The organism is Chitinasiproducens palmae (genome assembly GCF_900095735.1).
GTDB lineage: Bacteria > Pseudomonadota > Gammaproteobacteria > Burkholderiales > Burkholderiaceae > Chitinasiproducens > Chitinasiproducens palmae.
This window is the reverse complement of sequence record NZ_FNLO01000012.1, coordinates 62404-120074: the sequence shown is the minus strand read 5'-3', so window position 1 is coordinate 120074 and position 57671 is coordinate 62404. Positions and strand designations below refer to the sequence as shown.

Annotated in this window: 44 protein-coding genes and 1 pseudogene (1 of these 45 running past the window's edge); 12 read left to right on the top strand and 33 right to left on the bottom strand. The window is 67.2% G+C overall.

Annotated elements, in window-relative coordinates; all coding sequences use genetic code 11:
* The 7 genes from BLU54_RS18365 to BLU54_RS18335 form a co-directional block, all read right to left on the bottom strand.
* On the bottom strand, positions 1-299 hold the 5' end (the start) of the coding sequence (locus BLU54_RS18365; protein ID WP_091911656.1) for a branched-chain amino acid ABC transporter permease. Its footprint begins 574 nt before the window's first position; 299 of the gene's 873 nt are visible here — the first part of the coding sequence; the start codon lies at positions 297-299; its stop codon lies beyond the left edge, outside the window.
* 24 nt (positions 300-323) lie between these two features.
* The gene (locus tag BLU54_RS18360) at positions 324-1514 is read right to left on the bottom strand and encodes an ABC transporter substrate-binding protein (protein WP_091911655.1); all 1191 of its coding nucleotides are present in this window, start codon (positions 1512-1514) and stop codon (positions 324-326) included.
* A 124-nt stretch (positions 1515-1638) separates the two neighbouring features.
* Positions 1639-2523 carry an NAD(P)-dependent oxidoreductase gene (locus tag BLU54_RS18355; RefSeq protein WP_211435375.1) on the bottom strand — a complete coding sequence of 295 codons (885 nt, stop codon included), beginning with the start codon at positions 2521-2523 and terminating at the stop codon, positions 1639-1641.
* 19 nt (positions 2524-2542) lie between these two features.
* The gene (locus BLU54_RS18350; protein WP_091911651.1) at positions 2543-2929 is read right to left on the bottom strand and encodes a carboxymuconolactone decarboxylase family protein; all 387 of its coding nucleotides are present in this window, start codon (positions 2927-2929) and stop codon (positions 2543-2545) included.
* A gap of 132 nt (positions 2930-3061) precedes the next feature.
* Complete coding sequence (locus BLU54_RS18345) at positions 3062-3370, bottom strand: EthD family reductase (RefSeq protein WP_091911649.1); 309 nt, start codon at positions 3368-3370, stop codon at positions 3062-3064.
* A 75-nt stretch (positions 3371-3445) separates the two neighbouring features.
* Entirely contained in the window at positions 3446-4249 is an 804-nt protein-coding gene (locus BLU54_RS18340; RefSeq protein WP_091911647.1) for an IclR family transcriptional regulator, read from the bottom strand.
* A gap of 520 nt (positions 4250-4769) precedes the next feature.
* Complete coding sequence (locus BLU54_RS18335; protein ID WP_091911645.1) at positions 4770-5546, bottom strand: helix-turn-helix transcriptional regulator; 777 nt, start codon at positions 5544-5546, stop codon at positions 4770-4772.
* 334 nt (positions 5547-5880) lie between these two features.
* On the opposite strand from BLU54_RS18335, the gene BLU54_RS18330 reads away from it, so the two are divergent.
* The 3 genes from BLU54_RS18330 (at position 5881) to BLU54_RS18320 (ending at position 10716) form a co-directional block, all read left to right on the top strand.
* Positions 5881-7035, top strand: coding sequence for an aromatic ring-hydroxylating dioxygenase subunit alpha (locus BLU54_RS18330; RefSeq protein WP_091911643.1), 1155 nt, complete (start codon positions 5881-5883; stop codon positions 7033-7035).
* A gap of 220 nt (positions 7036-7255) precedes the next feature.
* Positions 7256-8389 carry a porin gene (locus BLU54_RS18325; RefSeq protein WP_091911641.1) on the top strand — a complete coding sequence of 378 codons (1134 nt, stop codon included), beginning with the start codon at positions 7256-7258 and terminating at the stop codon, positions 8387-8389.
* 746 nt (positions 8390-9135) lie between these two features.
* A complete protein-coding gene (locus BLU54_RS18320) occupies positions 9136-10716 on the top strand; it encodes an amino acid adenylation domain-containing protein (RefSeq protein ID WP_091911639.1) in 1581 nt (526 codons plus the stop codon).
* A gap of 437 nt (positions 10717-11153) precedes the next feature.
* Here BLU54_RS18320 and BLU54_RS18315 read toward each other — a convergent pair whose 3' ends face one another.
* Both BLU54_RS18315 and BLU54_RS18310 read right to left on the bottom strand, forming a co-directional pair.
* The gene (locus BLU54_RS18315) at positions 11154-11477 is read right to left on the bottom strand and encodes a hypothetical protein (RefSeq protein WP_091911637.1); all 324 of its coding nucleotides are present in this window, start codon (positions 11475-11477) and stop codon (positions 11154-11156) included.
* Positions 11478-11655: 178 nt separating this feature from the next.
* Positions 11656-12933 carry a glycosyltransferase family 4 protein gene (locus BLU54_RS18310; RefSeq protein WP_091911635.1) on the bottom strand — a complete coding sequence of 426 codons (1278 nt, stop codon included), beginning with the start codon at positions 12931-12933 and terminating at the stop codon, positions 11656-11658.
* A 142-nt stretch (positions 12934-13075) separates the two neighbouring features.
* Here BLU54_RS18310 and BLU54_RS18305 point away from each other — a divergent pair.
* Positions 13076-14245: pseudogene (locus BLU54_RS18305) on the top strand (glycosyltransferase family 4 protein); the annotation flags it as partial.
* Between the two features lie 397 nt (positions 14246-14642).
* On the opposite strand, the gene BLU54_RS18300 reads toward BLU54_RS18305, so the two are convergent.
* From BLU54_RS18300 to BLU54_RS18235, 14 genes are all read right to left on the bottom strand, one after another.
* Positions 14643-15353, bottom strand: coding sequence for a hypothetical protein (locus BLU54_RS18300; protein WP_170845216.1), 711 nt, complete (start codon positions 15351-15353; stop codon positions 14643-14645).
* Positions 15354-15552: 199 nt separating this feature from the next.
* Positions 15553-17001 carry an exopolysaccharide biosynthesis polyprenyl glycosylphosphotransferase gene (locus tag BLU54_RS18295; RefSeq protein WP_091911629.1) on the bottom strand — a complete coding sequence of 483 codons (1449 nt, stop codon included), beginning with the start codon at positions 16999-17001 and terminating at the stop codon, positions 15553-15555.
* Positions 17002-17004: 3 nt separating this feature from the next.
* Positions 17005-18123: a glycosyltransferase family 4 protein gene (locus tag BLU54_RS18290; protein ID WP_091911798.1), complete on the bottom strand. Its 1119-nt coding sequence runs from the start codon at positions 18121-18123 to the stop codon at positions 17005-17007.
* A 336-nt stretch (positions 18124-18459) separates the two neighbouring features.
* On the bottom strand, positions 18460-19923 hold the full coding sequence (locus BLU54_RS18285) for a glucose-6-phosphate isomerase (RefSeq protein WP_139169750.1): 1464 nt from the start codon (positions 19921-19923) through the stop codon (positions 18460-18462).
* 134 nt (positions 19924-20057) lie between these two features.
* Positions 20058-22340: a polysaccharide biosynthesis tyrosine autokinase gene (locus tag BLU54_RS18280; RefSeq protein WP_091911625.1), complete on the bottom strand. Its 2283-nt coding sequence runs from the start codon at positions 22338-22340 to the stop codon at positions 20058-20060.
* An 85-nt stretch (positions 22341-22425) separates the two neighbouring features.
* On the bottom strand, positions 22426-23595 hold the full coding sequence (locus BLU54_RS18275) for a polysaccharide biosynthesis/export family protein (RefSeq protein WP_091911623.1): 1170 nt from the start codon (positions 23593-23595) through the stop codon (positions 22426-22428).
* Positions 23596-23728: 133 nt separating this feature from the next.
* Positions 23729-24670 carry a glycosyltransferase family 2 protein gene (locus BLU54_RS18270; protein ID WP_091911621.1) on the bottom strand — a complete coding sequence of 314 codons (942 nt, stop codon included), beginning with the start codon at positions 24668-24670 and terminating at the stop codon, positions 23729-23731.
* Complete coding sequence (locus BLU54_RS18265; RefSeq protein ID WP_170845214.1) at positions 24667-25518, bottom strand: Crp/Fnr family transcriptional regulator; 852 nt, start codon at positions 25516-25518, stop codon at positions 24667-24669. The genes BLU54_RS18270 and BLU54_RS18265 overlap by 4 nt, the downstream gene beginning before the upstream one ends.
* Before the next feature lie 458 nt (positions 25519-25976).
* Positions 25977-27020, bottom strand: a complete 1044-nt coding sequence (locus tag BLU54_RS18260) for a DUF1839 family protein (RefSeq protein WP_170845213.1) — start codon at positions 27018-27020, stop codon at positions 25977-25979.
* 166 nt (positions 27021-27186) lie between these two features.
* Complete coding sequence (locus tag BLU54_RS18255; protein WP_091911616.1) at positions 27187-28455, bottom strand: acyl-CoA dehydrogenase family protein; 1269 nt, start codon at positions 28453-28455, stop codon at positions 27187-27189.
* Positions 28452-28700, bottom strand: a complete 249-nt coding sequence (locus tag BLU54_RS18250; protein ID WP_091911796.1) for an acyl carrier protein — start codon at positions 28698-28700, stop codon at positions 28452-28454. Before BLU54_RS18250 ends, BLU54_RS18255 begins: the two co-directional genes overlap by 4 nt.
* A gap of 316 nt (positions 28701-29016) precedes the next feature.
* On the bottom strand, positions 29017-30900 hold the full coding sequence (locus BLU54_RS18245) for a serine aminopeptidase domain-containing protein (RefSeq protein ID WP_091911613.1): 1884 nt from the start codon (positions 30898-30900) through the stop codon (positions 29017-29019).
* 171 nt (positions 30901-31071) lie between these two features.
* Entirely contained in the window at positions 31072-31953 is an 882-nt protein-coding gene (locus tag BLU54_RS18240) for a glycosyltransferase family 2 protein (protein WP_091911611.1), read from the bottom strand.
* A 42-nt stretch (positions 31954-31995) separates the two neighbouring features.
* Complete coding sequence (locus BLU54_RS18235; RefSeq protein WP_091911609.1) at positions 31996-33474, bottom strand: oligosaccharide flippase family protein; 1479 nt, start codon at positions 33472-33474, stop codon at positions 31996-31998.
* Between the two features lie 232 nt (positions 33475-33706).
* On the opposite strand from BLU54_RS18235, the gene BLU54_RS18230 reads away from it, so the two are divergent.
* On the top strand, positions 33707-34687 hold the full coding sequence (locus BLU54_RS18230) for a glycosyltransferase family 2 protein (protein ID WP_091911606.1): 981 nt from the start codon (positions 33707-33709) through the stop codon (positions 34685-34687).
* Here the strand turns inward: BLU54_RS18230 and BLU54_RS18225 are convergent.
* Complete coding sequence (locus BLU54_RS18225; protein ID WP_091911604.1) at positions 34618-36003, bottom strand: sigma-54 dependent transcriptional regulator; 1386 nt, start codon at positions 36001-36003, stop codon at positions 34618-34620. The two genes, BLU54_RS18230 and BLU54_RS18225, sit on opposite strands and share 70 nt — an antisense overlap.
* A gap of 671 nt (positions 36004-36674) precedes the next feature.
* Between BLU54_RS18225 and BLU54_RS18220 the strand changes: the two genes are divergently transcribed.
* On the top strand, positions 36675-37841 hold the full coding sequence (locus tag BLU54_RS18220) for a glycosyltransferase (protein WP_091911602.1): 1167 nt from the start codon (positions 36675-36677) through the stop codon (positions 37839-37841).
* Between the two features lie 4 nt (positions 37842-37845).
* Here BLU54_RS18220 and BLU54_RS18215 read toward each other — a convergent pair whose 3' ends face one another.
* Complete coding sequence (locus BLU54_RS18215) at positions 37846-39060, bottom strand: hypothetical protein (RefSeq protein WP_139169749.1); 1215 nt, start codon at positions 39058-39060, stop codon at positions 37846-37848.
* Between the two features lie 238 nt (positions 39061-39298).
* On the opposite strand from BLU54_RS18215, the gene surE reads away from it, so the two are divergent.
* The 3 genes from surE to BLU54_RS18200 all read left to right on the top strand — a co-directional run bounded on the left by surE (position 39299) and on the right by BLU54_RS18200 (position 44578).
* Positions 39299-40102 (top strand): 5'/3'-nucleotidase SurE, encoded by an 804-nt coding sequence (gene surE / locus BLU54_RS18210; RefSeq protein ID WP_235838022.1) that lies wholly within the window; start codon positions 39299-39301, stop codon positions 40100-40102.
* Between the two features lie 292 nt (positions 40103-40394).
* Positions 40395-42947, top strand: a complete 2553-nt coding sequence (gene mprF, locus BLU54_RS18205) for a bifunctional lysylphosphatidylglycerol flippase/synthetase MprF (protein WP_091911594.1) — start codon at positions 40395-40397, stop codon at positions 42945-42947.
* Between the two features lie 11 nt (positions 42948-42958).
* Positions 42959-44578, top strand: a complete 1620-nt coding sequence (locus BLU54_RS18200) for an AcvB/VirJ family lysyl-phosphatidylglycerol hydrolase (RefSeq protein WP_235838021.1) — start codon at positions 42959-42961, stop codon at positions 44576-44578.
* A gap of 79 nt (positions 44579-44657) precedes the next feature.
* On the opposite strand, the gene BLU54_RS18195 is transcribed toward BLU54_RS18200, so the two are convergent.
* Complete coding sequence (locus tag BLU54_RS18195) at positions 44658-46871, bottom strand: hypothetical protein (RefSeq protein WP_091911591.1); 2214 nt, start codon at positions 46869-46871, stop codon at positions 44658-44660.
* A 431-nt stretch (positions 46872-47302) separates the two neighbouring features.
* Here BLU54_RS18195 and BLU54_RS18190 point away from each other — a divergent pair, with 431 nt between their 5' ends.
* Positions 47303-48769, top strand: a complete 1467-nt coding sequence (locus tag BLU54_RS18190) for a catalase (protein WP_091911589.1) — start codon at positions 47303-47305, stop codon at positions 48767-48769.
* A gap of 242 nt (positions 48770-49011) precedes the next feature.
* On the opposite strand, the gene BLU54_RS18185 is transcribed toward BLU54_RS18190, so the two are convergent.
* The 7 genes from BLU54_RS18185 to BLU54_RS18155 form a co-directional block, all read right to left on the bottom strand.
* Entirely contained in the window at positions 49012-49305 is a 294-nt protein-coding gene (locus BLU54_RS18185) for a hypothetical protein (RefSeq protein WP_091911586.1), read from the bottom strand.
* 188 nt (positions 49306-49493) lie between these two features.
* Entirely contained in the window at positions 49494-50318 is an 825-nt protein-coding gene (locus tag BLU54_RS18180; protein WP_091911583.1) for a c-type cytochrome, read from the bottom strand.
* Positions 50315-51937, bottom strand: a complete 1623-nt coding sequence (locus tag BLU54_RS18175) for a b(o/a)3-type cytochrome-c oxidase subunit 1 (protein ID WP_091911580.1) — start codon at positions 51935-51937, stop codon at positions 50315-50317. The genes BLU54_RS18180 and BLU54_RS18175 overlap by 4 nt, the downstream gene beginning before the upstream one ends.
* Positions 51924-52502, bottom strand: a complete 579-nt coding sequence (locus BLU54_RS18170) for a cupredoxin domain-containing protein (protein WP_091911578.1) — start codon at positions 52500-52502, stop codon at positions 51924-51926. The genes BLU54_RS18175 and BLU54_RS18170 overlap by 14 nt, the downstream gene beginning before the upstream one ends.
* 3 nt (positions 52503-52505) lie before the next feature.
* Positions 52506-52691, bottom strand: coding sequence for a hypothetical protein (locus tag BLU54_RS18165; protein WP_091911576.1), 186 nt, complete (start codon positions 52689-52691; stop codon positions 52506-52508).
* 20 nt (positions 52692-52711) lie between these two features.
* A complete protein-coding gene (locus tag BLU54_RS18160) occupies positions 52712-53986 on the bottom strand; it encodes a c-type cytochrome (RefSeq protein WP_235838020.1) in 1275 nt (424 codons plus the stop codon).
* Between the two features lie 13 nt (positions 53987-53999).
* Positions 54000-54668, bottom strand: a complete 669-nt coding sequence (locus tag BLU54_RS18155) for a c-type cytochrome (RefSeq protein WP_235838025.1) — start codon at positions 54666-54668, stop codon at positions 54000-54002.
* 1040 nt (positions 54669-55708) lie between these two features.
* On the opposite strand from BLU54_RS18155, the gene mnmH reads away from it, so the two are divergent.
* Together mnmH and tadA are read left to right on the top strand one after the other, a co-directional pair.
* The gene (mnmH, locus tag BLU54_RS18150; RefSeq protein ID WP_091911787.1) at positions 55709-56761 is read left to right on the top strand and encodes a tRNA 2-selenouridine(34) synthase MnmH; all 1053 of its coding nucleotides are present in this window, start codon (positions 55709-55711) and stop codon (positions 56759-56761) included.
* 179 nt (positions 56762-56940) lie between these two features.
* Positions 56941-57671, top strand: a 731-nt coding sequence (gene tadA, locus BLU54_RS23860; RefSeq protein ID WP_211435374.1) for a tRNA adenosine(34) deaminase TadA, incomplete at its 3' end; no start/stop codon positions are given.

Below are 57671 nucleotides of genomic sequence, written 5' to 3'. Positions count from 1 at the left end.
CCAAGCGTGATGATCACCAGCGATACGTCCGATGCCTGCCGCGCCGGCTCGATGGCCAGCTTCTGCAACAACAGGCCGGCTACGATCGCGACGAGCACGGCCAGCGGCGCGGCCGCCCAGAGCGGCACGCCATGCATCGACAGAAAAACGGTGGTGAGGCCGCCGATCATCACGAATTCGCCCTGCGCGAAGTTGACCACGTCGGAGGCCGCGTAGATCAGCGTGAAGCCGATCGCGACGACCGCATACACCGACCCCACCGTCAGGCCCGAGACCAGCAGCTGGACAAGATCATTCATCGCAAATCTCCGGAACGCACGGCGTCACTGCACGAGTTTCCAGTCGCCGTCGTGGATTTCCAGCAGGCGATAGGCGTCGACCGGCAAACCGAGGTGATCCTTGGGCGACATGTTCACGATACCGGCCGTGCCGATGTAGCCCCGGGTCTTCTCCAGTGCGTCGCGCACCTTGGCGGGATCGGTACCATTGGCGCGCTTGATCGCGTCCACCACCATCATCAGCGCGTCGTAGGCGCCACCGGCAAAGCTCGACACCGGCTGTCCGGTCCCTTGCTCGTAGACCTGCGTGAAATCGAGCACGACGCGTTTCTGCGGATCGCTGTCGGGCAACTGCTTGCCGATCAACAGCGCGGGCGCGGGCAGCCGCACGCCCTCCGCAGCGGCGCCGGCAAGCTGGATGAAGCTCTTCGACGCAACCCCCGGGTTTTGATACAGGGGAATCTTCTGCATGCCGAGCTGGCCATAGTTGCGCGTCAGGATCGCCGCGCCCTGGCCCGATGCGCCCGTGTTGACGATGGCCTGCACGCCCGGCGCGCCCTTCAGCTTGAGCAGTTGCGGCGTCATGTCGGTATCGGTGACGCCGTAGCTCTGTTCGGCGACGATCTTCACCCCGTAGTCGGGCGCCACCTTCACGCACTGCGCGCGCATCGACGTGCCGAAGCCGTCGGTTCCGGCAATCAATGCGATGTTGGTCAGCTTGCGCGCCTTCAGGTCGGCGAAGATCCGCTGGCAGCCCATGCGGTCGGTCTGCGGGCTCTTGAAGACCCATTTCCGCACCGGCTCGACGATGTTCACGCCGCCGGCCACCGACATATAGGGAATCTCCGCGCCTTCGAAGACCGGCACCATGGCCATCGTGGTGCCGGTGGTCGAACCACCGAGCACGATCTGTACGCGGTCGTTCTCGACCAGCCGCGTCGCGAACGTGCGCGCCCGGTTCGCGTCGCCGGCGTCGTCGTAGAAGATGGCCTGGAGCGGTCGGCCGATCACGCCGCCCGCCTTGTTGATGCGATCGATGTACAGTTTCAGCGCTTTTTCGGCCGGATCGCCGAGGTAGGACGCGCCGCCGGTCGTGGACAGCACGATGCCGAGCTTGATCGGTTCGGCGGCGCGGGCCGCGCCGAGGCAGGCGAACGTGGCGAGCGCGACACCGGCTGCGCGGTAGAGCGCGCGCAGCGCGGCAGACGGCGACGCCTGACTGGAAGCGTTGATCATTCGTCTCACTCCAACTTTTATTGTATGGAACGCGCCGGCTTTCCATCCGGCGCGCGGCACGCGCGGCGCATCGGCCACGCGCGGTGCATGCGCCGCGCGTGCGCGCGACCGCGTGGACGGGGCGTCAGGCCGGCGACCAGGCGAGGATGGCGGCGGAGTTGTCGCGCTCCGCGCCCAGCGCGTCGCGGGCCTGCGCCCAACGATCGCAGACGAGGCGGCTGACCGGCGCGTCGACACCCACCGCGCGGCCCAGCTCGGCCGCGATGCGTACGTCCTTGGCAAGCAGGCCGATCGCGAAGCCGGTCGCATACTTCTCGCCGACCACGTGCTCCTTCAGCGTCAGGTCGGTGTGGAAATTCCGTCCGGTGGACACGTTCATGATGTCGACCATGTTGCCGGCGTCGAGTCCGAACCGCTTGCCGATGATCAGTGCCTCGGCGCAGGCGGCGAAGCCGGCCGCGGCCACATAGTTGTTCAACGCTTTCATTGCATGGCCCGAGCCGAGCGGACCGGTCGCGAACAGACGCGTGCCCATCGCCGACAGCACCGGCAACACGCGTTCGATCGCCTGCACGTCGTCGCCGCCGTACATGATGGCCAGTTCGCCGCTCTGCGCCCGCGGCACGCCGCCGGAGACCGGCGCATCGACCAGGTAGACGCCTTCCTTGCGCAGCGCCGCGCCGAGTTCCTGCGTGCCGACCGGTTCCGACGAACTCATGTCGATCACCACCGTGCCGGGACGCAGCGAGGCCAGCAGGCCGGGCTCGCCGGCTTCGGCATCGCCGAGCAGTACACGGGTGACGATCGGACCCGTGGGCAGCATCGTCACGATCACGTCGTTCTCGCCGAGCCGCGCGAGTGTCTCGGCGACGCCGGTGTCATGCTCTTGCCCGAAGCGGGCCGCGCGCGCTGCGTCATTGTCGTAAACGGTGACCGCGAAGCCCTTGCGAGCGAGATTGGCAGCCATTGGGCCGCCCATGTTGCCGATACCAATAAAACCGATGTTCATTTTCCAGATCCTCGTCGACTCAGCCGCGTCCCACTTCCTTGAGCGCTTCGGCGGCATGCATGAAGCTGTCCACCGATGCGGGCACGCCGACGTAGATCATCGCGTGCATCAGAATTTCGCGAATTTCGTCCTCGTGTACGCCGTTGGCGATCGCGCCGCGGATGTGCACGCGCAATTGATTCGGCCGGTTCAGGCCGACCAGCATGGCGATTGTCAGGATGCTGCGCATGCGACGATCGAACGGTGGACGATTCCACGTCTCGCCGAAGCAATAGCGCGTGACCATGTCCTGCATGTCGCGCGTGAAGTCGGTCGCGTTGGCGATCTGATCGTCGGCGCCGGCCGCGCCGAACATCTCGCGCCTGACCTTCATGCCCGCCTCGAAAGTTTCCTTGCTGTCCGGCATCCCGATAGTTCTCCTAATAGACGAGTGTGTGCCAAGCCGCAGAAGATTCGGCGGCTTGTCCGAGGTGAGGTGCGTTGCGTGGTCGCCCCGGCGCGCCCCGGCGTGGGGTCTCGACCTGGGTGTGGCGTCGCGTCAGCCGGCCGATGCGACTTCGTAGTGCATGACGACGGCGCCGCCGCTCGCATAGTTCTGCGCGTCGTTGGCGATCGCCTGACCGATTTCGCTCTGCATGGCTTCGCCCATGCTTGCTTCGCTGTCGAATTCGCCTTCCCAGATTGCGAAGTAGGGCGCGGGCGCACCCGCGCCTTCGACGTTGAGTGAATGTCGGCTGGCGCGCAGGTTGGGCAGCGTTGCCACCAGCGGCAGATGCTTCTCGACGTAGTAGCGCGCGAAATGGGCGCGGTCGGTCGGCGGCGGATACAGGACCACGAGCTTGTGCATCACGACTCCCTAGCTAATTCGTTTTGAGCGAAGTTTTAGCTATTGTATAAGTCGTTAAACAAAGCTGAATCGACGTTAACCCTGACCGGATGGTGACGCGCGTTCGTTGTGACCCAGGCGGGCCGAGATGCGACGCGCGCATTGCTTGAGATCGTGCGCAATCAGACTGTCCCAGCGCGCGTCGAGCGTCCCCGACGGACCGATCGACGTCACCACCAGGATGATCTTGCCGTGGCGGTCGAATACGGGTGCCGCGACCGAGCTGATGCCGCTTACCGGCTCGTCGACCGCGCGCGACATGCCGTGTTCGCGCACTTCCGCGAGCATCTTGTCGATCTCCTTGCGGGTCAACGCCTTGTAGCGTCCGCCGAACTGCGATTCGTGCGGCGGCTCGCTGGCAAGAAGGCGCTCGACTTCGGTCGGCGCAAGGTAGGCCGCGAACGAACGGCCCGTCGAGGTGCGCAGCAGCGGCATGGCCGTGCCAGCGCGGATGTTGACGTGGATCGGCTGGCTCGATTCGTTGATGAAGACGATGGTCGGCCCGTAGGTGCCCAGCGAGGCGATGGCCGCGGTGTGTCCGAGCTGGCCGCCAAGCGTGATCACCTCGGGAATGGCGATGCGGATCGGGTCCAGCATCTGCAGGCTGATCAGGCCCATTTGCAATGCGAAGCTGCCGAGTTCGTATTGTCCGGTGATCGGATCCTGCTGAACGAGGCCGATCTTCCCGTAGCTGACCAGATAAGGGTGGGCCTTTGCGGAGGACATGCCGGCGCGCTTCGCCAACTCGCCCAGCGACAGGGGCGCGCCATTGTCGACCAGCGCGTGCAGCAGCTTGCCGCCGACCTCGATCGAACCAATACCTCTTCTTTCGTCACTCATTGTGCGTGTTTCCGGAGATGGTCTGAACCGCCTTGGCGGTCAGCTCCGACTGTACCCTAAGCCCGGCGCTTGGCAGGCACGGGACGAGCGCGAGCGGCGGTGGCCGGCGCTCCGTGGCCAACGCGAGAAGTGCGCTCACGAGCGCGAGCAGGCGGCGCGAGGCGGCCGCGAAAGGACGGGTCCAGGTGCGGCGGCGCGTCGACGCGCCGGGCCTCGATGGCGCTTTGGAGGTTGAGTGGAGCGCGGAACGGAGCGGAATGGCGCGCGGAACCCAGCGACGGGGGTCAGCAAGGCAGCTTGCCGGCGGCCCGACTGTCGTGCGTTGGCGCGGCGCGGGGCCGGGTGGAAGGAGCGGTCGGAGCCACCTTGGCGATCAGTCGGGCGCGTATCGCCACGCTCGGCACGCGCAGACCGACGCGGCGCCCGGTACCAGGCACGGCGCCGGCTGTTGCCACGCCGGCGCCGTCGCGGTCAGGCCGGTCGACGGCGGTCAACGCCGATCAACGCCGATCAACGCCGATCAACGCCGACACAGGGCAAACAGCTCGCTGCGGAAATGGATGCCGAGCCGGTCGAACGCGCGGTTTCGGTAGGTCTTGACGGTGCTTTCCTTGACGCCCAGGTCGGCCGCGATGCCGGCGTGCGTCATGCCGTCGAGCAGGCGGGCACAGACTTCGACTTCGCGATCGGACAGCGTCGGTTCGATGCCGCGCAGCACGGCGCGGCTGTCGGTCGCCCGTTGCGCTTCCCGCAGGGCGCGGTGGCCGCCGATCAAGCGGACCAGCGCGGGCCCGAGTGCCTCGAAGGAGGCGATCTCGAGATCGCTGAAAGGGCCCTGCTCATGGTGGCGATACAGATTCAGCAGTACCGGCGTGCCATCGGTATCGACGCAATAGCTCGACAGCCGCTCGCTCATGCCGTTCTCGGTGTAGATGGCGCGCCGGTAGGGCAGAAACGCAATGTCGTCGGCGCTCAGGCGGCCAACCGGCTCGCGTCCGCCGGTCTGGTGAAGCCGCCGCATGCGCTCGAACAGCTGGTCGTGCTGGTGGTACTGCGCGGCGTATGCATCCCAGCAGCGATACACCAGGTGGCGATCGCGATGCTGGGTGCCCGCGAACAGCAGCGACGGGCGGCGCGCAGCGACACGGATCACGGAGAAATGCGCGGCGTCGACATTGGCTTGCAGGCAATCGAGGAAGGCGGCGGGAAACGTATCGGTGCCGATGCTGCACGCAAGGCGTCCCAGGCCGCCCGGCTCGCGCGGCGCGGGAAGACCGGCATCCCAGACGTCGATCATGGTGGGTCTCTTTTGAATTAACGTGTGAACTAAATCAGCTTAGACGTTTTGGTGCGCGCGTCACATCGGGGTTATACGGAGGCGCGCGCTCGACCTTCGCGCCGCCATGCCGCCATGCGCGCAGACATGCCTCGCGGCAACCGGCGTTCTGGTTTCCCCGTCGTCTCTTCGGTGGACAGCGCCGCGGCAGTGACGCGATACGGTAGCGGCATCGAGAAATGCGATGTCCGCCGGCCGCGTGGACGCAACGACTGTGCAGGCGCCTTCGCGGGCGCAGGGCCGTCCCGCCCAGCGCCAGGCCGACATCGTCCGATCACAGCACCAGGAGATCCCTATGACACTTCCATCGCAGAAACTGATGGCGGCATCGCGCAAGGCCGCCGCGCGCATGGCCAATCGCGACACGCCCTTCATCTTCGACGAGTGGTATGTCGCTGCATTCAAGGAAGAGGTCGGCCGTGCGCTCACGCCGCGCAAGCTGCTCGGCAAACGCGTCGTCATGTATCGGACCGAGGCTGGCGAGGTCGTCGCCGTCGAGGACCGCTGCCCGCACCGCTCGCTGCCGCTCTCCCTCGGCCGGCTGGACGGTGACGACATCATCTGCGGCTATCACGGCTTCCGTTACGACAGCAACGGCGACCTGATCGAAGTGCCATCGCAGAAGAACTGTCCGCGCGGCATCGGCGTGAAGCGCTACGCGACGGCCGAGCGCGGTCCGCTGATCTGGATCTGGATGGGCGATCCGGCAACCGCGGACCACGCGCGTCTGCCACACCAGGAATGGTTCGAGCGCGACGACTGGCGGTGCACGTCGGGTTATTTTAAGCACCCTGGCAACTACGTCAGCATGCACGAGAACCTGATGGACCTGACCCATCTCAGCTATCTGCATGCCGCCACCATCGGTACGCCGGACTATGCGTACGCCCCGTTCGAGACGCAACTCGAGGAAGGGCATTACACGCTGCTCCGCAAGGTCGTGCCGACCACGCTGTCGCCCGTATGGGGCAAGACGACGGGGTTGGACGGGTGCAACACGGCGGCGCGAATTGTTACGTCCGAGTTCCTGTCGCCCGGGCTGCATCGGGTCAGCGTCACGCTATACGACTCCGCACTGTCCGAGTCGGCGCGCAAGGAATTCAAGATCGCCACCGCACACATCCTGACGCCCGAAGACCATTCGAGCATGCACTACTTCATCGTGCACGGGCGCGACTTTGCGTTGGATGACGAGAAGATCGGCGAATTCATGCACGAAAGCCTGTTCGCCGCGTTCAATGAGGACGTCGACGCGCTCGGCGCGCTCGAGAAAGTGCTCGACGATGTCGACGAAAACCACTACGAGATCTCCGTAACCAGCGATGCGCCCGCCGTCGCGACCAGGACGTATTTGAAGCGGCGTGCGATGGCCGAGGCCGAGGCCAGGCAAGCGCTTGCCGAGCCGGTGGTGATCAACTTCCAAGACACCCCGGCGCACGCGGCCGGCTGAGTTAGGTTGCGCCCGGCGCGAGGCTGACCGAGGCCGGGCGAGCCGTGTCGGGCGTGCCGGCATTGCGTGGCAGCTTGCGCTCGATCTCGAAAAATACGGGGTGCCTGCCGGACCTGGCCGTATCTCATGCATTGAGTTGTACTCATCATCAAGCCGGCGAAGTCCGGCAAACGACGCAACGACGCAACGGTCGTGCACCCATAAGAAAACGGAGACACAGATGAAGACCAGCATCGCACTTTCCTCGGCGGCGGGGCTGCTGCTCGGACTGACGGCACCGCATGCCGGCGCGCAGAGCAGCGTCACGCTCTACGGCATCCTGTCCGAAGGCGTCGCCTACGTGAACAACGAGGGCGGCAGCTCCGCGGTGAAGATGCTCAGTGGCACCAACCAGAACAATCGGGTTGGGTTCCGAATTGCCGAAGACCTGGGCGGCGGCAGCCGCGCGATCGGCGTGCTGGAAAACGGCTTCGACGTAACGAACGGGAAGCTGGGTCAGGGCGGCCGCATGTTCGGTCGCCAGGCTTTCGTCGGCCTGTCCGACGATCGTTACGGCACGCTGACGATGGGACGTCAGTACGATATGTTCACGGACTATCTGACACCGTTCGTCACCGCCGTTGCCGCCAACGGCCTGGCCAATCATCCGGGGGATCTCGACAACTCGATGGGCAGCTGGCGATACAGCAACTCGGTCAAATACGTGACGCCGACATTCGCCGGCTTCAACATGACCGGTATGTATGGCTTCAGCAATCAGTCCGAATTCGCGGTGAACCGGATGTACAGCGTGGGCGCGGGCTACCGGAACGGCCCACTGCTGCTCGGCGCCGCCTATACCGAGATGGACCTGCCGGGCACCATCAACACCAGCGGTACCGCCTCCGATGACTACGCCGGCGCGCCGTTCCTCACCTACCACACCAGTCCCCTCAGCACGGCGGTGGGCGTCGACAAGCACCGCAACGTCGGTATCGGCGGTCGTTACGAGTTCGGCTCGCGCTGGCGCTGGAATGTCCTGCTGACCAACTCGCATCTGTTCTACCGCGACGGCACCAGCCTGAGCATGACCAATTACGACACGTCGCTCACGTACAACGTAACACCGACACTGGTGCTGGGCGGCGGCTATATCTACACGCGGGCCAGCTATGGCGGCGTCGCCAGCAATCCGCACTGGCATACGGCACAGCTCAGCATCGACTATTTCCTCTCGAAGCGGACCGACATCTATCTGTTCAATGTGTTCCAACGCGTTTCCGGCGCGTTCGCGACGGCCGACATCTACCTCAATTCGCCCTCGACAGGGCGCACGCAAAACCTGGTCGTCGCGGGCATTCGGCACAAGTTCTGAGCGAAGCTGCGGGCGCGTTGTCTCTCGGGGGCGACGCGCTGGCGGACACGGGCGGCGCGACCGTAGTGCGTGACCAGATTGCGTGACCGGGTTGCGTGACCGTAAGGCCCTGCCGCCGAGGTGGCGGCAGGGCGATAGTACGACAGTGCAATCATAGCGTCTGCCCGGGGGGCACTCGCTCCGCCTGCTTGCGCGCTGCCGGTGCCGCGCGCTCCGCCGCGGGTGACTCGCGGCATTTTCGACCGGCGTGGGCTTCAAGCGAGTTCGACGCCCGCATTCCTTCTCGCCTGCGTCACGCTGGCGCCGCCGCGTGGCTTGGCCTCAGTGCCGCCCTCATGCCAGCGGCGGTCGCCGTCAGAGGCTTTCCCGTTCCCCGACCATCGGGTTCGCGCCGTCTGGCATTCCTCTCCTGCGCGACCCGACAGTTTGCCGGTCCCGCTCGCGCCGACCCGAAAACACGCGGCGCCTTGCGGCGCTTGAACGCGCGCAATGTCACGACAACCGCGGCGGATGATCGACGCGCCGTCGGCGACAGCTATGTGCGCCCGGGCACGGTCTTACAAATTGCGCTCGCTTAGTGTTCGTCAAGCCGGATGGCAGGCCCGACGACGTTCTGTCGCGGCGCGCCTGTGTCCGACGTCGTCGCTGGCAGCACGTGCCGCGACGATTCCAACTGTTCATCTCCAAAAGTCGATCGCGCCGGGCCGCCTGGCCCCGCGGTCGCATGCCGCCGACGAGGAGCCGCCATGCTGGACGCATTCTTCTTCCAACGGACTCAAGTGACGCCCGATGCCCCCGCGTTGTGGGTCGCTGGCGAGACTCTCAGCTATGCGCAGCTGGCGCGACGCGCGTCGGCGGTGGCGCGCAGCCTGGCCGCGTTGCCGGCGCCGAGTTTCGGTTCGGCGGCTCAGCGAGCCGATGTGGAGGGTGCGGAACGCTGTCTGCTGTTGTCGCATCGGCATGCCGACACCTATGCCGGCCTGCTGGGGATCCTGTCCGCCGGCATGAGCTACGTGCCACTGAATCCGACATTTCCGCTGAGCCGAAATGTGGCGGTCGCCAACCGGTCGCGCAGCAAGACGTTGCTGGTGGGCGCGGAGTGCGACGCCCAGTTGCACGCCTTGCTGCCGATGCTCGACCCGCATATCCGCGTGCTGCGGATCAGCGACGCCATCGCGGCCGCGCCGACGCATCCCCCCGTGTCGCGGTTGCCCCGCAGCGACAGCGACACGGCCTACGTGCTGTTCACTTCCGGCACGACCGGGGTGCCGAAAGGGGTCCGTATCAGTCACGCCAGTGCGACGGCGTACGTTGAGCGCCAGGTACAGCTCGATCCTGCCGAGGCGAGCGCGCGCTTCAGTCAGTTCTTCGACCTGACCTTCGACTTGTCCGTGCACGACATGTTCGTGTGCTGGGCGAATGGCGGCTGCCTGTATGTGCCGCCCAGCAGCGATCCACTGTACATGGCCCAGTTTGCGATCGAACATCGTTTGACACACTGGGGATCCGTGCCGTCGGCCGCCAATTTCCTGCGGCAATTCCGCAAGCTGAAGCCCGACAGCCTGCCGGACGTGCGTGTCGCGATGTTCTGCGGCGAGGCCTTGCCCACCGTGCTGGCGCGGCATTGGGCGGCAGCGGCGCCCAACTGCCGTATCCGCAATCTGTACGGGCCGACCGAAGCCACCATTTCGTGCATGCGTTTCGAGGTGGAGCGTGACTGGCTGGCCGGCTTCGACGGCGGCGTCGTGCCGCTCGGATGGTCGCTGCCTGGCGAGGAAACGGTGATCGTCGGCGAAGATGGCGAAGCGGTGCTCGATGGCGAGAAGGGCGAACTGCTGCTCGGCGGACCGCAACTCGCGCAGGGCTATATCTCCGACAACCCGGCTGACCATGCGCGCTTCTTCGAGCGCGCGTTTGCGGGCCGCCAGGCGACACGCTGGTACCGGACCGGCGATCTGGTCAGCGCATGTGCACGCGATGGCATGCGCTTCCATGGACGCATCGACACGCAGGTGAAAATCCGGGGCTACCGCATCGAATTGCAGGACGTCGAACACGCACTGCAACAGTGCAGCGATGCCTCGATGACGGCCGTCGTCGCATGGCCGCGCGACGCGCTCGGCATGCCGAGCGGTTTGGTTGGCTTCGTGACTGGCGCGGCGGCCTCGCCCGAAACGATTGCCGCAGCGTGCCGCAAGGCATTGCCCGCCTATGCGGTGCCGAATCGCATCGTCAAGCTGGAGACCTTCCCGGTCAACGTTAACGGCAAGGTGGACCGGCAGCGGCTGTTGTCGTTCTGCGAAGGTGGCATCGCGGAAGCCGCCTGAGCCGCTTTTGCGTCACCCGGTGAGACGGCGTTTGCGTGGTGGCGCCGTCATGTGCGGATTTCGCTCGATGCAGTGATTGGCGGCCCAAAAGGTCTTGCCGCAACGTGGCGAGTCGCGTGCGGCGATCGCCTTTGCCATGTCAGGCGCGATGGCGATGCGCGACCGCATCGCCGGACCAGGAGCGGCATCGGCCGGTCCGCGCGCTGTCAGACGGGGCTTGGCGCGACGTCGAGCGCGATAGGGGGCGCGACGGGGCCCGCGATGGAACGCTCAGTGTGGGATGCCAACCCAAGCTGGACCGAACCGGTGCGACTATCGACGGTGCGCTGCGGTAATTGTCTCGATACGCGCGCACAGGCGGCCCCATTCCGCAATCGAGCGCACGTCCGGCATTGATGGCCAGCCCTGTCGGCCAGGATGTCCGGCCCGCGACAGGATTACTGGCGTCGCTTCCCGCCGGCGCCGCCGTCGATCGCTTGGGCAAGATGCGTACGGAAATAACCTTGCATCGCCGACGCGGCCACGGTGCTGCCGCGCTCCAGTAGCCAGCTCTCGATGCATTCCAGGAACGCGTCGGCGGTCTCGCCGCCGTGTTCGCGCACATACGTCGAGCGCGCCTCCTCGATGCCGGCCACCAGCGATGTGGCGCGGCGGCTGCGAATCTGCGAGCCGGCGCGTGCGACCTCATGACCACAGTTCAGCCGGACGAAGTCCTTCGCATGCTCATGCCGTTGCTGCGCCGTACGTTTTCGGGGTGTCATCTTCGATAGTCTCCGTTGATCAAGGCAATGCGAAACAGACGACTGGAACGAGAAACCTTGCAGAACGCCGTGAGTCTGGCGATCCGCCGCGAACCGCCGCAAACCGCCGGGCCCAGGCGCCTCGACACCGCCCGGCGAACGGCCGGACGACGACTGCGGGCCAATGCCGATTCGTCCCTTATGCAGCCGCTTCCGCGGCGGGTTCGGCGTGCAAAGGTTCATATGAAGCGACGGAGCGCACCGCGTGTGTTGCAACCCGCAAGACAATCTGAGACACCGATTGCACGTAAACGTCCAAGCGGTATCGTTGAGAAGCGTCCTCAGATGCTCGGTCGCCGAGCGAGCGCGCCCATACCGGCGACGAGGCGACGGCGGCAAGCGCGTCGGCCAATGCGAACGGGTCACCCGGTGCCACGAGGACGCCGTTTTCGCGATGGGAAATAATGTCGGTTACGCCGCCAGCGGCTGTTGCGATAACCGGCCTGCGTGCAAGCATGCCCTCGACCACGACCCGCCCAAACGGCTCCGGCGAGACAGAAGCATGCAGTACAACATCAACGGCCTTCATCCAGGCCGGCACATCGTTGCTGAAGCCGACGAAGTGTACTCGCGAATCAAGCCCCAGTTCTGCAACACGCTTTTGAAGTTGTGCCGCGTAGGCATGCTCGCCAAACAATGCCCCACCGACGACAACCAAGTGCATCAAGGGCTGCAGCGCGATCGCGTCTAAGGCGACGTGTACGCCTTTCCATTTAGCCAGGCGTCCGAAGATGCCGGCGACGAAAACGTCGTCGCCGATTCCTATCGACTTTCTCAATGCTGAACAACGGGCACTCGTAACCGACTCGAAAGGTGCTGCCGCGATCCCATTGGGCAGCACATCAATGCGGTCGGGCGCGATGCCGGTCAGTGTCTGTATGGCCCGCGCGGATGCGTTCGAATTGGCAATGACGTGATCGACTCGGGAGCGAACGATCTGCCGCACGATCATCAGTTGGAGTGCGGAAAAGTGTGCGCGGCTCATGATGTCATGTGCATGCCATATGACGGGCTTTCCGGCTCGCTTTGCCGCAATTGCGCCTAGCACCAGTGCCTTCTGCGTGTTCGCATAGACTATGTCTGTTCGACGTGCAAGTTCGGTCAGACTGTCTATCTGCCTTCTAATGGCACGCATGGCCGCGACGCCTTGTACCGTGCGCTGTAACCTGCCACCGCGTTTCCGCACTGAGTTCAAGCGCGCCTCCACTAACACCGACATATTGACGCCTAATGCCGCTACTCGTTCCGCGAATGGTCCATTGTCGAACAGGACAGTCTGGCAGCGGTCGCCCCAGTGTTCTAGTAATGGCAGCAGTGCGAGCTCGGCGCCACCGAGTTCGCCGCTCTGATCAATCACCATATAGCTGAAGTCGCTGGCGTTAGCCCGTGCTCTTGGGCTCATCCGGTTGAGTTCCATCGCGCTGCGCTCCGCATGAGAGTGGCCGCGGACACGTCCAAGCGCGTGCCGCAAGCATCGGGGTCATACTAGTTTTACGAACGTAAGGCGTAGGTGCGTTCGCGCACGCTGAAAAAGGCGTTCGCCTCCTAAGCTTGTCGCATTGACGTGCGTATCGTTGCGGTACGCCATTCCGTTTGCGGAGGGAAAGATGAAGGTTGCGATCGTTCACGACTGGCTGGTCACCTATGGCGGGGCGGAGCGCGTGCTCGAACAGATGGTCGAGTGCTTCCCGGAGGCCGACCTGTTCAGCCTCATCGACTTCCTCCCGGACCGGGACTTCATCAAGGGCAAGCATGCGAAGACCTCGTTCATCCAGCGCCTGCCGATGGCCAAGTCGCGCTATCGCGGCTACCTGATGCTGTTTCCGATGGCCATCGAGCAGCTCGACCTGTCCGCCTACGATCTGGTGATATCGAGTTCGTACGCGGTCGCGAAAGGCGTGCTCACCGGACCGGACCAGCTGCACGTCAGCTATGTGCATTCGCCGATACGCTATGCATGGGATATGCAGAATCAGTATCTGAAGGAGTCCAAACTGGAATCGGGGGTCAAGTCGATTCTGGCGCGTTCGATCCTCCATTACATCCGGATGTGGGATACGCGCACGGCGGACGGCGTGGACCAGTTTCTGTCGAACTCCGCGTTCATCGGCAGGCGCATCGCGAAGGTGTATCACCGCGAGTCGACCGTCGTCTATCCGCCCGTCGATCTCGATGGCTTCAGCGTGATGGAGAACAAGGACGATTTCTACGTGACGGTGTCGCGGATGGTGTCGTACAAGCGGATGGACCTGATCGTGCAGGCTTTCAACGCGACCCCCTGGCGGTCGCTGGTGGTGATCGGCGACGGGCCGGAGATGGCGCGTCTGAAGGCGATGGCAGGGCCGAATATCGTGCTGTTGGGCCATCAGCCTTTCGAGGTCCTGCGCGACCACCTGCAACGTGCGCGCGCCTTCGTGTTCGCCGCCGAGGAGGACTTCGGCATCTCCGTGGTCGAGGCGCAGGCGTGCGGCACGCCGGTCATCGCCTACGGCAAGGGCGGCGCGTTGGAGACGGTGCGCGGCGAAGATCAGGAATGCCCGACCGGCGTCTTCTTCGGCGAACAGACCGAGGCGTCGTTGCAAGGCGCGCTCGCACGCTTCGAGCGTCAGGCCACCCGTTTCACGGCTGGCAATTGCCGCGCGAACGCGGAGCGGTTTTCCAAGGCGCAGTTCCGTCAGTCGTTCATGACCGCCGTGACACGTGCGATCGCAGCGAAGGCGGACTCGCGTTGCGGCGTCATCGATTCGCGTGTCGACGGCAGAAGCGCTTCGTCCGACGTCGTGCATGAGCTGCCACGTGAAGCGCCGGAAACCGCGCTGGTCTCCTGAGCGACGTCGCAGCGGTCCCACGCGAGTTCGATCGCAGAGGCTCGCGGAAGTCGGCCCTGGCCGGGCGCCGGGGCCAGGCAGCTCGGTCCGGCCATCGCGCCGGCTCCGAAACGGTACGCGGTGAACCGGGAACGCGTGGCGCCGAGCGCGAGCTCGGCACGGCGCCGGCGCATGAGCGGCAGTCGCGCGAACGTCAGTCGAGCGAACGCACCAGAGAAGCGCCGGCAGGCGAGCCGCAGAGCGGTGGCCGCGCGCACGCGGCGTCACGGCGACGGCGCGCGCGCCGCCGCACACCGGTTCAGGCGCCGCGCAGGCGATCGCAGATGCGCCGGATACGCCGCAAGGCGGTGCTCACGCCGGCCGATGCGCCGGGATCGTACCAATGGATGAGCAGCGAACGGCGCTCCCCGCCCAGGATGTCCAGGTTCGCATGCTGGGTCACGAAACCGTTGAACGCATACACGTTGCCGGGTACGCAGCGCACACGGTCGCAGCGGCCGTGACGCAGATCGAAATCGGTCAGGGTCCGGCGCAGTCGCAACGGTAGATTGCGCTGCGCGCCATGGCGGGCCTTGTCGAGCAGGTTGACCAGCGTCGAAGGCGGTGTACGGCGTCGCCGATATATCAGCAGATCGCCGTTGCGGCTGCCATCCTCGGCAATCTGCAACGGAATCAGCACGGTCAGTGCGTGCGAGTCGAAGTGCCGGCAATGACTTTCCCGGCCGGTCGTGCGATCGACGCAACGCACGATGTGCAACGGCCGCTCGTCGAGGCGCTTGCCCGCGTAGCGGGCCACGAACAGGCGTGCCTTGCGGCGCAGCTGTGCTTCCAACTGCCTGAACGCCTCGACTTCCCGAAGGCATGCCGCGCTGGCGTCGGCGACAGCGGCGGCCACCACCAGGCCGGTCGGCAAGCCCACCGGCGAGTGAGCGCGATTTGCGTCGATCAACGCGTTGACTTTGTCGAGCGTCGCGCGCGGGATGACCTGCTCGGCGGTCACGACATCCACTGCGGTGTCGTGACCGCGCCCGCTTGCAGGCGGCGCGGGGCGCCGTTGCTTGCGGTGATTATGCGATTCCATGAATTGCATCACTGACTGCGCCCCCGTTGAAATGATGCCTAGGCTGCGCGCTGCGGCGGTGCCGGTCGGTGGGCTGCCCAACACTGCCACGCCGCATTGCAACACAGGCTCGGCGACGCTGCCGCCGTCAGTAGGCGTGCGGGCTGTGCAGGCCGCGCAGCGCGGTGGCGAGCACGATGCGCACATCCAGCGCGAAGCTGCGATGCTCCAGGTAGAAGAGGTCGTGCTCGACGCGCGCCTGCATCTTTTCGAGACGATCGGTTTCGCCTCGCCAGCCGTTGATCTGCGCCCAGCCGGTGATGCCGGGCGCGAGTCGATAGCGATCCATGTAGCGGTCGACCTGCCGTTTGTACTGCGCGTCGTGTTCCAACGCATGCGGGCGCGGCCCCACCACGGACATCTCACCGCGCAGCACGTTGATGAACTGGGGCAGCTCATCGAGGCTCGAGCGGCGCATCAATGCACCGATCCGCGTCACGCGGGGGTCGCGGTGCTGCGCCTGTCGCAGTTCCCCCGGCGCGCTCGCATGCAGCCGCATCGAGCGGAACTTGTAGATCCGGAACGGCCGACCATCACGCCCTCGGCGCCATTGCCGGAAGAAAACCGGGCCGGGCGAACTCAGCTTGATCAGAACGGCGAGCACGACAAACAAGGGCCAGAGCGCGGCCAGCGCGGCAAGGGCGAAGATGAAGTCGAAGCTGCGTTTGAGCAGCAGGCCGTGCTTCGGTGCGACGATATCGAACAGATCGATCGCAGGCATTGCCCAGGCGGCGCCGAAGCGCGGATCGGCGAGCGCGGTGTCGTGCAGTGGCGGCAGGAGGCGAATGTCGATCAGCTCGTGTCGGAAACGTTCGGCGATCTGCTGCAGGGTGCTGGTGTCGGTGATCGGAACCGCGACCCATATCGTGTCGATCAGGCGGTGTTCGGCCATGTCCACGAGGCGTTCCAGATCCGCGCACGGTGGCAGTGGCAGGCGCCCCGCGGCGGCGTTGCCGGCGTCGCCGCGTTCGTTCAGGTCGAGCCAGCACAGCAGGTGCTCGCGCCGGCCGGGTCGACGGCGCATGCGGGCGATCACTTCAAGGCAGGCATCGGGCCGCCCGATCAACGCGACGTTGCGACGCTTCCGAGCGCGGTGGGCGACGCGACGGCGCAAGGCGTCCGCGTGTGTGGCGTCGAATGCAGGCACCCGCGTCGCGGCGCGCGTGCGGGCGCGCGGCGGCGCATTGATGCGCGCGAGCGCCGACAGGCGTTGGCCTGCCAACGCGAACACCGCGCACAGCGCCGCCCAGGTGAGCAGCCATGCGAACGGCACCGCGCCCGGTGACAGCAACGCGGGCAGGGTGACGGCGCAGCAGAGCCACAGTACCAGCGGGCAGCGGCGCGATCGGGTTGTATGTGACGCCGGGGTGTGGCGGGGCAGTGCCAGCAGCATGCAGACCGCGACGAGCACCGCCGCCTGGCTGGAATTGATCGGATGCGGCGCACCGCCGCCGGCGTACAGCGCAAGCATCTGCGCAAGCATGCCGGCGAGTGCGGTGGCGGCAATGGCAAGCAGTCGGCGAACGAGCGTGTGCATGATCTATCCCCGCAGGGCTTCGCGGTACACGGCGGCGACGCGTCGCGCCATCAGTGGCATGTCGAAATTCTCGCGTGCGTAACGACGACATCGCGCCTCGCTCGGCAGCGCGGTGCCACCACGCAATGCGCCGCGCAGGCCGTCGGCGAGTGCTGCGGGGCTGGTCCCCGCCAGCACCAGGTTTCGGTCCAGACCGCAGACCGCTTCGGGAAGGCCGCCAACCGGCGTCACCATGACGGGGGTGCCTGCCGCGAGCGACTCGACGGTGGTCAGTCCGAATCCCTCGAGTGACAGCGATGGCACGATGCTGAGGTCAGCGGCGCGATAGACGAGCGGCAGCATGCCGTCTCCGACCCGACCCAACAAGTGAACGTGACGTTCCAGCCCACGTTCGGCGATGCGCGCCGCCAGCGCCTCGGCAAGCGGTCCGCGGCCAACCACCACGAGCAGGGCATCCGGCACGGCGCTCAGCAGCGCCGGCATCGCGTCGATCAGGTTTTCGAGGCCCATGCGCCGCGTCAGGCGGCGCACGGTGACAAGGATCGGCCGATCGGTCGGCAGGGCGAGACGGGCGCGTGCCTGTGCGCGGCTTGCCGGTACCGCGAACGTCGAGACATCGACGCAGCCAGGCACCACGCGGATTCGCTCCGGCGGGACGCGGTAGCGCCGGGCCAGCACGTCGGCGAACGCGCGGGACAGCACGATATACCGTTGCTGCCGACCGTAGGCGAAGGTTTCGAGGGCATGCTTGAGCCGGTTGACAGTGCACTGTCCTCCTTCGGCACGCGCCTCATCGGCCCATGGGCCATGGAAGTGCGTGACGCGCGCGGAGTCGGTGGCGACGCCACGCGTGGGCAGCCCGTACAACGGAAAGTGAGACGCGACGATGTCCGGGCGGCGCGCGGCGATCATCGCCTTGAGCGCTTGTCGCGCCCCCCACAGGCGCGTGAGGAGCGGTGCATCGGCACGCGCGAACGCGCGGATGGCGCCATGCGTGTCCAACGCGGCGCGCTCGCCGCCAGCGAGCAAGCCGCGCACGCGCACGCCGGCGCCCGGCAACCCGTCGCTGAGGGCCAGGTACATGCGTTCCAGTCCGCCCGGTTGTTCCGCAAACCAATGCATGCCGATCTGTACCGAGTCGATGATCGGCAACGCCGACACGTCTGGAGACGGTCTGCCAGGGCTTTCGTCGCCATCGTGGTAGTCCGCGCGCGCAGCGGCACACGAGCCCGCGGCATGCCGTCCTCCGGACGCGCGCGGCGAGGGTCGGTCAGGCGCCCTGAGGCGTCGTCCGCTTTGGTCGGGCGACGATGGCATGTCGATGGGTAGCGAGCCGGACGGTGCGAGCATGTCAAGTAACGAGAGAGGCGAACGAACGAGCCTGAAACAAGGACAAGATGACAGGACGAGATGACAGGACGAGATGACGGGGACGAGATCGCCGGACGAATCACGGCATCAGCGCGGCGCGGTGCGCGCCGCGATCAACGGCATGACCGTACCCAGGAAGAACAGCATGCCGACGCCGGCGACGAGCGTGTTGGTGAAGACAAGGATGCTCGCCAGCGACACGGCGACCGCGGCCCATGCCCCGGCGAAGCGGTCATGCTTGCGGCGGCGCGCCGCCGCGATCGCGCGCAGCAGCAGCGTGCCGCTGCCGACGAAGTACAGCAGCGCACCCGACCAGCCCAGGGTGTAGGGTATTTCCATCAGGCCGCTGTCGAAGCTTGCCATCTGCGCGGCGCCGGTTTGGTCGTTCAGCCGCGTGGTGTCGCCGGCCACGCCCAGGCCCGCGCCGCCGATCTCGGAAAACGCGGTGGCGAGAAAGGCGCCGTAGAAGTTCGCGCGCTCGTTGAAGCTCGTGTCGCTGCCCAACTCGCCGATCGTCTGGAAGCGTGATGCGATGATGGCCGAGGCTTCGTCCGTGGACGCCAGGGGGATGGCCACCGCGCTCAAGACGAGCGCCGCGGCCAGCACGCGCCAACGCATCCGGGCGCTCAGGCTGATGGTGAGAAACAGCATGCCCACCAGCCAGCCGCCCCAGGCGGCGCGAACGGCACTCAGCAGGAGCGACAGGAATGCCAGCACGCCCGCCAGCCAGCCGGTGCGTCCAGGCCGCGCGACGAGGAGGAGCAGGCCCGCCATCAGCGTCTCGGCGAGCGGCGCGGACGAATTCATCGTGCTGCTGACACGGATCTGGAACGGCAGCGGCAGTCCTTCGGTGACCAGCTTGGTGCCACGCAACCAGAACGCATCCCACGGCGGCAGCAGCGCGAACTGGATCATGCCGTAGCCGCCCATGACGAGCAGTCCCCAGCCGAAGGAGCGGGCAAGAACGCGCTCGTAGTCCGCACAGTTGTGCCAAGTCGTCAGCACGTGGAAGCCGATCAACGCGGGAAACGCCCAGAGCGCCAGCGAGTAGGTGGCCGCCAATGGGGAATTGCGAATCGCGCCGATCGGATAAGCGTAGAACACACCGACCAGCACCAGCAGAAATGGCAGGCCGGCGCGGCTGCCGAGCACGCGATGATGGCGCAGCAGCGACCATGCGGACAGCAGCGCCACCGCAAGCGGCGCGACCTGGATCGGACTGGTCGGATTGAACGCACCGTTGTAGTAGTCGGCGAAGCGCCGCACCTCGGGCGACAGGAACAACAGCCAGCAGACGAAGCCGACGTAATGCACGGGATGACGCCGGTACAGCGCAATGCCGACGACCACCGCCAGCAATGGGTAGCCGACTTCCAATGCGCGTCCCTGACCTGCGACGATCAGCAGTGCCGTCACCGCGAAGAACAGCAGCGGCAGCAGCAAGCCGCCATGGCGCGACGTCGAAGCGGCGCGCGGCGCGGCATCGCGGCGTGCTTCCCGCAGCGCATCGCGCAGCAGGGCGTCGGTGCCGAGCGGGGCGCGCACCGGCATCGCGCAGGGCTGCCGCAGGCGTGGTGCCGGACGCACGCGCGACGCGTGTTCCGAGCGCCGCGCACCAGCTCGGCGCGGCGGGCGGAGCACGGCCGGCAGGCCCCGCCGCAAGCGCGCGGCAGCGTCGCGCGCGCTCATGCGGCGGCCTGCGCGGGACGGCTGGCGTGCGCGTAGGCTTCCCGATCACGCCGGCGTTCCGGCACCGCATTGAAGACGCCACCCAGGATGCGTCCACCCGCGCGTTCGATCTTGTCCAGGGTATCGGCGATGTCGCCCTCGCGGTGCGCGCCGGCGCGCAACACCAGCACGGTCAGCACCGCGCAGCGGCTGATCAGGGCTGCGTCGCTGATCGCGAGTGCCGGCGGCGCGTCGACGATCACCGTGTCGAAGCGTTCGCTGCAGCGGCCAAGCAGTTGTTCTAGGCGCGGCCCGGCCAGCAATGCCGAAGCATCGTCCGGCAGCTTGCCCGCCGGCAGCAGGAACAGCCCCGGCACGCCGGTCGCCCGGGCCGCTTCGGCGGGCGCAAGCGTGCCGGCCAGCACTTCGCGCAGACCTTCTGGCTCGTCGTCGGGCGCGGTCGACGCGGTCACGCCGAGCGTTCGTGCAAGGTGTCCGCGCCGCAGATCGGCGTCGATCAACAGTACGCGCTGACCCGCTTCCGCCAGCAGCGCGGCAAGATTGGAGGCGACGAAGCTCTTGCCGGTGCCCGGCCCGGGGCTGGTCAGCATCACGACGTTGCCGCCACTGGCACGCAGCGTGAACTGCAGTTCGGCGCGCAGATTGCGCATCGTTTCGATGGCGCGGTCGTTCGGGTAGCGGGTGGCCAACAGCGAGCCGGCGGCGGGGCGGGGCGCTCCGAGGCGCAGCAGCGCGTGCCGCGTGCCGCGCGGCGCCGAACCGTCGAGGCGCGCTGGCCGGTGCGTCAACGACTGCGCTTCGCTGAAGCAGAGATTACCGAACATCGGCAGGTCGAGACGACGCTCCAACTGCTTTGCGTCCTCGACGCGCGCCAACAGCTTGCGCCGCGCCAGCAGCGACAGCGCGCTGATCACCAGGCCGAACAGCAGCGAGGCCGCGATGATCAATGCCCGCTTCGGCTTGACCGGTACCGACGCGCGCCAGGCCGGATCGATCATGCTGATGTCGCCGACCGTACCGCCGCGCTCCACCGACAGGGCCTGCATGCGGTTGACCAGCGCCAGATAGATCTCCTGCGCCACCTTGGCGTCGCGCACCAGATCGGCCGAGCGCCGCTCGGCTGCCGGCAGGCGATCGAAGCGGGCGTCGAAGCTGCGCTTGGACGCGGCCAACTGGCCCAGCTGGGCGTCGACCGCATGCACCTCGGGGCTGGTGGGTTCGAAACGCTGCAGCAGCTGGGTGCGCTGCAGCGCCAGATTGGACATCTGTTTCTGCAGTTCGATGCTGCCCTGCAGATAGATCTGCGCCTCCTGCGTCGATTCGATCGTACCGGACGCACTGCGGAAATCGCTCAGCGCGCGATCGGCCTCCTGCACGCGGGTGCGCAGCCGGGGCAGTTCGCGCGTCAGGAAATCGAGCATCGCGTTGGCCTGGTTGCGGTGACGCGCGACGTTCTGCTCGATCGCCGAAGCCGCAACCGAATTGGTCAGCTGGGCGGCGAACACCGGATCCACATCCTGATAGCCGATCCGCACCACGCCGGTGTCTTTACCGAGCTCCGTGATCTGCAGCGCATTGGCCAGCTCCGAGACGGCAAGCAAGGGATTGGTGCGGGACAGCGTGAAGCGCGTGCCTGGGCGGGCCACCAGCTGATCGATGCGCAGCGTGACGCCGCCTGCGGACACGGTCTGTCCGACCGCGCCGCTCAGCAACGGCGAGCCGTCGGGCAGCTCCACCCGGAAACGCCGATTCGAGTCCGCGATCAGTGTGAACTTGCGGTCTTCCAGCGCAACTGGCACGTCGAGTTGGGCGACGTTGATCTGCTCGCCGCCCCACCCGTAACCGTCCAGACCCAGCCAGGCCGGCGCGAGCTTGCCGGGTGTCGCCAGCGCGGCGGCGAGCGCGCCGAGCAGCGGCAGTCGCTTCGGATCGGCATGGCGATCGAGCCCATACTGCGCAACGACGGGGGCCAGGACGGAGCGGCTGCGCATCAACTGCATTTCCGCTTCCGACAGCGATGTGCGTCCCAGCAGTGTCTCGGCCACGTCCGGCAGCGCGCCCGGTGCCGGACTGGCCTGCTGGACGCGAAGCAGGGCGTTCGACTCGTAGCTGGGCCGTGCGATGAACGCGTACGCGGTGGCAAGGGCGACGCACGCGCCGGTCACGCATGCGATCCATACGAGGTGATCGCGCGCGGTCTTCAGCAGCTCACCGAGGATCGGGGCGTCTTCGTCGGCACGCGCCGGCACCAGGCCGGCGGCATAGGAGGTGGTGTTCACGTGGGTCGTCCGGCAAGAAGGGTATGGGCGGATGCGAATGGTTGGCGAGGCGCGGCATGCCCGCGCGGGTTCTGGCTGCGGCGGCTCATCGGGTCAGCTGCACCGTGTAGAACAATGCCTGCAGGGTCGGCAGGACCTGTTCGAGAACCCGGTTGAAGCGCGCCGACGACGCGGTCCCGATGTAGACCACGTCGAGCGCCTGCAGCGGAAACTGCGTCGCGAGCAGAATCGAATCGACCTGCGTCATGTCGAGCCGGTACACCGACGGCTCGGTCGGCGTTGCGGCGGTGCCGCGCACTACGTAGATCTGCCGCGGATCGGCGTACTTGGCATCGATGCTGCCGACGCTGGTCAACGCATCCGCGAGCGTCATGCGCCACTTGCTCATCGGCAGCGCCGACGGTTTCATCGCCTCGCCGATCACGAACACGCGGCTATCGCCACGGTCCGGCACGTTGAGGATGTCGCCGCCGCGCAGCACGATGTTCTGTGCAACATCGCCCCGGTCGTAGACCGCATCCGCGTCGAGCACGGTGGTGCGCCCGTCACGGGTCAGCCGCACGCGATGCAGGTCGGCGTTGGGCAGCGCGCCGCCGGCGCGAGCGATCGCATTGACCAGCGTCAACGGCGCGTCGGTGATTGCAAATGTGCCGGGCGCCTTGAGTTCGCCGGCGATCTGCACCTGTTGGCTCAGATAGCGGACCACCGTCACGTCGACCTGCGGCTGCCTGCGATTCCTGGCCAGCGCCTGCGTCAGTTGCGCGGCGATCTGCTCGACCGTCTTGCCGGCCACCGGGACGCGGCCCAGGGTCGGAAAGAAGATGCATCCGTCCGAGCCGACGCGCAGTCCTTGCGAGACAGGGCCGGCCTCCGCCGCGAGCACGGCCGGCGGTGTGCTGCCGTCGACGGCGGGCAACGTCGGCACGGTGGGCGCCGCCAGTTCCGGATGACCGTACACGGTGACGCTCAGCACATCGGGCGGCTGCACACGATAGTCCGCCGCGGCGATGGACGGCGCGCCGGTCCCGGGCAGGCCGTCGATGCGAGCGGCATCAGCGGCCAGGGCGGCGTTCTGCGTGCGTACCACGTCCGGCGTGATCAGATGCACCGGATAGACCCGGTCGCTGGCCTGGCGATCCATGTCGTCGGCGAGACGATCCTTGTTGAGGTAGGGGCCAGGCGCGCTTGCGCAGCCGGCGAGAATGGACAACGCGAGCGCGATCGAGATCGGCTTGCAGCGCGTGATGAGGTTCATGTGGCTCGGATGTAGGCTCGAATGTATGTGCGACGCGGGGCAATGCGATGCCGCCGCACCGGCTCAAGGCGCGTGGAGATCACCGATGTTGCGACGCGCGGCCTCGGTCGGGGGCCGCCTGAAGCTGCGACGTTCAATGCATGGCGGCACGCGCCGTGCGTCGCGCGGCGATTGCCGCGCGACCGGCCAGGGCGAGCTTGTGCATCGCTCTCGTCCAACCGTCGCCATCGACGGCAAGCTTCAGTGCGCGAACCAACCCCGGATCGTCGCGGCCGCCGACGCCAAGCGCATAAACGAGATAGCAGGCGCGTCGCCAGGCGGGCATCGCCTCGTACATGATCAATCGCATGTTGTGGCAGGCATTGAAGAACGCCAACGCGTTGAAGCGGTGACGTTGATCCTCGTCCAGACGTGGCGCGTGATAGTGATCGACGACAAGCTCCGGGTCGTAGACGAGCCACCAGCCACGGCGGGCGACCGCCAGGCTGAAGGCAAGCTCGCAGTGCACCTGAGCGCCCGAGCCACGCAGTCTTGCGTCGAAGCGCAGTCCCGCGATCGCGGCGCGGCGCCAACACATGTTCACGCCCTTTAGGACTGCCACGCGACGCGCGCGACCGACGCCGAGGTGGTGGTTGCCGGACATCCGACCGTACCAGCTGATCATGCCGACGCGCCGGTGCGCTCCCGTGACCGGCTGGCCGTCACGGTAGATTATGTCCCGTCCGCCGAGCCCGCCGATGCGCGAGTCGACGGCGAACGCAAAGGCGATGCGCTCCAGCCATGTTCGATGGGGCGCTGCATCGTCGTCGGTGAAACATACGATGTCGCCGCTCGCCGTGTCGAGACCGAGGTTGTAGGCGGCCACGACACCCGGCTCCGCGATGGTGACGATGCGCAGGCCGGGCAGCGCGTGCTGGTGCTGCCACTGCGCGAGACGTTCGTGGGTGAGTCGATCGTCGATGCGGGTCACCACGATCGTTTCATCGGCGATACGTCGTTGTGCCGCGAGCGCGTCGAGGCAGCGGAGCAGGTCGGTCACGCGGCGGTGAGTCGGAACGATGACGGATACCTTCATGACTCGCCCCGCAGGTGAGGGCCGAGACCATTCGCCCCGAGGCGGGTCGTCGGATGCAATCCGCCCGATGCCGTGTAGCTTCCCCCGCCGCGCAACAGCGCCGACGAGGCGAAGCCCGCGGGTTCGTCCTCGCCGAGTTCAGCCAGGCGCGTGCGCAGTTCGTCGAGACTGTGCTGCATGATGCCGTGGCATTCACATGCGGCGGCGGCCAGCCTTGCGCGGTCCAGCACGGTGACGCGGCCGCGCACGTGGTTGATGATGCCCGCCTGCTGCAGCTTGCCACTGGCCTCGGTGACGCCTTCGCGCCGCACGCCCAACATGTTCGCGACCGCCTGTTGGGTGATTGCGATATGGCTCGAACCGCTCCGTCCCAGCGCGAGCAACAACCAGCGGCATAGCTGCTGGCTGACCGAATGATGCCGGTTGCAGGCGCTCAGCTGCGAAATCTGCGTCAGCAGCATCTGAGCGTAGAGCAGGAACGCCTTCTTCAGCAGCGGAATCTGTTCGAGTTCGCGTTTCAGGTCGAAGGTTCTGATCCGCAGCGCGAGGCCGCCGCAGCGGACTTCCGCGCGGCTTGGCATCGTATCGCAGCCCATCGTCGCGGGAAGTCCCACCACGCCTTCCGAGCCGGTGGAGGCGATTTCCATCGTCGCGCCGTTCTCCATCAGCACCATGAACGACACGACTGCCGTGATCGGGAAGTAGACGTGCGTGATGCGCTCGCCGCTGTCGTAGAGCAACTGACCCGCGCTCAGTTGCACGCGCTCCATGCGCGCGGCCAACGCCGCCATGCCGGACTCCGGGCAGGCCCGCAGCAACAGGTGTCGGTCGAGATCGTCGATAGGCATGTATCGGCGATCGCGCTGGACATGGCTTGTGTGCTGGAGGCCTGGCACTGTCGCGGAGTCAATTGGCATGACGATCGTTCCTTTTTGTTCGGGATGGAGAAGGGATGGGCGTCATTGCGACGCTTGCGGGCTCGCCATATAGCGGCTTCCATGCCACTGACCGGTTTCCCCAGGCGCGATAAGGGGTTTCGGGACGCGGCCGGCGGCGCTCTCGGCGCAGTTCGCCGCCGATACAAAAAAACGTTTCGTTTTTGTTGCGCTGCGATGTTGCCCCGCCAAGCGCCCTGCAGTCAGGCGCAGCATGTGTTGTGGCGCGCGCGGCAGGGTCGCTCCCACGCGATTGGGGCTTTCTCGGAACGTGCGTGCCATCGGTTTTTCGTCCGTTGCGGCGCTTTCGCACAGCAAGCAAGGGAAAACCCTGTCAACAAAACGTTTCACACGTGAACAACAAACGTTCATCAGGCTGTGCCGAAACGCGCGAGTAGGGCCTCGATCAGGCGCGCGTAGGCGCGTTGCAGCTTGCCGAGTACGTCCAGGCACCGGTCGGCGCGGCCGCGGCTGTTGGCGCGCAGCAGCCGCATCTCGAAAACGAGCGCTTCCGAAGCCAGGGTGCGACATGCAAGCAGCGCTTCGCGCGGCGGCTTCAATTGGTGCCGAGCCATCCATTCGAGCAGCGCGCCGAGCAGTTCGAAGTTGCCGCCGAGTTGATGCAGCGTTGCATAGACGAACGCATGACGGTATCCGATGTCCTCGATCAGTCGACGGTCGAGCGCGGCGTCAAAGACGGCGCCAAACGCTTCGATGGGGGACCGCACAGGCCGCCGCGCCAGATGACGGCTGAGCAGCGCGGCGGCCTGTCCCGGCAGCGCTTGCGCGGCGGTAGGGGGGGCGACCCGGCTCACGCACTCGGCTTCCCGCAGCAGCGCTTCATCGAAGCCTTCCTGCTCCGCCGCGCCGAAGGCGCCTTCGTAATCGCTGCCGCGTAGCTCATAGCGCACGCCCCGGCGGTAATAGGAGGCGATCCCGCGGCTTCGATCAAGGCTGTCTATGCCCACGGTGACGCTGCCGTGCGCAACGCGGTACAGCGCGGGCGCATCGCTCAGGTAGTAGCCGTCGAGGGCCAGCAGCACGACATTGCCCTGGACGGTCTGCCGTTCGACCAGCTCGCGAACATCGCCGTAGAGCCCAAGCGTGAACGTGGTCACGCCGAACAGCGTCTCCAGGTCTTCGCGGGGCGGATTCAACAGGCCGAACTGGTCGCCCGCGAAATCCTGAGCCACCGCGCAGCCCAGCATCGCAAGCGGCTCTAACCCCCAGCCGTGCAGAATTTCGATCCAAAGTGCCGCGCGGCGCTGACTGCCGGTCCAGATGCGGTTATCGATGTGCAACCGGTGCGGGCGGTGGGCGGGCGGCGGCGCGGCGGGTTCGGCCGGCTCGGCCGGGCCAATGGCGCTCGACGTGCCGACGGCGCCTCGTGAAGCGTCGTCGGAAGGGTGTTCCATAGGGTTCATCCATTGGTGGTCGACTGGCGGTGCCGCCGAGCCGCGCGGCGTCGCCGTGCAGGCGGCCGCGGCGGCGCATGGGGCAAGCGCAGCCTGTGTGTGACTGCGAGCGGGGGCATGACGCGGGCATGAACGGCTTGCGGCCGTTCGCGTGCATGGCCACGTGTCAGACGGCGCGGTGCGCGAGCGCGAGCGTCGCCATCGAGGCGGAGATGCGATCGTTGTTGATCATCAACGGTGCCGCGTGCAGGTCGCGCAGGTGCCGGCCGACGCTGTATGGCGTGTCGTTGCGATAGGCGGCCATGCCGCACAGCCGCAGCACATGGCCGACCACGTCGAGGGCCATGAGCGAGGCCCGCACCTTCAGGTCGTTCATCGCCAGCGTGCCTTCGTAGCCGCTCGCGCTGCCGCGGCGGCCGCGGGCGGCGCGGCCGATGACGGACGCGCTGCTTGAGGTGTCGGTTGGAGTGTCGGTTGAGGTGCCGTGGGTGCGTCCGTCGAGCAAGGTCTCAATGCGAGAGTCCAGCATGCGCAGCAGACCGATCGCGTCCGCCAGACGCGCGGCGCCGAATGGCGTCGCACCGTTACGCTGGCGCGCGTCGGCACGCAGGTAGCGCTGTCCGCGGTGCACCGCGTCGGTGGCGATGCCGAGCCACACCGCGCTCCACAGCAGATGCGAGACGGGCAGCATGGTCTCGTGCGCGATGTCGGCGAATTCGGTGGGAAGAATCTGCACGATTCCGCCGCTCGCCTGCACCGCAAAGCCGCTGCTGCAGGTACCGCGCATGCCGAGTGTGTTCCAACTGCCGATGGCTTCCAATCGGCAGTCCTCGCGCAGCACGGTGACCAGCACCTGGTCGCCTGGCAGCGCATCCGGCGCGCGTCGGCCGCTGATCAGGATGGCGTCGGCGTGCGCGCCGTAGGACAGCGTCGGCACCCGTTTCGTGAGCGTGAAGCCGCCTTGTCCGTCCGAGACGATCGCGCACTTGCTGTGGCGCAGATTGCCGCCGATGGTTTCCTCGGAGGTGGCGGAGGCGACCAGTCCCTGAGCGGTGGCCAGGCGCTGCAGCAGCGCCGCGTGCCACAGGTCGTGCGGCGCATGCTCGAGCAGGCACCACAGCTGCGACTGATGCATTGCATAGATCATAGCGGTCGAAGCGCACGCTTCGCCAAGCAAGCGGCACGTTGCGGTGATATCGGCCAGCGTCGCCCCCATGCCGCCGTGTTTTGGCGGTATCGCCGCGCCGAGCAGGCGCTGTTCGCGCAATGCGGCGACCGCCTCGGTCGGGAAGCGGCCTTCCGCGTCGACGATGTCTGCATATTCGGCCGCGACGGCGGCGGCACGGCGGGCGGCGGTGCGGATGTCGGTGTCGGCCGCATGTGCGAGCATCGCCTCGGCGGTGGCGAACGAATCGGCCAGACTGGCGTTCGTCATTGGCGGGCCTCCGCAAGGCAGACGACGACGGCGTCGGTCAGCGACGCAATATTGCGAAACAGTTTGCGAGTCAGCAGCCGATCCGGGATTTCGATGCCGAATTCGTCCTCCAGCGCGACCATCACGCGTACACTGGTCATCGAGGCCAGTCCCGCACTGTAGAGGTCGGCGTTATCGTCGAGCGCGTCGAGCGGCACTTCGAGCAGGGCGGCGTCCGACACCACGCGGCGTACCGTTGCCCGGATTTCATTGAGTTCCATGTTTGCCTGATCGCAAGGATGATTAGGAGCCGAGCGAAGCGGCGCATTGCGTCCGCTTCGTCTTCACCCGCTATCAGACAACACGTGCGTCGATGTGTCGGTTCGCCGCCGCACGTCCCGTCACGCGCCCATCCTACCGCCCGCCGTACCTCCAATAATATGTCCGGGCGCACCTCCGCCGCATGGCCGCCGCATGGCCGCCGCATGGCCGCTATATGGTCACCCCATGGCCGCCGTCTGTCCGAGGCAAGTGGGACGCGGGCCCGAGACGCGTCGGACGCAGGCATGCCGCAGCGCGGCTTCAAACGCGCAGCGTGCCGGCGGCCGAAGCGGCGCCAGCGCCGCCGCGCAGCGCAGCGCGGGCGGCGGCCGCCGCCTGACTGCCGTAGGCTGCCAGCGTATCGGTCGTCCCGTCGTTGTCGACCGGCTGCCGGCGGTCTCGATCCGATGTGCTGGCGGCAACGAGATACGACTCCAGTACCTGCATCATCCGCTCGCGGGCCGGATAGAGGAACAGCGCGTGGTCGAGATCGCGGTGGGTCATCGCCTGGATGGTGGGGAAACGCGTGAGCCAGCGGAAGCGCTTGCCGAACAGCGTTTCGCATTCCTCCAGCCCCGCGTCGAAATCGCCGTACAGCATGCACATGCTGACGCCGCGCGCATGCAGATCGCGGATCAGCTCGCGCGCGGCGCCGGGCCCACCCGCGCGGCGTTCGGCTTCGCCGAGATGCAGTCCGCAGCGCAGGCGCCAGTTCGTCGCGCAACGCTGCAGCAGGCGGGTCGACACCGACAAGGCACGTGTCGGCGCGCGCAGCATGTTCAGCCACTTGTCCGGGCGACGCAGCGATTCGAGATAGACGCGCGTTGGTTCGAGCCGCGGCGCGGCGCCGGGCAGATGGCGCGCGTCGGACCAGACGTAGATGTGCTGGTTGATCAGCACCAGCCCCGCGGCATGCTTGCTGCGCGCGGCACCGTGCATGGCCAGGTAGGCGCCCGAACAGACGCCGGCGGCCACCGGACGGTGATGCCCCTGCGCGAACAGCCAATCGATGCCCTTCGCGGCGTCGTCGCATGCGACGGCGTCGTGCAGCGATTTCAGCGGCGACGTCTCACGCGCGTCCCGGCTGTCGCCGAGCGTGCTCACGTCCATGCGCAGGCTGGCGATGCCCTGGCGGGCGAGGCGGCGCGCGGCGACCACCCACATGCGTGCGTCGCCGATGTGGTGGTTGCCGGCGGTGTTCGGAAACAGCACCGCCTGCGCGGTCGGGCCGACCGGGGTCCGGTCGGCGTGCGCGGGTTGGCAGTAGATGCCGAACAGCCGTCCGTCGTCGAAAACGATCGGCCGCTCGATGAAGCCATCGCCGTGCAGTATGGCCTCGGCCGTGCGCGGCGGACGCGCATCGCGCGGTGTGCGGGCGTCGAAGCGTGCGCACAGCCATGTCGAGATCGCCTCGAAGGTCTGCTGTGGAATGCGATTGGTGCCGGTTTCGCTCGTCATGCCGACATAGTCGTCGAATGCCGCGACGGTGATCTCGGCGCCGCCGCCTTGCACACGCGCGAGCCATGCCTGCAAGGCGGGCCGTGGCGCGGGATCCAGCACCAGCATGTGTGGCACCGTGGGCACCGGCGCCTGACCGAGGTTGATGCGTTGCAGGTGGGCCAGACTGTCCCGATAGAGCCGGAAGCCCAGGGTCTCGCAGTGGTCGTCGGGATCGTCGGGCAACTGCAGATGCGGCACCGAGGTGTTCCGCCAGCGTCGATGGACGAGTCGCGTCTCGCGGATGAACTCCCGACCGCTGAGCGGCGGCGCGAGCAGCACCAGCGCATCGAGATTGCCGATCCGGTTGATGGCAACCGCGGCCAGCAGTGCGCCGAGCCGTACGCCGCACAGGACGACGCGTTCGACGCCGGTCCTGTCGCGCAGCCACTGCACCGCCTCGGCGATGCCGTCGAGCCAGGCTTCGACGCGATCACCGTCCGCCTCGTCGCCGAGCGCGTCACCGGTGCCAGGGTAATCGAAACGTAGCGTTGGCAGTCCGCACGCCGCGAGGTGTTCGGCCAGTCTGCGCCACGGCCGGTGTGTCCACAGCGCCTCGTGTCCGTAGGCGCCGCACAGCACGACGCCGGTGGACGCGGGTGCGTCGTGCAGCCAGCCTGAACAACTGCCAAAGCTCACGGCTTCCATGATTTCCCCTGTCTGTGTCTCTACACAGTTCTGATGATGGTCAGCCCAAACCTTACGCTTGTAAGATCGTGCTGATCGTGCGCGTCCGTACACAACGACAAGTGGGTCCGCGTGACCAGCGCGTGTGTTCCGTGCACGCTCCACCGTTGTGCGACCCTTGCCGCTTGCCGCTCAGGCGTGTCCGCGCAGCGCCACGCCCATGCGCGACAGCCGGACGAGCTGGCCGAAACTGGTCAACGCGCGCCGGCGAGCCAGGAACAACGTCATGTGCGCGAAGTAGATCGCCAGGAATGCCGTCAAACGGGCCCTGTCCGGTGCGATCGTGCGATAACGCTTGACGCCGATGTAGAGCCTGGCCGCTTCGCAGCAGAGTTCGTAGCGGCTCAGGCTGCCGACGCGCTCGCGCGTCAGCACGCCTGCATCGGTGGCCAGGTGCGTCGAGCGCAGCGTTGGCAGATAGCGGATCGAGAAGCCGCGCGCCATCGCACGCAGGCACAGTTCCGCATCCTCGCTGCCGAAGAAGATGTTTTCGTCCCACTTTTCTAGGGTCAGCAGCACGCTCGGGAAAGCGGCCGCGGCGACCGTGGCGGACCCTGGTACGTCGCTGGCCGCGAAGTAGCCGCGGAAATTGAGCCGCACCGGTCCGTCGCTCATATCGTTGCGGCTGCCCGTGCAGATCGTCCGCTGTCGTGCCACCGCATCCAGCGCGGCGTAGAAGCCGTGGATGGTTGCAAAGAAGTCCGGCGGCAGCAGCAGGTCGTCGTCGATGAAGGACACATAGGGCGCGCGGCTGCATGCCGCCTCGAACGCGTGATTGCGGTTCGCGCAGACGCCGCGGCGCGGTCCGACCACATAGCGCACGGCGGGATGGCGCGCGACGATGTCGCGATTGCGCGCCGCCGCGGCCGGATCGTTCGAATCGTCGCTGACCACGATCTCGACCGGCGCTGGCTCGCAGCGCGTCAGCGCCGCGAGGCAGGCTGCCAGGGCGTCGGGGCGGTTCATCGTGGTGATACAGGCACACACGTTAAGGTGGGGATTGGCATTCGGCATGGTTCGGCACGGCTCGTTGGACAGGCGGAGGCAGGCGGGCGATCACTCCGCCGGCGGCGGCTCGCGACGCATGGTCGGAAACGCCGCCAGCACCGGGTGGCGCGCGATCTGGCGCAGGCGCGGCGAGGTCCAGAGCGACCATGCGATGCTGCCGCAGACGAAGGCCAGGGCGGCCAGCGCGCTGCGGGAGGGTGGATGCAGCTGCATTGCCTCGTAAAGCGCGGCGAGGATCAGCGCCCCATGCACACTCATCGCGCCGATCACCGCGCTGATCGAGATCCGCGAGAAATGCAGCAGCAGCAGGTACTCGACGAGCGCGCGCCCGAGCACCACGGTGCTGGCGCCAAGAATGCCGTAATGCGCGATGCCGAAGTAGAGCGCCAACGCGTAGCAAGGCGCGACCAGCACGCCGAGCAGGGCCGCGCGTGCTTCGCTGCTCTGCGCCAGCATCAGGATGCGCAGCAGACTTTGTTGGCCGCTGAGCCAGACGGCGACCAGGAGGATCTGGCCGACGCGCACCGATTCCGCGGCGAGTGCGTGACCGAGCCAGAGTGTCAGGAACGGCGCCAGCAGAAACAGCGCGCAGATCACGCAGGGCGTGAACGCGCCGTTCAGAAACGCAAGCGCATTGCGCGCCATCGTCGTCGCGTCGGTGCGAGGCAGCGCGGACAGACGCGGGAACAGCGTGCGCAACATTGCATCGGGGAGCAGGTTGAGCCGGGCGACCAGATTTTGCGGCACTGTGTAGAAGGTGACGAAGCGGGCGCCGAGCAGCGAGCCGACCAGCACCCGGTCGAGCGTGTCGACGATCATGCCGGTGCCCGAGAGCAGCGCGGCCCAGCGGCCGAAGCCGAACAGGCGGCCCGCCACTGCGCGGCGGGGTGGCGCGACGGCGGTGATGCCGAGCGCGCGCAGCGTCACCCATGCCAGGCCCAGCGCGCCCAGGAGGCGCGCGACGACCGCCGCGGCGAGGACCACGGGCAACGTCGGCGAGATCAGATATGCGCAGCCGAGCGGCAGCAATTGGAAGAGGAAGGTTCCGAGCGTCTGGTTTACGTTGAACGCGGTGAACCGTTCCGCGGCGGTGATCGCGCCGGCGAAGACCCAGGCCAGGTTGGCGATCGGAATTGCCAACGCCAGCCAGCCGAGTGCGCCGAGCACCTCGCGCTCGTATTGCGCCGACAGGTGCAGGACCTGGGTGGTATAGCCGTAGGCCACGCCGTACAGCACCGCGCCCCCGGCGATGCCGGTCGCAAGGTTCAACCAGACCGCGCTCCAGAAGATCTCGGTGACGGCCTGCGCATCGCCTCGGGCCTTGGCGATCTGATTCTCGGTCGCGAGGCTCATGCCGAAATCGAGCACGCTGAAATAGCCGATCAGCGCCCAGACCAGGCTGATCACGCCATAGCGTTCGGCGCCCAGCAGGCGGATGTAGGCGGGCACGGTTGCCAGCGATACGAAGGTTGGCAAAACCAGTCCGGCCAGATTGACCCAGATATGTTTGACGACGACTCTGTCCATCGAAGCGGGGGGCCCTCTCGACAACGGTGGCACGACTGGCATCGCAGGCCGATCGCAGGCGGGGCCGCTCGCACAAGGCCACGGCACGGATTCCGAAACGACTCGAAGCTTAGGCGACGGTTCGCAACGGGTAGGTTCGGGAGCGCACGTATCGGCGCGCCGCGCGGCGTTACGCTGGATGCCACCTGATCCGGCATCCCACCGAACGCCGCCCGCCTGCGAGGACTTCGCGATGACCCCCCAATCCGCCCCGGCCCCGAAGCGGCTGGTTTCGCTTTGCGTGCCCACCTTCAAGCGACCCGGCAAGCTGGCGGAGGCGCTCGCCTCATGCGCGGCGCAGTCATACCGCGACATCGAGATCGTGATCGGCGACGATTCGCCGGACGACGCCAGCGAGGCGGTGGTGGCGCGTCACATCCGGCGGCATGGCGGCGTCGTGCGTTACGCGCGGCATCGCCCGGCGCTCGGACAGGCCGGGAATGTGAACAGCCTGTTCGCGCGTGCAAGGGGTGACCGCCTGGTCCTGCTGCACGACGACGACGTGCTCGAACCCCACGCGGTGGAGACGCTGGCGGCCTGCTGGGATGCCACGCCCGGGCTGACGGCGGCGTTCGGCAAGCAGTGGCTGATGGATGAGCTGGGCGTGGTGTTGCCTGCCGAGTCGGCCGCATTGAACCGTCGCTACCGGCGCACTGCCGATCGTGCGGGTCTGCTCGCCGAACCGAGCGTTGCCGGCGTGCTGCGCATGTTCCCGAACGACGGCTTCATGGTCGACACGCGCACCGCGCGGGAAGTGGCTTATCGGGACGGGGCGGAGGTGGGCGACGCCTGCGACTTCGATTTCGGTCTGCGCCTTTGTCTGCGCGCGCGCGCAGTCGCATACGTCGATCAGGAAGTGGCGCGCTATCGCTTGAGCGGCGACGCGATCTCGCGCCGCGCGGTGCCGGCGCTGCACAACTACGAACTGCTGCGCGACGCTGCCTTGCCGCCCGCCGCGACGGGGGCGCGTGAGCAGGCGCTGATCGAGTTGGCGCCGCTGGCCACGTCGGCGCTGGCGCGCAGCGGACGCGTCGCCGACGCGTGGCGGGTGCTGCGCTCAAGGCATTACGGCTGGCGTCGGCGTTGCAGCGCGCGCGGCGCCTATCACCTGTTGCTGATGTTCGCGGCAATGGGCGGCGGCTCGACGAACGCTTCCTCGCCTTCCGGCAACTGACGCGCCCGCTGCGCACCCATCAGCCGGTACAACGTGACGCGCGAGACGCCCAGCTCCTGCGCGGCTTCGTTCAGCCGGTTGCGGTGGCGGCGCAGCGCGCGCTGCACGGCCAGTTGCTCGGCCTGCTCCCGCGCCTCGGCCAGCGTCAGCGGCTTTTCCGTGGTCCAGCCGGTCAACTCCAGGTCCTCGGCGGTGATCACGCGGCCTTCGGCCATCACCACCGCACGGCGCACGCGGTTGATCAACTCGCGCACGTTGCCGGGCCAGTCGTAGTTGTACAGCGCCTCGATGGCACCCGACGAGAAGCCCCGCAGCCTGCGCGAGCTTTCGCTGCGGAAGCGCTCGAGCATGTGATTGGCGAGCAGTTCGATGTCGGCGCCGCGCGCGCGCAGTGGCGGTTCGTCGATGCGCAACACGCACAGGCGGTGGTATAGGTCGGAGCGAAAGCGGTTGGCCGCGATCGCGCGGTCGGTGTCGACGTGGGTCGCCGAGATCACGCGCACGTCGACCGATACCGGCTCGGCCGAACCGAGCGGATCGATCTGACCTTCCTGCAGAAAGCGCAGCAGGCTGGCCTGGCTGTCCATCGGCAGGTCGCCGATCTCGTCGAGGAACAGCGTGCCTTTGTGTGCGGCCGCCACCTTGCCGATGCGGCGCTGATTGGCGCCGGTGAACGCCCCGCGCTCATACCCGAACAGCTCGGACTGCATCAGCGATTGCGGGATGGCGCCGCAGTTGATCGCGACGAACGGGCCGTCGCGCCGCGCCGAACGTCGGTGGATGGCCAGCGCGGTCAGCTCCTTGCCGGTACCCGATTCGCCCGAGATGAACACCGGCGCACTGGTGCTGGCGACCTTCGAAATGGTCCGGAACAGCCGCTGCATCGCGTCGCTGTTGCCGACCATCGTGTCGTCGGCCGGCAGCGGCGGGTCCGCCGCGATTTCGACCATCCGTTGCGCCTGCGTCAGCGAGCCGAGAATCTGCTCGTGCGAGCGCGGCGCGATCAGGTAGTCGAGACAGTACTGATTGATCAGGCGCCGCACCGCAGGTTCGCGCAGACGCTCGTCGTCGAGTAGGGCGACCCACCCGACATGCGTATGCAACAGACAGTCTTCCAGGGTCCGCTGCTCCGATGCCAACGCCTCGCTGCCGAGATCGAGCAGGGCGACCGCGGGGCGTTGCGTCTTGAGCACCTTCGCCGCTGCAGCGACCGATGCGACTGCCTCGACCTTGCCGAAACGGGCCTTAAGCAGCGACAGCAGCGCGGCATCCGGTGCTTGGCTGAGGTACAGACACATCGTGGAGACGGCTTCCATTCATTTCTTCCTTCGGGCAAACGCTCCGCCCGAGCACAGTGGGTGTGGACGAGGCTGCGGGAAGGAACTGCCGCGCAGCGCACTGCATCCATTTATAGGCGTCGCGACCGGTCGCGCCGGGTCGCTTATGGCGACCCGGCGCCAGCCATATTCGTGCCTCGGCCCTTCGTCGAATAGGCGGTGATGCACACAAGTGCCGCAAAAATGCCTCCCCACACCGCCGATACCGGTATCGGATAAATTACATCGTCCCCAATTGCATAGCGGCAGCCTAGATCAATTAATTGAGAGATTTTTTTTACGTTTTTTTACAGGCGGCCGAAAGCCCGCAAATCGCGTCTATTTATTTGCAACGAGCGCGAACGGGCGGCAATTCCAAAACGCCGCGCGATTCGTTTGAAATGCGGAAAATCTGCCGCTGGATTTGGGCAGGCTGCCATACCACATGATTTCGGGATTCAGCCAACAAAAAACGGCACTTATTCGGTTTGGATAGAGGTCGCCAGCGATGGCGGGTCAAAAATCGGCAAGTCGCATACGGGCCGCCATGCCTTTCAGCGGGCTTCGGTGCGTTGCGCCGCAGACCTGAGGCGGTCGAGTCGGCACGATCACGACTCGGTGCGGCCGTCGCGCGTGGCGCGGCCGTCGCAGGAACGCTCGCGGATCGGTCAATGAAGATTCTCCATCTTTCGAATCACTGCCTGCAGGCAGGCGACGGCATCGTCAATGTGATGGTCGACCTTGCCTGTGGGCAGTCGAAGCAGGGGCATCGTGTATTGGTGGCCACCGGCGGTGGCGAATATGTACCGCATTTCGAAAAACATGGCGTGGTACACATTACGCTGAAACAACGACCGCTGCCCTGGTATGCGGTACCGCGAATGTTCTGGCAGGTGTTGCAGCTGATTCGGCGCGAGCGTCCCGATGTCGTTCATGCCCATGTGATGACGGCCGTATTGAGCGCCCGATTTGCGCGCTTATCGCAACGTTTTTTGCTGGTCGCGACGGTACATAACGAATTTCAGCGCTCGGCTGTCCTGATGAAATTCGCCGATCGCGTGGTCGGCGTCAGTCACGCGGTGACCGAGGCCATGGGCCGGCGCGGGGTTCGCAAGAGCCGTCTGCGCACGGTATGCAACGGCGTGGTAGGTTCCACACGGCGGCGGGCCGCGGCGGTTGCCGGGCTCGAAGCGGCAACCTTGCTCCGGCCCAACGTCGTGACGATCGCCGGGGCCTACCCGCGCAAGGGTATCGATGTGTTGATCCGGGCGTTCGCCCGCATCGCCGATCGCTTGCCGGACGCTCAGCTGTATGTCATTGGCGACGGCCCGGCGCGACGCGCGCTAGAGGCGCTGGCGGAATCGCTGGGTCTGGGCCGGCGCGTGCACTTTCTCGGCTTCCGCGCCAACACCGCCGACTATCTCGCGCAAACCGACACGTTTGCGCTGGCGTCACTGCAGGAACCGTTTGGCCTGGTGCTGGCCGAGGCCCGGGAGGCGGGCTGCGCGATCGTGGCGTCGGATGTGGGCGGCACGCCGGAGGTACTTGAGCATGGCCGTGCCGGCTGGCTGGTGCCGCCTGGCGACGTCGCGTCGCTCGCGCACGCCTTGGGCACCTTGCTGGAGGACGGCGAGCGGCGGCGCGCGCTTGCCGCGGCGGCGCGCGCGAATCTCGACTGGTTGAGCGTGGACCGCATGACGCACGCCTATCTTGACGTCTATCTCGATGAATACCGCGGCGCCGGCGCAGGCCAGCGCAACGCCGGCGGTGCGGATCCCATGGTATCGCTGGAAAACGTACCGGCAAGCCGTCATCCGGTGCGGCCGGCGCGTCGGTGAACGCTCAGCGGCGTGCCTCGCGGTAGCCGATGTAGCCTTCGTCGGCATCGAAGAGCACGTCGAAGCCGTTCAGGAAGTGCACGCCGGTATTCACGAACGGGGTCGACTGGGCATGGACCAGGTGGATCTTGTCCGGTGCCAGTGGCGAAGCTTCGCCTGCAACGATCGTGTAGGACGCAGCCTGCGCGGCGTCGCCGCCGGGAAAGTCGAACCGCAGCGTGGTGCCGCGCGGCAGCCCGCCCGGCGCATCGAGGCCCGGCAGGTTCAGGAACATGCCCGTCACACCGGTATCGACCAGCGAGCGCCCGCAGGCGGGCGCCTGGTTGTCGAGCGAAATGCATACCGGCGCGCCCAGCCATTCGCCGGCGATGTTCGGCGAGGGCGTTAGCTTCACGTAGCGGAAGTCGGGTGTGTTCGCGGGCGTCAGACCGACATGCACGCCAAAGCGCGTGACGACGTAGCCGCGCCGCAGCGTGTGTCCCGCGCGCGGCACGACGTTGAGCAACGGATTGCTGTGCGGCGTCACCTGCCGCTGCATGTCGGCCTCGCGGCCAAAGCCGACGCCCATCATCGCGACGCCCCTCGGCGCCCGTTGCGGACGGCAGTCGCGCGCCCGCTGCAGACAGGCAATCTCGGTGACGGCCAGCACGCGCACCGGACCGGTCCGCACGCTTTCGCCGTTCGCGCCGTCGATCCGCATCGGCGTGTCGACCCAACGTCCGATCATCACCCGACCGGAGCTGCTGTAGGTCTGACGGCCGGGTTCGCCGGCCAACGCGTCGACGTTCGGAATGCGGTCGGCCGACACCACGATGCCCGTCGAACCGGTATCCATCACGATCGGCCGCGGTTCGCCGCCGAACGAGATCAGCAGCTTCGGGATGTGCGCACCTCGCGCACGCGCGGCGGGGAGAAACGACAGAAAGGCGCCGTCGTCGAACGCCCGATAATCCGGCGCCGCCGCGGCACTGCCGGCGACCAGCGACAGGGCCAGGCCGCCCAGCCACCTGCGCAGCAGGGCACGGCGCGGCGCGGTCGACGCTCGTGCGGCGCGTATCGTCGCGCCGAGCATGCGCGGGGTAGCAGGGCCGGTGCGCGCGGTCTTTGCCCCGGCGGACCGAGACGCCGGCGAGGCGATCACGGTGCCGTCGGGCGCGGCTGCGGGTGCGGGTGCAGGTGCGGCTGCGGGTGCATTGAGCGGACGAGCACAGGGCTTCAAGGGAATCCTTCCGGTGGTGGGCAGGCCGGTCGACCGACCGGATATGCGACAGCCTACCAGCAGCCTTGCGGCTTGCGCGGCCGAGCGCAGCCCGGCCGCACACCCGTTGCGCCGCCGCATCGCCGCCACGCCGCTCCGGCCCTGCCGGGCCGCCGCCACGTCGCGCCGGTCCGAACGAGCGGCCCTGGGGCTGCCGCCTTGCGCTACCATGGGCGGCTATCTTCAACGAGGAACCGACGTGCCAGACCGCGCCCCGCTGCTTGACCGAGTGCTGCTCACCAACGACGACGGTATCGATGCCCCCGGGCTGGCCGTCCTGTCCGAGATCGCCCACGAGATCGCCCGCGAGGTCTGGATCGTCGCACCCGACCACGATCAGAGCGGCACGTCCCACTCGCTGAGTCTGCACGCGCCGCTGCGCATGACGCGGCACGGCGAACGACGCTTCAGCGTGTCCGGCACGCCGGGCGACAGCGTGGTGATGGGCGTGCGCCACCTGATGGACGGCGTGTTGCCCGACCTGGTGCTGTCCGGGGTCAATCGGGGCGGCAATCTGGGCATCGAGACCGTGTTCTCGGGCACGGTTGGGGCCGCGATGACCGCCATGCTGCTTGGCTTGCCGGCCATCGCGATGAGCCAGACCTTCCGCGACCGCAACGCGGTGCCCTGGGACGTCGCCCGCCGCCACGGCGCCGACGTTGTCGCGCGACTCTGGCGATCGCCGTGGCGCGAGCGCGGCGGCTCGATCATCAACGTCAATTTCCCGTCCGTTCCGGTCGATGCGGTAGGGCCGCTCACGCTGACGCGGCAAGGTCCTGGCCTGTTGCACGACATCGGCGCGCGCCTGCATACCGATCCGCGCGGCATGCCGTACGCATGGCTGGAACTCGCGCGCGGTCCACGTCCGAATCCGGACGACAGCGAGACCGCGGTGGTCGGGCGAGGCGCGATTTCCGCCACACCGTTGCAGTTCGAGCGGACCGACCCGGCGGCCTATGCCGCCCTTGCCGAGGCGCTGGGCGGACCTTCCCCCGCCGCCTGAACGTCCTTCGCAGCGCCGCACCCGCGGCCGCCGTGCCAGGTAACGCAGGCCGATGCGGGTGCCCGGCCGTGCCGGCGGCCCGCTTACTTGGCCCGTTTGCCTGGCCCGCGCACGCGGGCCGCTCGATCCAGCCGAAAGCTTGCCTGGCGCAACGCCCGCGGCCCACGGGCAGGGCCGCGATGCGATGTTCGGGGCGTCGCTGTCAACCGGTGTGAACGGGGCGGCGTTGTAAGCGTTCGCGTCGTGTCCGGCCCGACCGGGCCGGGCGGTGACGCGACACGTATCGAGATCCATGAGCCTTTCGAAGGAAACCGTGCCCCCGCGCGTGCGCCGCCTGGCCACGCCGCTGCTTGCGCTGGCATTCTGCGCATTCCTGCTGTTCCTTTTCCAACGTTTGTCGCAAAGCATCGACTATCGCTCGGTCGTGCGAAGCCTGCGCGCGTTGCCGCCCGAGGTGTGGCTGGCTTCGCTCGGCGCCACCGCGCTCAGCTACGTCGCGCTGATCGCGCGCGACGCGGCTGGCTTGCGCTATGTCGGCAAGCGCGTGCCGCGCGTCGCGCTGGGCATCGGCGCCACGGTCGGCTCGGCGCTCGGCAATGCGACCGGCTTCGGCGCGCTGACCGGGGGCGCGGTGCGCGTCCGGGTGTACGGCAGCGCGGGCGTCGAGACTGCCGACGTCGCGCGACTGACCGTCTTCACCAGCGTGGCACTGGCGTTCGCGCTGTTGTTGATGACCGGTGTCGGGCTGCTGTGCAGCGCCAATGCGATGTCGGCCGCGCTGCATCTCGGGCCCACCGGCTGCCGGCTGCTCGGTGCGCTGATTCTGCTGCTGGGCGTGGCCGCCGCCGTGTCATGCGGCCGCGAGCCGCGTACGCTGCGCTGGCGCCGTTTCCAGTTCACCCTGCCGTCGTTCAGGGTGCTGATCGATGAGTTGCTGTGGTCGGTGGTCGACGTTACCGGCGCCGCGCTGGCCCTGTGGGTGATGCTGCCGCACACCGAGGTCGGCTTCCCGGTGTTCCTCGCCGTGTTCGCCGCGGCCATGCTGCTCGGCTTGATCGGCCATACGCCCGGTGGCCTCGGCGTGTTCGAGGCGGCGATGGTGATCGCGCTCGGGCACAGCGTGCCGACGCCGGTGATGGTGGCCGCCTTGCTGGCCTATCGGGCGATCTACTTCGGCGTGCCGCTGGTGGTGTCGCTGCTGCTGCTGGTCGGCTTCGAGGGCCGTGCGCTGACGATGCGGCTGGCCACGCGCCAGCCGGATGGAATGACCTGGCTGGTGCCGGTACTGCTGGCGATCATCACCTTCGGCGTCGGCGGCATGCTGGTGATCTCGGGCGCGACACCGGCCTACCATGGCCGCCTCTCGACGCTGGAGACGGTGTCGCTGCCGCTGTGGGTGCTGGAAGGCTCGCAGTTGCTGGCCAGCATGATGGGCGTGCTGCTGCTGTTCGCCGCGCGTGGCCTGCTGAAACGCCTGGACGCGGCGTGGTGGCTGGCGCTGGTGCTCACGCTGGTCAGCCTGTTCCTGGCGCTGGCCAAGGGGCTGGCCTACGTCGAAGCCGCCATCCTGGCCGTGCTGCTGACCCTGCTGCTCGCCAGCCGCCGTCACTTCAAGCGTTCGTCGTCGCTGTTCAGCCAGCGTTTCACCGCGGGTTGGCTGGTCTCGGTCGGCATCGTGCTGGTGGTCGCGTTCTGGATCTTCTTCTTCGCATTCCGCGACGTCGGTTACCGCAACGACCTGTGGTGGGAATTCGCGTTCGACGAGCGCGCGCCGCGGGCCTTGCGCGCCACGGTGGCCGCCGGCCTGCTGGCCGCGGCGCTGGCGGTGCGGCAGTTGCTGCGTCCCGACGCCGGGCGTTTCGTGCGGCCGTCGGCAGCGGATCTGGTCGACGCCGCCGGCGTGATCCGCACGCAGGAGCGCAGCGACGCGGTGCTGGCGATGATGGCCGACAAAAGCTTCCTCTTTTCGGCCAGCCGCCGCACCTTCCTGATGTACGCGAAGCGCGGCCGCACCTGGGCCGCCTTGCACGATCCGGTCGGTCCGCGCGACGAGTGGGCGGGCCTGATCGAGCAGTTCGTCGCGCTTGCGCATTCGCACGGCGGACGCGCGGCGTTCTATCAGGTGCGGGCCGATGCGCTGCCGCTCTACCTGGATGCCGGCCTGACCCTGATGAAGTTGGGCGAGGAAGCGGTGGTCGATCTGCGCGCCTTCGAAATGACGGGGTCGCAGCGTCAGCACTTGCGCTATGCGCTCAAGCGCGGTGAACGCGACGGCCTGAGTGTCGAAGTGATCGAACGGCCGGTCGACCCGGCCTGGCTGCCCGTCCTGCGTCGCATTTCGGACGCCTGGCTGGACAGCAGGTCCGCGCGGGAAAAGAGCTTTTCGGTCGCGGCCTTCACGCCCGACTATCTCGCCGCGCAGTCCGTGATGCTGGTGCGGCAGGCGGGCGAGCCGGTCGCGTTCGTGACCTATATGACGACCGACCTTGGCGTCGAGGCGACCATCGGTGTGATGCGCCATCTGCCCGAGGCTTCGCAGTATGCGATGGAGTACCTGTTCACCTCGCTGATCCTGCATCTCAAGCAGGCTGGCTTGACGAACCTGAGCCTTGGCATGGCGCCGCTCTCCGGCGTGCATGCCGGGCCGCTCGCTTCACCGTGGCACCGGCTGGCCAGCCTGACATGGCATGTGGGCGGCCGGTTCTATAACTTCCGCGGACTGCGCGTGTTCAAGAACAAGTTCCAGCCGCGTTGGGAGCCGCGCTATCTTGCGGCCTCGGGCTCGCTGAGCGTGCTGCTCACCCTTGCGGATCTGTCGTTGCTGGCCGGGGGACGACGCTCGTGAGATCGATCGGGATGGGAACGAAGACAACGACCGGGGCGGCACCGACCACGGTGGCAACGAAGACGACGATGACGATGGACAGACTTATGAAGATGCGCCGGCTGTTCCTGCGAGCGCTGCCCCTCGCGGCGCTGTTCGCCTGCGCCATGCCACTGCAGGCGGCAACGATCGCCGGCGGCGATTTCGGCGACGTCACGCTGGTGCAGCCCAGCGCGCCGATGCGCGGTTTCGTCGTGCTGTTCTCCGATGCCCAGGGTTGGCGGGCGGCGGACCAGCAGGCCGCCGAGGCGCTGGGCCGGGCGGGCGCGATGGTGGTGGGCGTCGATACCGCGCGCTATGCGCGACGGCTGACCGAAGTGAAGGAGCCCTGCCATTCGTTGCTTGGCGAGGTCGAGAGCATCAGCCATCAGCTGCAGCGCGAGGCGCGCTCCAGCCGCTATTTCCTGCCGATCGTGGCGGGAACCGGACAGGGCGGCGCGCTCGCCGCGAGGATGCTGGCGCGTGCCCCGGCCAATACGCTCGGCGGCGCAGCCGTTCTCGACGGGCAGGGACGGCTCGATCCGCGGTTCCAGCCGTGCGCGCCGGACGCGACGATCAGCCGAGGCCGGGGTCTGCCGGGCTTCTATGAAGCGGCGGTGATCGATGGCGACGCGCCGGTGACCGCGTCCGCCTCGCCCGCTCCGGCTGGCCCGGCTGGGGTGCCCAAGGCGGCGAGCATGCTGCACGCGGCAAGTGTCGCGAGTGCGGCAAGCGTGGCAAGCGTGGCAAGCGGAAAAGCCGGCGCCGGCGCCGGCGCCGGCGTGGCGCGGGTCGGTGGCAAGGATGGCAAAGACGGCAAGGCAGGCGCGGCGCCGAAGGCGGCGCGCGACGAGGGCTGGGCGCCGTCCGAGCCGCTGCCGGCGCCGCGCCACTTGCCGGCCGGTACGAGCCGCGCGGACGCGCTGGGTGGCCTGCTTGCCACGCACCTTGTGGTGCCGTCCGGCAATGCGCAGGACCTGTCGGATCTGCCGTTGATCGAGTTGCCGGCCGCCCACGGCAGCGACAAGCTCGCGATCGTGATTTCAGGCGATGGCGGGTGGCGCGATCTCGACAAGTCGATCGCGGAGTCGCTGCAGCGGCAGGGCGTGTCGGTGATCGGCTGGGATGCGCTGCGCTACTTCTGGAAGACCAAACCGCCGGCGCAGGCGAGCCGTGACCTGGCGCGCGTGATCTCCGCCTACGGCGCACGCTGGCATACCCGCGACGTGGCGCTGATCGGCTATTCGTTCGGCGCCGACGTGATGCCCTTCCTGTACACGCGCTTGCCGGACGATCTGCGCCGCCAGGTCTCCTATGTATCGTTGCTGGGCTTTTCGCGCTCGGCCGACTTCCAGATTCGCGTGACCGGATGGCTTGGCCTGCCGGCGAGCGACGACGCGTTGCCGACGCTGCCCGAGGTGGCGAAGCTGCCGCCCGCGCTGGTGCAGTGCGTCTACGGCAAGGAAGAGGAGGAGACCGCTTGCCCGGCGCTGGCGCGTAGCGGTGCCGCGGTGGTTGCGCTCGAAGGCGGTCATCACTTCGGGGAGGACTATGATCGGCTGGCGCGCTCGATTCTCGCCGGCTGGCAGCAGCAGATCACGCGCCGGCACTGAGCGTGGCCGGACGCGCGACCGGACGCCCGGCCAACTGGTCCGGCAGACCGCGCCGGCCGAGGGGCGCTTTGGCGTCGCTTCAGCGCCCGCTCGGCCAGTGCAGCGCGAGCGGGAAGTGCAGGGCAGCGGGCAGCACGCTGTCGAGCAGGTGCATGCGCCATGCCCCGAACGCCAGGCCCAGCACCAGGCACACGATCAGCAGCGTGTAGAAAGTGGTGTGGCGATCCGCGAACGGGTCGTTCAGGCGCCGCTTGCCATTCGGTGGAATCGTCGCCGTCTGCGACAGCGAGCCGCCGAGCTTGACGTTGATGCGCATGCGACCGTTGATGGCCCAGCCGCTGGCGTCGAGGATCGGCCCAAGGCTGCGTTCGCGCAGCTTCAGCCATGCGATCAGCATGCTCGGTCCGGAGATCGCCAGCACGATGCCGATCAGCGCGACCGGGATCCACCAGCCCAGTTCGATGAACTTGCCGAAGATGCCGACCGCGACCGCGCTGATGCTGCCCAGCGCGACGCCCAGCGCGGCCACCGTGCCGACGTCGATCCGGCCATTCGCCCGGGTCGGCGTTACTGCCGGCGTCGCTGCCGGCGTTGCCGTCGCGCCCGCGTCCGGCGTCTTGTCGGCGTTCGCGAGGCCCGTGGCCAATGTACTCAGGCGCCCCTGCATCACGGTATCGCTGGCCGCCGCGCGTTTCGCGACCTGTTCCTCGATCATGCGCACGAACTTCTTGTACGGCGACATGAACGCCTGCCACACGCTGATCGGATTGTCGATCAGCTTGACGATCGTCGCATCCCAGTCCTTACCTTGACGGTCGTAGAAGATGCCGTTGCGGCCGACGAACAGGAAGTCGACGTCGCCCGCGGTGAATGCGGCGACGATCGTCATCTTTTCGCCTTCGCGGGTGCACTCGCAGTAAGCCAGGCAAGCCTTCGCCATGCCGGCCAGCGTGGCGTGCTTGGCGGCGTCGGCGACGCGCACCGTGAGGTCGCAGCTGCGCGCATCCAGGTACAGCGTGCCGGCCTGGAATGCCGCGCCTTCGCGGCGGTAGAAGTCCTTGAACGAAACGAAGTTGTTCAGCAGCTTGAGCAGGTCGCGCTTGAGCCGGAGCAGCTTTTCGAGGTCGACGATGCGGGAGTTGCCCGGCTCCGCGCCCTTGTCCTCGGCAATCAGGCTGTTGATCGCGTCCTGCGCGCCGCTGGCCAGCAGAGGCGCGATCGTGTCGATGTCCAAACGGTCGAGCGACGACGCCGGGCGCTGCGCCAGCCACGCGCGGTGCGCGTCGAAGCGTGCCTTCAGCATGTCCCAACCGTGCTCGGTCAACGTCGCGGCATCGCCCATCAATGGCAGCACCGCGCGTTCGCGCAGCATGCGCATTGCATTGGCCCAGGCCGGATTGAGTTGATCGCCTTCGAGCGGCAAGGCCAGTACGGCGACCCGGCCGCTGGCGATCGGCGCGAGCGGCAGCGCGGCGATGTCGGGCGCGTCGAGATCCAGTATGTGGGCGGCCAGCGCGCGGTACTCGTCCAGCGTCGGATTCAGCGCGGGCGCGGCGCGTTCGTCGTACGCGGCTACCCGGCCGCGCGCGAAGTAATCGTCGATTTTGTCGCGCACCGCGGCCAGCGCGTCGTAGGCGGCGCGCGTCGCGTCGCCGAGCGGCAAGACGTCCGGTTCGTCGAGCGCGTGTCGCCGCCATGCATCCAGCTGCAGCGCTTGCGCGAAGAACGCGTCGGCCCGTGCCTGATCGATGCCGGGCTCGCCATTACGATCGTTGATCGGACCTTGCGTATCGATGATCTGCTGGATCACCTTGGCCAGGGCCTCGTCCTCGGCGGTCTTCACCGTCACGATGCCGTCGCCGTTGAAGCGCATCGCCGCGAGCAGCTTGTTCTGGTCGTGAACGTCTTCGAGCGTGATCGTGTTCGGCGAGTCGCGCTCCAGCAGGGCCACGATGCGACGCGCCTCGTCGGCGAGTTCGCGTCCCGAGTCGTGACTGGTGTCGATCGCGTCGATTTCGAGGGTTTCGCCACCACGCACCAGTTCGTCCGGATCGCGCAAATGGTGACAGGCCCATTCGCACGCTTCGATCAGTTCGGGAGGGCGGATGCGGACGTCGTGGTCGAGATCGATCAGGTCCAGCGTGCGCGGATCGAACTCGATGCCGCGCGTCGGACACGCGAGCGCGACCCAGAGTTTCTGGTCGAGGGTACGCAGATGCGCGATGTCTTCGCCGGATCGGATCACGACCTGATCGACGCCGCCGGCGCGGAAGAATTGCCAGGTATGGGCCATAGGCGAAAAAGCGGGTGAGGGAAGGGGCCGGCAAGCCGCCCGACGCCGTTGACGCCAAGCGCCGCGGTGCCGGCCGCTCGAAAGCCTACCATAGGGCGCCGCGATCTGCGGGCAAGCGACTTCTCCGGCTGCGATCAGATCCTCTCGCGCGTGGGCTCGGCACGCATGGTGGTCTAGCGTTCTATGGCGCGCCAGCATCGGGAGCGGATGGTTTCGCGCGACCCATGCGGGCCCCGTTAGTAACGCATCCGTGGCTCACGGTCGATAGAGTAAATCAATCTTAAACATAAAAACGATTGTTTTGCTCTTTCAACGTGTGATCGATAAAGTGGCTTTCATCGTGGCGCCTGCAGGACGGCCAGCCCGATTCCCACACGATGCTGCCCGCGGACCGATCGGTCGGCCGGCAATGACACTACGGAGAGCCCGAGATGACGAACCGCAATTTGACGACGGCTGCCGGCGCGCCGGTCGGCGACAATCAGAATGTACAAACCGCCGGTCCGCGTGGCCCGGTTACGCTCCAGGACTTCTGGCTGATCGAAAAGCTGGCGCACTTCGACCGTGAAGTGATTCCGGAACGCCGCGTGCACGCGAAGGGGTCCGGCGCCTTCGGCACGCTGCGCATCACGCATGACATCTCGCGCTTCAGCAAGGCGAAGGTGTTCGACACGATCGGCAAGGAAACCAAGATTTTCATGCGCTTTTCGACCGTTGCCGGCGAGCGGGGCGCGGCCGATGCCGAGCGCGACGTCCGTGGCTTCTCGATCAAGTTCTACACCGAGGAAGGCAACTGGGACATCGTCGGCAACAACACACCGGTATTCTTCATTCGCGATCCGCTCAAGTTTCCGGACTTCATCCATACCCAGAAGCGCGATCCGCGTACCAATATGCGCGACGCGAACACGATCTGGGATTTCTGGTCGCGCTCGCCGGAATCGTTGCACCAGATCACGATCCTGATGAGCGATCGCGGCATTCCGAAAAACTATCGTCAGATGCACGGTTTCGGCTCGCACACCTTCTCGATGATCAATGCCGACGACGAGCGCGTGTATGTGAAGTTCCACTTCAAGTCGATGCAGGGCATCGAGAACTACACGAACGCGGAAGCGAAGAAGGTGATCGGCGAGGATCGGGAAAGCGCGCAGCGGGATCTGTTCGATTCGATCGAGAAGGGCAACTTCCCGCGCTGGCGTTTCTGCATCCAGGTGATGCCGGAGCGCGAGGCATTGGCACGCGCCGAAAATCCGTTCGACATCACCAAGACGTGGTCGCAGAAGACCTATCCGTTGCTCGACGTCGGCGTGATCGAGCTGAACCGCAATCCGGACAATTATTTCGCGGAGGTCGAGCAGTCGGCCTTCACGCCGGCGAACGTGGTGCCGGGCATTGGTTTCTCGCCGGACCGTTTGCTGCAGGGGCGGTTGTTCTCGTATGGCGATACGCAGCGCTATCGGCTCGGCATCAATCATCACCAGATTCCGGTCAACGCGCCGCTGAACCCGCGCCATACGCCGTTCCATCGGGACGGCGCGATGCGGGCGGATGGCAACCTCGGCGGGACGATCAACTACGAGCCGAACCGCTTCGGCTTGTTCCAGGAAGACGCCGCGGCGCGCGAGCCGTCGCAGTCGATGGAAGGCGCGATTGCGCATTACTCGCACCGGCAGGACGACGACTACTTCAGTCATCCGCGCGCGTTGTTCGAGCTGTTCGACGAAGGGGAACGCCAGCGCCTGTTCGACAACATCGCCGACGCGATGGCCGGCGTGGAACGGGACATCGTGGAGCGGGAGTTGGCGCTGTTCGAAGGCATTCACGCGGACTACGCGGCCGGCGTGCGTCGCGCGCTGGGCAAGCCGGCGCCGGTCTCTGAAACCGCATTGCCCTGACCTCATAGCGGCCTGACGTTACCCGCGCCGGCCGCTCAAGCGAGCGGTCCCGGCGGCAGCGATTGCCCGTCGCCGCAGGTGGGCCTGCGCCACCAGCGCGGGCCTTTTGGTTTGCGCGTGTGCCATTTGCGCGTGTGCCGTATATGGCATGGATGCCGCCACGCCCATGAGCCGATCAGCCCATCAGCCCATCAGCCCAGCGCCCAGGGTCCACACATCGCGCGTTGCGGTGTCGTACCTGCTCAACCCATCAGCGCGCTCAGCACGAAGACGGCGAGGACCAGCCAGACGATGCCGGCGACGATGGCGCGGGCCAGGAAGGCGCGCACCGCGGCGTACAGCAGCAGCAGCCCGAGCACCAGCCACACCACGTTGAACAGCGTCGGGCTGATGCCGACCGCGCCGGTCAGGCCGGAGAAGAAGTCGCTGAACGCGCCGCGCAGGCCCGACAGCAGGCGTTCGGCGAGGCTGACGACGAAGCGGATCATCCTGCCGAGCAGATTGCCCAGCCACTCGAAGAAATTGTTAGCTTGCATGAAGTCGTGAGGGGCGGAGGGTGCCTGGCAGCCGCGATGGCCCGGCCTCGGACTTTCATCTTAACCGCTCTGCGCGGACTCGGCCGACGGCGCGGACCGGAACCGGGCCGTCCGCGCTCCGGGCGACGCGGACATGAAAAAGGGCGGCCCCAGGCCGCCCTTGCATGTCGTGCGAACGGACGTGCCGTTCAGTTCTGAGGCAGGGACGCGTAATATTTCGACGCCGCCTGAATTTCCTCGTCCGTCATCTGGCGCGCGACGTTACGCATCTGCTCGTTGACGTCGTTGTGACGCGCGCCGCTGCGGAACGCGATCAGTTGGTCGCGAAGATAGACCTCGGGCATGCCCTGGATCCACGGTGCGCCGGTGCTGCGCCCCATTGGACCGTGGCAGGAAGCGCACGGTGCGATATTGCGCACCGGTGCGCCGGCGCTGACGATCAGCGGTGCGGCGGCGCCGGTGCCCGGCGTCGGGAAGCGCGCCGGCGGCTTCGGCAGGTACGCATAGTAGGCGGCCAGATCGCGAATCTGCGCTTCGCTCAGGTCGCGCACCATCGCCTGCATTACCACGTTCTCGCGCTTGCCGCTCTGGTAGTCGTGCAACTGCTTGTACACGACCATCGGATACTGACCGGCAAGGTTCGGCGAGTCCGCATTGCTGATGCCTTGGGCACCGTGGCACATCGTGCAGCGCTGGGCCAGCGTCGCGCCCCGGCCGACGGCGCGCGGATCCTGGCTGTCGATCAGGTTCGCGTCCAGGACCACGTCACTGGAGCGCACCGGCGGCGCGATGGTGTGCGACGCGCCCCATTTGAACGGCACGCCGGCTGCGCCGCAGATCGACCGCCAGAGGCTGGTGATCGCGTCGTTGCTCTGCGCGCTCGGCAGCCACAGGAAGGCGATGGCGATGCTGACCACGGTGATCGCGATCAAGCCGCCGACCGTGTTGCGGAGCCAACTGTTGCGCAGCGTGAAGAGGGCTTCTTCCTTGCGGTTATCGGAGCTGGGTTTCATTGCTGATCTCCCATGCGCACGACCGGCACCGATTCACCCTTGGCCAGCAACTGCGCGATCGGGAAGCCGTAGTTGACGAGCGTCAGGCCTACCATCATCGCGATCCACAGCGCGAACGAGTTCAACGCAACCGGCACGCGGGTCGGCGGATGCACCGCCACCGAGAATGTGTAGGGACCTGGGTCCTGGCGCGGCGTGAAGTGCGAACGTGCCAGGATGTAGACGAACAGCAGGCCCGAGATCACCAGGATCGCACCGCCGACCACCGACATGATCACCGGCAGGCCGACCGTCGCGATCAGCGGGTCGCTGTAGTCGTAGAACGACATCCGGCGCGGCATGCCGAGCAGGCCCGTGTAGTGCCACGGGAAGCTCAACACGATCATCCCGACGAACCACAGCCACAGCTGGGTGCGCACCAGACGGGCGCTGGCCAGCAGGCGGCCGGTGAGATGCGGCCACAGGTCATAGGCGATCGCGAAGTACATGATCACCACCGCGCCGCCGAAGATCAGGTGGAAGTGGCCGGTGATCCACTGCGTGTTGTGCACCGTCATGTCGAGCTGGTAGCTCATGTTGATCAGGCCGCCGGCGCCGCCGAAGCCGAGCATCACGAACGAGAAGGCGATGACCAGCATCATCGGGTTGCGCCAGGGCAGGGCCTTCAGCCAGCCGAACGCGCCGTGGCCGCCGCGCAGGCGCGAGGCGATCTCGACCGAGGCGCACACCGTGAAGATGGTCAGCAGCGTCGGCACCGACACCATGCCGGTGAAGATCGCGTGCACGAACTTGAAGCCCGAGCCCACCTGCGGATCGGCGAACAAGTGGTGGATGCCGATCGGCATCGCGAACACCAGGAACAGCACGAAGGAGATGCGGGCCATCGAATCGCTGTACAGGCGCCCGCCGATCGCGCGCGGCACGATCGTGTAGTACGCGATGTAGGCCGGGATCAGCCAGAAGTACACGATCGCATGCAGAGTCCAGGAGAACAGCACGCGTGACAGGCCGGCATCGATGCGATCGGTCAGGCCGACGGCCGCCGGCAGGATCTGCAGCAGGATCTCGAGCGCGGCGCCCACTGCCGTCCAGGCCCACAGATAGGCACCGGCGGTGCTGGCGAACATCGCAAGCGGTACCGGCACGCCGGGGTTGTCGCGTTTCCAGGCGTGCAGGTTGATCGAGGTCAGCGCCACCCAGATCCACGAGCCGACCACCACCAGCACAACGCCGAGGTAGTAGAACGGGTTGCCGACCATCGGCGGGTAGAAGGTGTAGAGCACCGACGCCAGACCCATCGCGACCGGCGTCATGGCCATCACCGCGCCCACCGCCACCAGCCAGAAGCTGGCCCAGGCCCACTTGATGCCGATCAGCGGACGCTTCAGCGAAAGCTCGGTGATCGCGTAGCCGAAGCCCATCGCCACCAGGGTCGGCAGCACGTAGGCCATCGCCGAGCCGTGCGCGGTGACCGAGCGGTAATACCATTCGGCGTGCGTCAGCCATGCATGCAGCGGGCTCCGCACGTACATCTGCCACTCGCCCAGCACCAGCGCGACGGCGAACGCGACGAAGGCCAGCCAGAAATGGGCGAGAACGAGTCGTTTAACGTTGAACACAGCTGTTCCCCCGACCTGCCGCCGCAAGCTTCATATATTCGGATTTTTCGATCACTTTCACGCGTGCCCACATGCCTTCGTGGCCGGTGCCGCAGAATTCGTGGCACGGCATCAGATGGTCGCCCGGCTTGTCGAACTGATAGCGGAAGGTCGAAACGAAGCCCGGCTCGACCATCGTGTTGATGTTGGTGTCGTAGACGAGGAAGCCGTGCACCACGTCCGAGCTGGTGGCGCGGAAGGTGAGCGGCGTCTGCGCCGGGACAAGGATGCACTGCGGCGTGAACGAGTAGATCTGGGCGACCACGCGCACCACGGCCGAGCCGTCGGGCTGCAGCGTGGTACCCAGATTGTTCTCGGTGAACTCGCCGGACAGGTGCAGCGTGGCCGGGTCGATGGTCTCGACGCGCGATGGCGGCTGCGCCGCCGAGTGCAGGCCGGAATAGATCATCACCGCGATGAGCAGCAGGATCAGGCCGACGGAAATGTAGGCCCAGCGTTTCTCGACGCGCGCGGCGACCGCTTCGGCCCGGTGCGCGGCCGTGGAGGAGGGATGTTCTCGGCTCATGGTTCAGGACACCGCGCCGCGCGGCACGTAGGCCGCGAAATAGAAGATGAACCAGATCGCAAAGACGATTGCGGTCGCGATGCCGGCAACCCAGAGGGCGCCCTTGGGACCGCGCTCGACGATGTCGAGCACGGCGTCGTCATTGGCCGCGCGCGGATCGTCGGCCGTTGGTAGAGAGTCAGGCTTCATGGCAGCGTGGCGTGTTGTCCTCAGTTCAGCGGAGCTTTGCGCAGCGTATTGGCCTGCGCGGGCGTGACGGGGGTGCCGACGTTGCCCCAGGCGAGGCGCACGTAGGTCACCACCGCCGCGACCTGTTCGTCGTTGAGCATCTGTGCGAACGGCGGCATGCCGTACGGCATCGGATTCTTCGCCGTGGCGGGCGGATAGCCGCCGTTGAGCACCATGCGGATCGGATTGACCGCCGACTGCATCTGGATCGACTGGTTGTTGGCCAGCGGCGGGAAGTGCGGCGGCATGCCGCGACCGTCGCTGGCGTGGCAGACCGCGCACTGCGCTGCGTAGATCTTCTGGCCTTCGTTGTAGCGGCGCTGTTCCGTGGCGTTCAGTGTCGGGCGCGGCGCGCTGGCCGGCGTGGCCGAGCCACCGGAGCGGTCGGGCAGGGACTTCAGATACACGGACATCGCACGCGTATCCGCGTCGCTCATGTACTGCAGGCTGTTGTGCACGACCTCCGACATCGGGCCGTACACCGCGCCGCGCTGCGACACGCCGGTCTGCAGCAGGTCGGCGATGTCTTTCAGGCTCCATTCGCCGAGGCCCGCTTCGCGGTTCGACGTCAGCGACGGCGCGTACCAGTCCTGCATCGGGATCAGGCCGCCCTCGAACGGCTTGGAGGTGGACGAGCCACCGAGCGCGTTGATCGCGGTGTGGCACGACGCGCAGTGGCCCAGCCCCTGCACCAGGTAGGCGCCGCGGTTCCACTCGGCCGACTGCTTCGGATCGGGCTGGTATTCGCCTTCGCGGAAGAACAGCGTGCGCCAGCCGATCAGCAGGTTCCGGTTGTTGTACGGGAAGCGCAGGTCATGCGGCCGGTTCGGTTGCCGGACCGCCGGCACCGACTTCAGGAATGCGAAGATTGCGTCCGAGTCGGCGCGCGTCACCTTCGTATAGGCCGGGAACGGCATGGCCGGGTACAGATACGTACCGTCGCGCGAGCGGCCGGTGCGCATCATGTTGTAGAACTCTTCCGCGGTCCAGTTGCCGATGCCGGTTTCGCGATCCGGCGTGATGTTCGGCGTATAGATCGTGCCGAACGGCGTCGGCATGGCGCGGCCGCCGGAGAAGCGGTGGCCGGTGGGATCGGTGTGGCAGGCAATACAGTCGCCGGCGCGCGCGAGGTATTCGCCGCGCTTGATCTCGTCGGCGCTCGCCGCGTGCGCGCTGCTGGCGCCCAGGCCAATGAGCAGGGCCAGGGCGCTCTTGAGCGCGGTACGGACCATGGTCTGGCTCGTTGTGATGAACATCCTCGATCGTCTCCTAGCGGGCCTGCGAGCCGCATACCAGCGGCAGTTCGGCCGTCTGGCGCGCGGGTGCCGCGTCGGCCGGCTTCGGCTGCGCGGCGAGATAGGCGGACACGGCGGTGATATCGGCGTCGCTGAGCTTCGCGGCGACGTTGGCCATGCAGTCGGGGCGTGCGCCGCGGCGCGTATGCGCGCGGAATTCGCCGAGCTGTCCGGAGAGATAGGACGCGTTCAGACCGAGCAGCCCGGGAATGCCGGGTTCGAGTCCGGTAAGCGAGGCGCCGTGGCAGGTCGCGCACGCCGGAATGCCGCGTGCCGCGTCGCCGTTGGCAACCAATCGCCGGCCCTGCTCGCGAATCGCATCGGTGCGCAGATTGCCGCGGTGCGGCGGAAACGGCGGCTGCTGAGCGGCGTAGTACTCGGCCATCTTGTGGAGATAGTCGTCGCTCAGATACGCCAGCAGCGCATTCATCGGCGCGTAGCTGCGCGTGCCGTCGCGGAAGGCGCGGAGCTGCTCGTAGAGATAGCCGGCGGGACGTCCCGCGAGGCGCGGGAAGTAGTTGTTGTCGAGGCCGGCGCCTTGCACGCCGTGACAGGCGGCGCACGCCATGACGCGCGCCTCCATCGTATCCGGCGGCGGTTTCGGGGCATTGCTCGACTGGGCGTTCGCACTCGCCGAGATAATCAATGTGCCGAGCGCGGTGAGGCCGGCAACCAGCGGTCGTTTCCAATCAAGCACGCAATTTCTCCGTCTGCGTTGTATTGGGCGTGGAGTGGGGAAACCCATCGCATTAGCGTGCGAGCCAATCGCGCCCGGCGCCCCGATATGGCGTGCAGTGAGTGCCATACCGATTTATGCCTTGAAAGTATTACACGAAATCACGGGCGTTTTCATGACCTAGGTCAAGGCAGCGGCGTGCGAATCCTGCTGGCCGCGCGGGGGGCGGCGACAACCCGCGCCGCGCGCCAACGCGTCGACGCCGGGCCTGGCTTCGCCGCGCGCCGGCCTCGGCCGGTTGGCTGCCAGTCCGGTTTTGCGCTTGCGCGGCGGGCATTCTCGATCCGGACGCCCGGCGTTCCGTCGCGTGGATGCCACACCTGACGGCAGGCCTCGCGCCAGGAATGGCCGAGATCGCGCTTCAGTCGCGGACCGGCTCGCGAGCAAGACGGCCACCAAGGCGCAATGACGGCGGCCGGCATCGCGGCAAGAAGGCGGTTGCGCTGCGTTGCCACCGGGACGTCGCCTCACCAAAGTCGTCCCGACAATCCTCATCGTCACGCGCGCTAAAGGCCGGGGCCACATTCAAACGCGCGTTTCAAAAGGCGGCATTATCTCGCTGATTATCTGTACGGGCCAGCGGCATGCGCCGCGCCGTGCATCGCACGATTATCTCGCTCGCGCTGCCGATTATCGCATTTGCCAAAACGGGATTATCCCGGATGGACTCGGCGCGTCAGCGATGCGAGCCCGACGCACACGCAGCGCGGGCGTGTCGGCATGCCGGGACGGACGCGCCGCCTTTGCCGCCGCAATCGGCGGCGCCCGGGCGCCGGGGCGGCGGCTGCATCGGCCCGGACGCCATGCGATAATCGCGCGCTGCGCCGGGCCGCCGGCGCCCAGATGGTCGCCGCCGCTGACGGGTCCCGCCGCTGCACGGCCTGCTTGATTCCCGCGTCGTTCGTCGCGCACAGCCCGTGCGCGCCGGCACCCCGTTGGCGACCGCCTTGAAAAACCTGATTGTCCCGCTCGACGCGCGTGATGCGTTCGACGAAATCGTCGACGTGCGCACGCCGCTCGAGTACGTCGAGGATCACATCCCCGGCGCCGTGAACGCCCCGGTCCTCAGCAACGAGGAACGCGTCATCGTCGGCACGCTGTATCGCCAGGTCTCGGTGTTCGAGGCGACGCGCGTGGGCGCGGCGATGGTCGCGCGCAACATTGCCCGGCACCTCGACACCACCTTCGCCGACCGGCCGCGCAACTGGCGCCCGATGATCTATTGCTGGCGAGGCGGCAAGCGCTCCGGCTCGATGACCACCTGGTTCAATCTGATCGGTTGGCAGGCCCGGCAGCTCGACGGCGGCTACAAGACCTACCGCCGGTCGGTGCTCGACGCGCTTCAGACGTTGCCGACCCGCCTGCGCTGCATCGCGCTGGTCGGCCATACCGGCACCGGCAAGACCCGGTTGCTGCACGCGCTGCATGCGGCCGGCGCGCAGACGCTCGACCTGGAAGGGCTCGCCCGGCATCGCGGCTCGCTGCTCGGCGCGATGCCGGATGCGCCGCAGCCGACGCAGAAGGCGTTCGACTCGGCCCTGCTGCTGGCGCTGCAGGGGCTGGATGTGGCGCGGCCCGTGTTCGTCGAGGCCGAAAGCCGGCGCATCGGCGCCATCACGCTGCCGGCGCCGTTGCTCGCCGCGCTGCATGCGGGGCGTTGTGTGCAGGTCCAGGCCAGTCAGGCGGATCGGATCGCCTTCCTGCTGCAGGACTATGCGCATCTGTTCGCGGACCCGGCGAACTTCAAGGCGCAGCTCGAGCGCTTGGTCGGTCTGCACAGCCGCGAGCAGGTCGCGCGCTGGCAGGTCATGGTCGACGAGGATGCACGGGAAGCGCTGTTCGCGGAACTGATCGCGCGCCATTACGATCCTGCCTACGATCGCAGCAGCCACCAGCATTTCGCGCAGATCGCTTCGGCCCATGCCTTTTCGTTCGAGCCGACCGCGCAGGGCACGCTGCCGCAGGCGCAGTCGCTGCTGCGCGAACTGGGCCTGGCCTGAGCGAGCGGACCGGGCGGCCGGCGGTCCGGCCGCCGATGGTAGAATGCGGGCCTTGCCTGGCCGACCGATGCCCCGAGCCGCCGCTCGTCCGGCTGGCGCAGACCGGCGCCTCGTCGGTACCGTTGCCGGCATGCCGCGCCATGTGCGGCGCGTCGCTGCCCGGCCCGCCGTGACTCCTTGTGCCCGAATCTTCCAGCGTGAACCGAAACCTGTCCGATACCGAATCGCTGCTTGCGGGCGTATCGCCGGCGGGCGCGGCACCATCGCCGCTGCGCCGCGGCGGGCGCGGGGCCGTGGCGCACGCGTTCGATGCCGAACTGGTCGAATCCGAAGCGGACCGCGCGTGGATGCGACAGGCGCTCGACGCGGCACGGCGCGCCGGCGAGGCCGGTGAGGTGCCGGTGGGCGCGGTAGCCGTCTACCAGGGCGAAATCGTCGGCATCGGGCACAACCGGCCGATCGGCAGTCACGATCCGTCCGCGCACGCCGAAATGGTCGCTTTGCGCGAGGCGGCGCAGCGGCTCGGCAACTACCGGATGCCGGGTCTCGCGTTGTACGTGACGCTCGAACCATGCGCCATGTGCAGCGGCGCCATCCTGCACGCGCGTTGCGCACGGGTCGTGTTCGGCGCGACGGATCCGAAGACGGGCGCGGCAGGCAGTGTCATCGATCTATTTGCCCAGCCCCTGCTGAATCACCAGACGCGGGTGCTGGGCGGCGTGCTGGCCGGCGCGTCGGCCGCGCTGTTGCGCGATTTCTTCGCGCAGCGCCGGGCGCTCGGCCGGGCCGCGCGGCGGGCGGCGCCGGCGTTGCCTGCCGCATCGGCGGAGCATCCCGGTCAAGACGGGCACCGAGGAGTAGCAGGAACAGCAGGAACAGCAGGAACAGCAGGAACAGCAGGAACAGCAGG

Coding starts and splice junctions, on each gene's coding strand:
- BLU54_RS18360 (WP_091911655.1), bottom strand. CDS start 1,514: ATGATCAACGCTTCCAGTCAGGCGTCGCCGTCTGCCGCGCTGCGCGCG.
- BLU54_RS18355 (WP_211435375.1), bottom strand. CDS start 2,523: ATGAACATCGGTTTTATTGGTATCGGCAACATGGGCGGCCCAATGGCT.
- BLU54_RS18350 (WP_091911651.1), bottom strand. CDS start 2,929: ATGCCGGACAGCAAGGAAACTTTCGAGGCGGGCATGAAGGTCAGGCGC.
- BLU54_RS18345 (WP_091911649.1), bottom strand. CDS start 3,370: ATGCACAAGCTCGTGGTCCTGTATCCGCCGCCGACCGACCGCGCCCAT.
- BLU54_RS18340 (WP_091911647.1), bottom strand. CDS start 4,249: ATGAGTGACGAAAGAAGAGGTATTGGTTCGATCGAGGTCGGCGGCAAG.
- BLU54_RS18335 (WP_091911645.1), bottom strand. CDS start 5,546: ATGATCGACGTCTGGGATGCCGGTCTTCCCGCGCCGCGCGAGCCGGGC.
- BLU54_RS18330 (WP_091911643.1), top strand. CDS start 5,881: ATGACACTTCCATCGCAGAAACTGATGGCGGCATCGCGCAAGGCCGCC.
- BLU54_RS18325 (WP_091911641.1), top strand. CDS start 7,256: ATGAAGACCAGCATCGCACTTTCCTCGGCGGCGGGGCTGCTGCTCGGA.
- BLU54_RS18320 (WP_091911639.1), top strand. CDS start 9,136: ATGCTGGACGCATTCTTCTTCCAACGGACTCAAGTGACGCCCGATGCC.
- BLU54_RS18315 (WP_091911637.1), bottom strand. CDS start 11,477: ATGACACCCCGAAAACGTACGGCGCAGCAACGGCATGAGCATGCGAAG.
- BLU54_RS18310 (WP_091911635.1), bottom strand. CDS start 12,933: ATGGAACTCAACCGGATGAGCCCAAGAGCACGGGCTAACGCCAGCGAC.
- BLU54_RS18295 (WP_091911629.1), bottom strand. CDS start 17,001: ATGCACACGCTCGTTCGCCGACTGCTTGCCATTGCCGCCACCGCACTC.
- BLU54_RS18290 (WP_091911798.1), bottom strand. CDS start 18,123: ATGCATTGGTTTGCGGAACAACCGGGCGGACTGGAACGCATGTACCTG.
- BLU54_RS18285 (WP_139169750.1), bottom strand. CDS start 19,923: ATGCCGGTGCGCGCCCCGCTCGGCACCGACGCCCTGCTGCGCGATGCG.
- BLU54_RS18275 (WP_091911623.1), bottom strand. CDS start 23,595: ATGAACCTCATCACGCGCTGCAAGCCGATCTCGATCGCGCTCGCGTTG.
- BLU54_RS18270 (WP_091911621.1), bottom strand. CDS start 24,670: ATGAAGGTATCCGTCATCGTTCCGACTCACCGCCGCGTGACCGACCTG.
- BLU54_RS18265 (WP_170845214.1), bottom strand. CDS start 25,518: ATGCCTATCGACGATCTCGACCGACACCTGTTGCTGCGGGCCTGCCCG.
- BLU54_RS18260 (WP_170845213.1), bottom strand. CDS start 27,020: ATGGAACACCCTTCCGACGACGCTTCACGAGGCGCCGTCGGCACGTCG.
- BLU54_RS18255 (WP_091911616.1), bottom strand. CDS start 28,455: ATGACGAACGCCAGTCTGGCCGATTCGTTCGCCACCGCCGAGGCGATG.
- BLU54_RS18245 (WP_091911613.1), bottom strand. CDS start 30,900: ATGGAAGCCGTGAGCTTTGGCAGTTGTTCAGGCTGGCTGCACGACGCA.
- BLU54_RS18240 (WP_091911611.1), bottom strand. CDS start 31,953: ATGCCGAATGCCAATCCCCACCTTAACGTGTGTGCCTGTATCACCACG.
- BLU54_RS18235 (WP_091911609.1), bottom strand. CDS start 33,474: ATGGACAGAGTCGTCGTCAAACATATCTGGGTCAATCTGGCCGGACTG.
- BLU54_RS18230 (WP_091911606.1), top strand. CDS start 33,707: ATGACCCCCCAATCCGCCCCGGCCCCGAAGCGGCTGGTTTCGCTTTGC.
- BLU54_RS18225 (WP_091911604.1), bottom strand. CDS start 36,003: ATGGAAGCCGTCTCCACGATGTGTCTGTACCTCAGCCAAGCACCGGAT.
- BLU54_RS18220 (WP_091911602.1), top strand. CDS start 36,675: ATGAAGATTCTCCATCTTTCGAATCACTGCCTGCAGGCAGGCGACGGC.
- mprF (WP_091911594.1), top strand. CDS start 40,395: ATGAGCCTTTCGAAGGAAACCGTGCCCCCGCGCGTGCGCCGCCTGGCC.
- BLU54_RS18200 (WP_235838021.1), top strand. CDS start 42,959: ATGGGAACGAAGACAACGACCGGGGCGGCACCGACCACGGTGGCAACG.
- BLU54_RS18195 (WP_091911591.1), bottom strand. CDS start 46,871: ATGGCCCATACCTGGCAATTCTTCCGCGCCGGCGGCGTCGATCAGGTC.
- BLU54_RS18190 (WP_091911589.1), top strand. CDS start 47,303: ATGACGAACCGCAATTTGACGACGGCTGCCGGCGCGCCGGTCGGCGAC.
- BLU54_RS18185 (WP_091911586.1), bottom strand. CDS start 49,305: ATGCAAGCTAACAATTTCTTCGAGTGGCTGGGCAATCTGCTCGGCAGG.
- BLU54_RS18180 (WP_091911583.1), bottom strand. CDS start 50,318: ATGAAACCCAGCTCCGATAACCGCAAGGAAGAAGCCCTCTTCACGCTG.
- BLU54_RS18170 (WP_091911578.1), bottom strand. CDS start 52,502: ATGAGCCGAGAACATCCCTCCTCCACGGCCGCGCACCGGGCCGAAGCG.
- BLU54_RS18165 (WP_091911576.1), bottom strand. CDS start 52,691: ATGAAGCCTGACTCTCTACCAACGGCCGACGATCCGCGCGCGGCCAAT.
- BLU54_RS18160 (WP_235838020.1), bottom strand. CDS start 53,986: ATGTTCATCACAACGAGCCAGACCATGGTCCGTACCGCGCTCAAGAGC.